The sequence below is a fragment of the Kitasatospora sp. NPDC058218 genome, from assembly GCF_042882445.1.
In the GTDB taxonomy this organism is placed as follows: Bacteria; Actinomycetota; Actinomycetes; order Streptomycetales; family Streptomycetaceae; genus Kitasatospora.
This window is the reverse complement of sequence record NZ_JBHVWC010000070.1, coordinates 1-56,630: the sequence shown is the minus strand read 5'-3', so window position 1 is coordinate 56,630 and position 56,630 is coordinate 1. Positions and strand designations below refer to the sequence as shown.

Below are 56,630 nucleotides of genomic sequence, written 5' to 3'. Positions count from 1 at the left end.
AACCGGGTTTCCGAGCTTGCCCACGTCGCCAGCTGAGATCTCAAACGCAGTCTGAGATCTGCCGTGCCCCGTTGCCGAGGCGTTCGTTGAGCTCACCGCGACGGCACCGTCGAACGGATCCATGACGCCCTGCACGGCAAGGTCCGTGAAGCCGACGGCCGCGACGCGGAGCCGAGCGCGGGCCTGATCGACTCGCAATCCATCCGCACCGCCGACACGGTCCCCGTTGCCACCAGGGGCTTCGACGCGGGCAAGAAGGTGAAGGGCCGCAAGAGGTTCATCGTCACCGACACTCTCGGCCCGCTCCTGGCCGTCCACGTCGTCGCTGCGAGCATCCAGGACCGCGACGGCGCGAAGCGACCGTTGCTCTGGACCAGGCTCGACCACCCCAGCGTCAAGAAGGTCTGGGCCGACCAGGGCTTCGCCGGCCGCCTGGTCGACTGGACCACCCAGATCCTTGACCGCGACCTGGAGATCGTCCGAAAGGCCCCTGACCAGCGCGGATTCCAGGTTCAGCCCAAGCGGTGGGCGGTAGAGCGCACATTCTCGTGGATCACCGCACACCGGCGCCTCGCCCGGGACTACGAAACCAGCCCGGCCCACTCCGAGACGATGATCCGCTGGGCCATGATCGGTGTCATGGTCCGCCGGCTCACCCGTGGCCGTGCTGCGACGCGCCCCGGCCCACGACCGCTCGTGCGGCAATCCTTGTAGACAGCCCGCCGGCCCTCGCCGACGGTAGCTGCTGGCGGCGAGCTACCAAGCCAAGAACCCCTCAACCTCGCGCTTCAGGGCAGGCGGCAACTCGGCCAGTTCCGAGACGATCAGGCGGACCTCCCGCCCGAGTTCGGGGAACTCACTCCAGACCTCCGCACTCCTGGTGAGCACGGCGGCCAGCAGATCGCCCTCGTACATGTCGCCTTCCGTCAGCGGGTCGGCCCGGAGGAGCTCCACCGCCATTGGCAGGAGATAGGCAAGGCCCACGTCTTGCCTGATCAGCAGCCGCATGTCCTCTACCGTCAGGCCGCCGATCGGCTTTCGCCGAAGCTCGCGTGCGGTCGCCATCAGCCGGGTTTCGCCGCCCGACGGGACCGACCAGCGGTCGCGCTCAAGCTCCTCAAGAGAGCGGTCACGGTTCACGAATCGAGTCACCGACCGATCGTCCCATGTGAGGTCTCAAGCGCGGTCTGAGACCGCGCTTGAGACCTTCCGTTCAGCTGCCCCTGCTGGGTAAGGGCTCAGCAGCTTTCCTCGATGTAGAGGAGGGTCAGGCCGTCTGCAGAGGCGAACTCGTAGGGGTGATAACTCGGTGCTTCGTCTGTGTTGAGCCTGTGCTTGATCTCGTGCCAGACCGCGAGTCGGTCGCCTGGGGAGACATGGCGGAAGTGTCCACCGGCGCCTTCTCCGATGATCAGCGCGTCTGCTTGAGTCGCGAGACGCTTGGTCAGGTTGCGGTGGAGTGGGCCTCGCACCTTTCGCCAGCGGTGGCCCTTGTCATCGACGAATTCCTCACTGCCGGCGGGAGATGGGACGCCTTCGCCGTACCGGTACTGGACCGGTGGCAGGGCGGCCGTCATTTCGGACAGAGTCGCGGCATGCGGACGCTTCTTGGGCATGGCCCAACTCTCCCAGCTCTCGGGACGGCAGCCACACGCCGGTGGCAAGGCTCAGGACGCCACGTGCTGAAGAGCCCGTCGGCCTGATCGAATGGCTGGTCCCAGGCGGGTGAGCCGTCGGACCGTGATGCCGATCATCGCCCAACGGATCATGGTCTCGGAGCGGGCGGGCTGCTGCTGCTCGTAGTCGCGGGCGAGGCGTCGGTGGGCACGATCCAGGAGAAGGTGCGCTCTACGGCCCAACGTGGTGGCACGACACGGCAGATCTCAAACACGGCCTCAGACGCGCTGTCGGGCCGGGAGACCCCGCTGGCCCGGGCCGGACCTCACCAGGTCGGCGGCCGAATCGGAGGCATCCTTCGCAGCTCATCTGAACACGGCGGACCCGGTGGACCCGGTGGCCCTCGTCCTCCGCAGCTCGGAAGAGTTCCGACTGCCCGGCTTCATGCCCTGGCAGGCGACCGGAAGCGAACTCCATCTCAGCCAGGCCCTCTCCGGACTTCTCGTACGACGGCCTTCAAGGCGCCCACGCGACGCGCGCGCAGGCTCGGCCGCCGAGGAAGCCGACACCTCCACAGCGCGAACCACCGGGCCCCGAGCAGGTATCGCAGGTCCCGGAAGCGGACCCGGACCCGGCTCAGTCGATCAATTTCGTACAAGACGCTTGGCGCGGCTCAGGGCAGTCTCAGATTCGGTGGCGACGTGTGCTGCGCACACCACTGGGACGACAAGAACACGGTCGGGGGCGGGTCGGGACGTGACAGGGCTCCCGAGGAGAGCACCACCGTTGTCCCCGAGAAGGCCACCACCCGTTGACGACTCCCGGAAACGATTGACTCTCTGACTACCCATCAGGAAAGGATGGTTCATCTCCCCATGAACACACCCACCAGGTTCGACTGGGACACCAAGATCGCCGTCGTGCTCCGGGAGGACCTCGCGGTCTGGCAGAAGCTCAACGTGACCGCCTTCGCCACCAGTGGCATCGCGGCGACCGTCGACGGCGTCACCGGCGAGCCCTACGTGGACGGCGACGGCGTCAAGTACCTGCCGATGTTTCGCCAGCCCGTCCTGATCTTCAGCACCACCGCCGAGCGGATGAAGACCATCCACCAGGTGCGCTGCAGCGCGACGTGGTGGTCGCGGTCTACCCCGAGGCGATCTTCGCCACCAACAACGACGAGGACAACCGGGCCACCATCGCCGATGTCCCCAGCGCCGGGCTGGTCCTGGCGGGCATCGCGGTGCGCGGTGACAAGAAGGACGTCGACCGGGTGGTGCGCGGCGCCACCAGCACGACTGACGGCGCACCCGGTGGCGGCACCCACGGAGCGGACCTTCCGGTGCAGGTCCTGCGCCTGCGGCTCCGCCGCGGCGGACCGGCCGGCGCCGGGCGGGAGCGGCGGCCGGTGGCCGACGGCCGGTCCCGGAGCACGGAGGAGGCAGCAGCTCGGGGCGTTGTAGCCTGACGGTATGCCTACGCACGCACACGAAGCGGGTGCGTCCGGGTCGGACCGGTCGGTGTTTCTGCGGCCGTCGGCCGGTGTTGAACTGCTCCATGCCTACTTCCGCCGGCACGTGTACGCCCGACACGCCCACGAGGGGATGGCGCTGGCGCTGGTGGACTTCGGGGTGGCCGCCTTCGACTGTGCGGGCCGCAGGCACGTGGCGCCCTCCGGCTCGGCCTTCCTGATCAGGCCCGGGGAGATCCACACGGGACGGGCCGCGACCCAGGAGGGGTACCGGTACCGAGTGCTGTACCTCGCCCCGGACGCGGTGCGGCGTTTCGCGGGCGTCCACGAGTCCGCCGTCCGACTGGGCAACGGGCTGGTGGACGACCGGCGGCTGGCCCGCACCCTCGCCCAGGCGCACGACGCGCTCACTGTTCCCGCGGCCTCCGAACTTGCCGGGGAGACCGCCCTGTTGCGGATCGGCTCGGTACTGGCGGGCCGGACCACCGACGGCCGCGTCGCCCCCGGAAAGGGCGCCGGCGGGCCGACCGGTGCGGTGCGGATCGCCCGCGACTATCTGCACGCCGCGCCGGAGACCGACATCTCGCTCTGGCAACTGGCGGAGGTCAGCGGGGTGAGCGTGCACCACCTGGTGCGGTCGTTCTCCGCGGCGATGGGTATGCCGCCGCACGCGTACCAGATCCAGCTGCGGGTGTGGCGGGCGCGATCGCTGCTGGCCGAGGGACGGTCGCTGTCGGAGGTGGCCCAGCTGGTCGGCTTCTACGACCAGCCGCACTTCACCCGCGTGTTCAAACGCCACACCGGGGTGACCCCGGGGCAGTTCCTGGTGGCCCGCGAGGCCGTCCGCTGACGAGCGGCGGTGCGCCTACGCCGGGCCCGCCGGAGCGGGACCCGGCGCCGGGTCACGGCCGTCGCGCAGCGGCCAGCCGGGAGACCGCCTCGTGGAGGAGCTCCGGTCGCTTGCGGAACGCGAACCTGGCCGGCCACCGAGGCCCGTTCGAAGCCTGGTGGGGCGTGGTCATCCTGGCCGGTCCGATCACCCGGCCGACCTTCCAACCAGTGGCGTCGAGGGTCTTCCCGGCGGAGGAGACGACCACCGTCCGCTCCCGCGTCCCCGCCAGCGTGGCTGTCGAGTGGTGCCGCAGACCGTGTTGGAAGCCGTTGTCGAACCGATAGTGACGGGTGCGTCTCCGCTGGTCAGGCATAGTGTCGGTGCCTCGGTGGCAGAGACGGGGTGTCGTGTCGTCTCTTCGGTGGAGGTTCAACCCGCCTTTCTGAACGCCAGACCAGCACCAACCCCTACCGGCGCCGCCCGTATCTTCATCCCAGCGCGACGCCTCCGCCGACGAGCGCCTGCACACCCCGTAGACCCCGTGCGCCGCCACCCCGCGACACGACGCTGTCCCTGCCCGGGGGGCAAGGAAGGACCGACGCCCCGTGGCGGAGGTCGACGAGGGCCTGGAGCGTGCCGAGCGCACCCGCCCGATCCCGGCGCACCTGAACACCCAGGTCAGGTTCCTGCAGGAGAACGTCGCCAGGAACGACACCAAGCGCCTCGCCGAGGCCGCCGGTGTGTCCGGTGTGCATCGCGCAGCGCTGCGACACACGAGGTTTCTCATGACCTCGCTACCTCGAAGTGATCGGATCGGGGTATCTAATTGTTGTTTGTCATGATTTGTCCATCAGGTGTCCTGTCATGCTGGTGACTTGTCGCTCGGGGGGTGCGGGGCGCTTTGCTGTGAGGAGAGGTGAACCCGCGGATGAGTGCTCGTACTCGTGGACAGGGCGATCTGCCGTGGTACCGGATCAGCCGTCAGTGGCCCGTGGCCGTGTTCAACAGGGCACTGGACGGTGGGACGACCCCGGTTCCCGCCGTCGTCGTGTCCGATCCGGTTGACTCGGGTGGACAAAGTGGGGAGCGCGGTGTGGGGGTGGCATCGCTGGGGTGCGCGCTGCTGTCCGGCATGGCGCTGCTGGCGGCCACGGCTCCACCGGTGGCCGCCGCGCCGGTGGAGGCCGTGCCAGTGCAGGCGCAGCAGGCTGATCCGTCGCAGACCTTCACCTTCACCGGCGCTCCGCAGACCTTGACGGTTCCGGCGGCGGCGGTGGTGACGATCACCGCGGACGGCGCGGGCGGCGCCGACAATACCGGCACCCCCTGTTCCGTCACAGGGGCCGGTGGGGCAGGGGCGCGGGTGGTGACCACCCTTCCGCAGACCACCGCCCCGACGACCTTCACCATCAACGTCGGCGGCACCGGCGGCACCGGCTGCAACGGCACCGGGACGCCGGGTACCGGCGGGTTCAACGGCGGCGCCCCGGGGGGGAGTTTTCCGGCCAGTGGTTTCCACTTTGAAGGTCCGGGTGGGGGCGGGGCCTCCAGCATCAGCACGGGCGGCTCCCTGCTGGTGGTCGCCGGGGGCGGCGGTGCCGCCGGCGGCACCGGAGCAGGCTCCACGGGGGGCAACGGAGGCAACGGCGGGACAACGCCGGATGCCACCAGCGGTACCACAGGAACTGCCACCGGCCCCGGGGCTTCGCCGGGGCAGGGCGGGGGCGGCGGCAGCACCAGTACCAGTACGGGGGGTGCCGGCGGGGCCGCAGGCACCGTTCCATTCTGTGCGGTCACGAACGGCGGGTCGGGGAGCGGGTTCTCCGGTGCCACGGTCGGTACCGGTGGCACCGGGGGCAGCTTCGACGGCGGCTGCGCCGCCACTGCCGTCAGTGCCGGTGGTGGCGGTGGGGGCGGGTACTTCGCCGGTGGGGGTGGCGGCAGCGGCGCCGTCAACAACACGGGCACCGCGGCGGGTGGGGGCGGGGGTGGTGGGGGCAGCAGCTTCGCCACCCCCACGGGTACAGGCACGAGCTATGCGCTTTCCACACTTGGGACGGCGAACCACGACGGCCAGGTGATCATCTCCTACACGCTCCCGTCCTTGACCATCACCAAGACCCACACCGAGGACTTCACACAGGGGCGGGACGGCACCTACACCATCACCGTGGGCAACGCCGTCGGGGCCGCCCCGACCACCGGCGCCGCGGTCACCGTGTACGACACCCTGCCCGTCGGGCTCAGCGCCGACAGCATCAGTGGCACGGGATGGAACTGCACCCTGAACATCCTCACCTGCACCCGTGGCGACATCCTCCCCGCCGGAAGCAACTACCCTCCCATCACCCTGACGGTCGACGTCTCCTGCGAGGCCCACGCCGAGGTGACGAACCGCGCCACCGCCCTCGGAGGCGGCGACACCACTAGCCACACCGCCGCCGACCTCACCAAGATCACGCGCCACGAGCACGACGAGCGCTGCGAGCGCCACGACCACTGGTAATCCAGCCGACCTGTGCCAACAGCGGGGCACGTCCATGAGGACGTGCCCCGCGTCCACCACGATGTGCCACTTGCGGCCATTGATCTTCTTCCCTCCGTCGAACCCTCGCGTGGAGGCCGGCACCGACGCGGCCGCCTTCACCGACTGTGCGTCGATGATGCCCGCGGTCGGCTCCTGATCCCGACCCGCCGCCTCACGAACAGGCGCTTCCACGGGCGGCCGCCGTTGGATTCGGCGGTGCCCGGGGTGGCGGTGGTGTACCACTGGGCGTACCAGTAGTAGCCCTGGTACTTGACGAACGCGGCCGTCGAGGCGGCCGGGTCGCCGGTGAGGAGGTGGGTCTCCAGAGTGGTGGAGCCGCCGGCGACCTCGATGGCGTTGCCCGCGGCGGAGCGGAGCTTGAACAGGACGTTGTGCTTCGGTGCGCCGGGGGCGCCCTCGCTGCCGTTGTCGGTGATCGGGACGAGCCGCCACGTCTGCTCCTTCCGCCCGTCGCACGGGAGGGAGGCGACGTCCTGCCGGACGGTCGTGGCGCTCAGGCACCGGCCGCCGCCGATCGTGTACAGGCCGCCGCCGGCCGACTGGATGCGCCAGTACTGGTTGGGGTTCTGGTCCATCAGCTCCACCAGGTGGGCCCGGGACTGGTCGGCGAAGTTGTCGATCATCATGGGCTTCCCGGTGGGACTGTCGCCGTACTCGAACTGCCAGCCCTTGTCGCCCATGTCGTACAGCCGCCACAGCCGGCCGCCGTCGGGCCGGTAGACCTGGCCCGGCTTCCAGTCCGGGGCGGCGCAGGAAGCAGCCCCGCCGGGCCTGCCGGATGGCGGCATCCCGCCCGGTACGGCGGATGCGCCCGCCGAACTTGATCTCGGGCCCGATCTCCTGTGCTGGCTCACCTCCGACGCCGACCCCGACCGCTGGCCCGTTCTGGTCTGCAGCAGGTCAGCGGACTGGACGCGGTACGACTGCGGGATGGCCGCTTCCTCCTGCGGACCTCCACCGCCGCGCTCCCCGAATGCCCCCTGAGTGACGCCTCGCTCTGGGGCGATCCTTCGCCGGGATTCGTCCACTGGCGCGAGCAGCAGATCCGCTGGAAGGCCGGTCGCGACCCCTTCACCAACGAACCCGATCCCCATGCGGACGCGTTTCCCCGCTGAACTGGGATGGCTCCCCTGGCCCGGCACGCGGCCGGGCCAGGGGGGCCAGGACAGGTCAGCCGACCGGGTTGAGGGTCCACCGCTGGTTCGCCGTACCCCCCGAGGACCACTGGACCACCGGAGCCGCGTCGCTCGGGTCGCCGCCGGCGACATCGAGGACGAGGCCGCTGTTGAAGTTGATCACGGCCATCGTGGCGCCGTCGACATTGACCTTCCCCCAGCGCTGGTTGGCGCCGCCGTTGCAGGTCCACTGGACGACCGCGGCCCCCTGCGCGGTGCTCCAGCCCGGCACCTCCAGGCACTTGCCGCTGTACACGTTGACGACGAAGCCGTCACTGACCCGCCACTGCTGGGCGGTGTCACCGCACCAGGCCGACTGACGCACCGGCGCGCCGTCATCGGTACGGAAGTCCGCCGCCCCCAGACACTTGCCCGTCGCCGCGTTCTGGAACGCCACGGCGGTGTCGGCCGACAGCGGGACGTAGGACATCCCCGAGGCCGAGGCCAAAGCGGGCGCGGCGGCCAGCAGCCCGGCCCCCAGCCCGAGGGCGACCGCGGCGGCGGCGGAGCCCAGGCGGCGCGTGGTGGTGAAGTGGTCGTTCATGGTTCCCCCATGGGTCTTCGCAGCTGTGGTTCGGACCGAGACACCCGGGCCTTCCCGACCGTCTCAAACCCATAGACGCGCCGAACCCCTGGAGGTTGCAGGTGCCTCGGAAGTATTTCTGAACCCACGTCAGAACGCCGGACCAGCCCACTCACCGCTCGATCCGCGCAGCAGCTGCCGCGCTCCACCACGCGGATACCCGTGGACGCGCGCGGACGCACGGCGGCGAAGGCGAAGGGGCCCGAAGGGCGGCGCGACACAGGTTCCGCCGACGGCTCGACCCGGGATGGTCACCCGATCGGCGACCGGCGCCGAGCCTCTTCCGCCTCGCCGATGCCCGGCGTGGGCGTCGCGGACGACCTGCCGCCTCCTCTCCGGTCCGTTGACGCAGGCCGCCCCTGCTGCCGGGTGGGGCAGCAGGGGCGGCCGGGCGGGTGCGGGTACTTCAGATGGTCACCCGCGGCGGGGCGTCACTGCCAGACGCGGTAGACCGCGTCGCGCGCCTGGCCCAGGTACTGCTGGTAGGTGCCCAGGTGCCAGGCCGCCCAGGAGGCCCAGCCTCGCCCGGTGCCGTCGTTGTCGATCGCGAAGGCCTTGCGGGCCGACCAGCCCATGTCCTGCCAGTTCTCGGGGGTGACGACCCCGGCGTCGTGGTAGTGGACGTCGGGGTACCAGCGCTCGTTGATCTGCCAGGCACCGAGGTCCTTGGTGCCCGGGTCGGGGTCGGTGGGGAGGTTGGTGTGGACGGCCAGGCGGTTACAGCCGGACTCGGCCATGGCGATCGCCACGGCGTAGATCGCGTCGTCGTTGCGGCCCTCGCCGGACTTGTCCTTCGCGAAGCCCGCCAACTGGGCCTCACGGGCACAGGCGTCGATACCGCTCTGGTCGCCGGCGGCGTTGGCGGTGAAGCTGGTCGAGGTGAGACTGAGGGCCAGGACGGCGACCGAACCGGCCAGCAGAGCACGGGTCTTGCGCAGCACGAGAGTTCTCCCTTCGGTGACGGCCCGGGGTCGGGCCGTGTACAGAGAAGGACGCTAGGCAGCGCGGGTAGACAGGCCGTCAACGAGTGATAGACGCCGGTCCGCGCAAGGGGGACGCCGGTCCACGCCGGGAGCGGCACGGCGGCGCGGACCGGCCGTCGGCGGGAGCAGCCGTCCGGGGTCGCGGGGCGGCCTGGCAGGGTCCCCCGGGGCGCCGGGCGGGCCCACAAGTCCAGACAGGTCCAGACAGGTCCAGTACGGGGACGACCGCCGGTGACGCGGCGCCCGACGGGCGGATCGTCACCGAGTTCCAGCGGCGGATTCACCCCTCCCGGCCGCGGATGCACTGCGTGCCGGAGGTACCGGTCGGCCCTGACGGCGGGGCAGAGGGGGCGGAGTGGATCCGCACGGTGCGCGCCCGGCACGGCGGACCGACCCCCCGGAACGCGCCGTCAACCACGGCGCAGCACGGTGGCACGAGACCTTGAGAATGACCACAGGGGAGGCCGGCCGCACCGTGGCTCCGCCGCTACGAGCTGCGCCCGGGCCACCCCCCGGAGGTGGTGCTGAAGCCGCCGGAGCTGGTGGACGTGTCGGAGGTTCGGCTCGGCTGGAGGTCGGAGCCGGAGGTGGTGATCCGGACGCGGCCCCGGCCCGGATCCTCCTGGCGGCCAACCGACTCGGTGGTGGACCACCTGGCCGCAGCTGCGGGCGCGGGGGCCGCCGGCGGGCGCGGGTCCTCCCGGTCGATCCGCAGTACCAGGCTGCGGCCGCCCGGATTGCCGACCCCGTCGCGGTCGGTGCAGCGGACCACCTGACTGAGGGTGCCGCCGCGCTCCTCCCACCGGCCCACGACGGCGCGGACGCTGGGCCCCCAAACACCCTCGTACTCGTACTCGACGGCGAGGTCCCAGTCCTCGGCGTCGATCAGCTCGCTGGCGCCGACGGCTCCCGGCACCACAACGGTGGCGCCGCCCCGGACGCTCACCACGGCGCGCTGCGGCCACTCGGCCTGTACACCGGTCACCGTGATCCGGTGGGCGCCTCGGTACTTCGGCATCGGTCACTCCCGCAAGCTGGTTCGGCTGGTCCGTACTCCTCCTCACTTCTACGGCCGGCGGCCGGGCCGGGGTTCGCCGCCCGGACACCGGTTCGACCTCAGCCGGTGTGATCTCGGACTCCTGTCCGCGCGAATCCGCGCCGGACCGGGGATCCAGGATGCCCCGGACGACCACCGCACCTCCCCCCTGCACGGTGTTCTCGCAGGCGAGCTCGAACACGCTCGGCGAGGACGGCCTCCTCGGCGGCGACGGTGTACCGGCCGGTCCGGGCCGTCAGCGGGCGACGGTCACGACCAGCGCGCTGAGCGCCCCTTCGACCGGGCCGGTGCCGCAGCGGTCGGCGATCGCCGCCGCGACCGCCCGGGTCACCTCGTCCAGGGTGTGCGTGCCCCGGTCCTCGATCTCGTTGCGCAGCGGGGTGCCCTGGCAGAAGGCCGTCGCCACGTCCTCTGCCGACTCTGCGCGGCCCCGCTCGGCGAGGGTCTCGATCCGCGGGACGCCCGTGAACCCGCCGTCCGCCAGGTCCTGCGCGATCGTGGCGGTGTCGTGGTAGCCGTACGGGACGCGGCTCAGGAAGTCCGGCGGGTCCGTGGGGAAGAGTTCGGCGACCGCCGTTTCGACCATCGCGGCGAAGTCGTTCGCCACGACGGTCTCCCACACGCTGAACAGCAGGACACCGCCCGGCCGCAGCACCCGGACGGCCTCGCCGAAGGCGCGCGGGCGATCGGGGAAGAACATGGCCCCGAACTGGCAGACCACGGCGTCGCAGGAGCCGTCCGGGAACGGCAGCGCCATGGCGTCCGCCTCGACCCAGCGCACCGGGCGGGCGAGCGGCAGGGTCCGCGCGTGGTCGAGCATCGGTCGGCTGAGGTCGGTCGCGGTGATCGAGGTGTCCTGCGGCAGGGCGGCGGCCAGCTCACGGGTGACCACGCCGGTTCCGGCGGCGGTCTCGATCACGTCCCGAGGGTGCCGCTGCGCCAGGCGCCGCGCCAGGTCCCGGGCGTAGGGGCGGAAGAGCAGCGGGACGAGGCGCCGCTCGTAGGCGCCGGGGATCGCGCCCTCGAAGGACATGCCGTCCTGCCTCCTGTCGCGTGCGGCGGGACCTGGGGCCCGCCCCGGGCCCGTCCGCGGCGCCCGGTGGTGCGAGTGTGACACGACTGCGCGCTCGCGGCCCGCGCTCCGGGCGGAGACCGCGGCCGGGCCGCAGCGCTCTCCGACACGAGGCCCCGAGGGCCGCGCCCGGCCCGCCGGCGGAGGACTGCGGCGTCCGACCCCGCCCGGGACCCCTGTGATCGTCCGACCGGATGACATCCGCCCCACACGCCGTCAGCACGCCGCGAGCAGCCGGACATGCGTGGTCCGGCTCCCTACGATTCCGCCGTGAGCGCCCCGGCGATCGTGGCCCGGGGGCCCCGCTGCCCGTGCGATGCAGGCCGACCTCGCCCCCCCAGGTCTCTTCGGCCGGGCCACCTCGACCCGGGGTTCTTCAACCCCAGAAACGGCGGAACGCATGAGACCGACCATCCGCGGCCGGCTGAGGGCCTGGGCCGCTTCCGGTGCGACACTCGTGGCCGTGGCCGGCACGGTCGTCACCGGCCCGACGGCGGTGGCACACGACGACGACCTCGGGCCCGCCATCGAGGCGATCATGCACAAGCCCGGCTACGAGCACGCGCAGTGGGGCGTGCTGGAGATCGACGTCGCGACCGGGGAGGTGATTCATTCCAGGAACGCGAACCAGTTCTTCATCCCCGGCTCGACCACCAAGCTGGTCACCATGTCCTCGGCCTGGCACACCCTTGGTCCCGACCACCGCTTCACCACTCCCGTGCTCGCGACCGGCACCCGCGACGGCTCGACCCTGAACGGGAACCTGGCCCTGGTCGCCCAGGGCGACCTGACGATGGGCGGGCGCACCAAGCCCGACGGCTCGGTCGACTACACCAACATCGACCACACGGAGGCCAGCCTCCCCGGCGCCGCCCTCACCCCGGAGAACCCGCTCGCCGGGCTGAACGAGATCGCCCGCCAGATCCACGACGCGGGCATCTCCCAGGTCAACGGTGACGTGATCGTCGACGCCCGGCTGTTCGCGCTCCCGGACCTGGACCCGCAGCCCACCCCGCTGATCATCAACGACAACCTCATCGACCTGCTCACCACCCCCACCGCGGCCGGTCAGCCCGCCCAGCTGACCTGGCGCCCGCAGGTCGCCCCCTACCAGGTGACGTCCACCGTTCAGACGGTGGAGGCCGGCGGCCCGACGGACGTCCAGGTCGCCGCCTCCCCGGACGGCACCCGGATCTCGCTGTCCGGTACGATCGCCGCCGACGCCCAGCCCCTGCTGCGGATCTCCGACATCCAGAACCCCAACGACTTCGGTCGCACCGCTCTGATCGAGGCACTCGCCCGGGTCGGCGTCACCGTCACGGCCGATCCGACCGGCCCCAACCGCCAGGACGCGCTGCCGGCCTCCTACGAGGGCGACCCGCAGGTCGCCGCGTACGTCTCGCCGCCGTACAGCCAGTACGCCAAGCTGATCCTGAAGGTCAGCCACAACCTCGGCGCGAACCTGGCGCTGTGCAACATGGCCGTCGCGCGAGGCAGCCGCAACTGCTTCGACGCCTTCGGAACCGAGCACGCCTTCCTCACCGATGTCGCCCACGTCGACCCGACCCAGTTCCAACTCGCCGACGGACGCGGCGGTGTGGCATCGGACCGGGCCACCCCGATCGGCCTCGACCAGCTCCTCGCCTACTGGCTGGGCACTCCCGACGCGGACGCCTTCCGGTTGTCCCTGCCGATCCTGGGGGTCGACGGCAGCAACGGGATCTCCTGCACCACCGACTGCCCGGCCAAGGGCAAGGTCTTCGCCAAGCCCGGCACCATCCTGGGCCTCGACGAACTCAACCAGCAGATCGCGGTCGGCGCCCAGGAGGAGGCCGGCTACCTGCAGACGGACGAGGGCTGCCTCCACCTCTTCTACATCGGCGTCACCGGCGCGGCCAGCCCCTCGATCGACAGCTTCATCGGCATCTTCGACGACGTCAACCAGATCTCCGCCCTGCTGCAGGAGCAGGCCTCGGCCGCCGAGCACGATCGCACGACCGGACCGTCCCGCGAGCACCGCACCCGCTGACCGCACCCGACCGGCACCAGGACCTGGCCGGCCCACCGCCCGGGTCCTGGTGCCGCGCACGCCGACGAGCTCGGCGGGCGCCCGCGGGGAACGCCCGGCCGGGTAGGTCCGACCCGATAGGTCCGACCGAGCCGGGCGGCCCGCCCGGTCGGACCGCCCGGTGGCGAAGACGGCGGCGAAGACGGCAGCGGAGACGGTGGCGGAGCGAATGACAGTTGCGATTGTGGCGCGTGTGCAACTATTGTCGCAGCATAGATTGCTCCTGCAATCACCCGCGGTCCGTCTCCTCTCCGCCCGCCGATCCGACCAGGAGTCCGCCATGAGTACCACCCTCTTCACTCCCCTCACCCTGCGGTCATTGACCGTGCCCAATCGGGTCTGGATGCCGCCGATGTGCCAGTACAGCGCCGCACCGGACGGCGCGGCGGCGGGCGTCCCGACGGACTGGCACTTCTCCCACCTGGCGGCGCGCGCCGCCGGCGGCACCGGGCTGATCATCACCGAGGCCACGGCCGTCAGCCCCGAGGGCCGCATCTCCCCCTACGACCTCGGCCTGTGGAACGACACCCAGACCGAGGCCTTCCGCCGGATCACCGCGTTCCTCACGGCGCACGGCACCGTCCCGGCCGTCCAGCTCGCCCACGCCGGCCGCAAGGCGTCCACCGAGCGCACCTGGGTCGACCGCGGCCGCGCCCTCGCCCCGGAGGAGACCCACGGCTGGCAGCCCGTCGCGCCCAGCGCCCTCCCCTTCGAGCCGGCCCGGGTCGCCCCGGCAGAGCTCACCACGGAGCAGATCGGCGAGGTCGTCCGGCAGTTCGCGGACGCCGCCCGGCGCGCGCTCGACGCCGGCTTCCAGGTCGTCGAGATCCACGGCGCCCACGGCTACCTGATCCACGAGTTCCTCTCCCCCCACACCAACCACCGCACCGACGCCTACGGCGGCTCCTTCGAGGGCCGGATCCGTTTCGCACTGGAGGTCGTCGACGCCGTCCGCGCGGTGTGGCCCGAGGAGCTGCCGATCTTCTTCCGGGTGTCCGCGACCGACTGGCTCACCGAGAATCCCGAGGACGAGCGCGACGGTTGGACCTCGGAGGACACCGTCCGACTGGCGAAGGAACTGCACGCCCACGGCGTGGACCTCCTCGACGTCTCCACCGGCGGCCTCGTCCCGGACGCCCGGATCGACGCCGGCCCGGGCTTCCAGGTGCCGTTCGCCGAGGCGGTGCGCAACGAGACCGGTATGCCGGTGGCGGCCGTCGGCCTGATCACCGACCCCGCCCAGGCCCAGCGGATCCTCGCCGACGGCAGGGCCGACGCCGTCCTGCTCGGCCGCGAACTGCTGCGCAATCCGTTCTGGGCCCGCCACGCCGCCACCACCGTCGGCGGCGAGGTCGCCGCCCCGGTGCAGTACCACCGCGCCTAGGGCTTTGTCGTCGGTGTCCCGTTGGTACGGGACACCGACGACGTCGTGAGGCGGGGCGCGACACCGACGACGTCGTGAGGCGGGCCGGGCCGCGCACTCGGGCCAGTTGCCTCCCACAGAGGATCCGGGCGGCACGCGTACCGGCCCGGCTCCTGGGATCGGAGGCGGGCCGGCGGTCCGGGTCGGGACCGGTCACACGGGTCGGGACCGGTTGCTGCCGCAACCGGCCGGGGTCAGGACACGAGCTTGATGACAGCCTCGGCCGCGGCCTTGCCCGCCGCGGACACGATCGCCTTCACGAGGTCGCCGAGGGCTCCCGTGACGCCGGCCGCGAGGGTGTCCGTCGCGTCCAGGTCGGCCTTGAAGGTGCCGTTGAGAATGCCGTCCCACTTCTCGGTGATCTGCGGGTTGTTGCCCACGAACGTGAAGTCGTCGTTGCGGTCCGGCGTCCCGAAGGGCAGGCCGGCGACGGTGCCCTCGGTGTGACCGGAGTGCTGGAAGGTGAACACGGTCCCGTCCGGCGTCATCACGGCGGCGGTGATCGTGTAGTCGATGTTGTCGAAACCGCTGTCGTGCGCGTGCGTGCTGAACGAGAAGAAGCCGTCCTGGCGCATCACGACGTGCGCCGAGCCGCCGATGGCGATGTCGGTGGTGACGTCCTGGTCGAAGTTCTTGCTCGACGTGTCGTACCAGAAGTGGTCCCGGACGGAGGCGTCACCGCCGACGAACCAGAGTTCCATGCTGCCGGGGATCCGGGAGACGGCCGCAATGCCGCTGGTGACGGAGGCACCGCCGGCGGGGGCGAGCTCGAACCCCTGCCAGGTGCTGCCCTCGTACCAGTACCGGTCCTGCACCGAACCGTTGGCCCCGACGAACCAGACCTCCATACTGCCCGGAATCCGCGACACCGCAGCAATGCCGGTGTGGGTGGAGGCGCTGCCGGCGGGGGCGAGCTCGAACCCCTGCCAGGTGCTGCCCTCGTACCAGTACCGGTCCTGCACCGAGCCGTTGGGCCCGACGAACCAGACCTCCATACTGCCCGGAATCCGCGACACCGCAGCGACGCCGCTGGTGCTGGACACGCTGCCCTGGGGCGAGAGTTCGAACGCCTGCCAGGTGCTGCCCTCGTACCAGTAGCGGTCCTGCACCGAACCGTTCCCGCCGACGAAGAACACCTCCATACTGCCGGGGATCCGCGACACCGCCGCGATGCCCCCGATGGTCGAAGCGGTTCCGGGGGACGAGAGCTCGAACCCCTGCCAGGCGCTGCCCTCGTACCAGTAGCGGTCCTGCACGGAGCCGTTGGCGCCGACGAAGAACACCTCCATGCTGCCGGGGATCCGGGAGACGGCCGCGATGCCGCTGGTGACGCCGGCGCTGCCGGCGGGGGCGAGCTCGAACCCCTGCCAGGCGCTGCCCTCGTACCAGTAGCGGTCCTGCACCGAACCGTTGGCCCCGACGAAGAACACCTCCATACTGCCGGGGATCCGCGACACCGCCGCGATGCCGCCGTTGACGGAGGCACTGCCGGGAGGCGCGAGCTGGTAGCTCCGCCACGGCGACCCGTCGTACCAGTACGCCCCCTGGACCGAGCCGTCCGAGGCGACCCACCAGACCTCCATGCTTCCGTCGATCCGGGAGACCGCGGCGACCCGGCTCGACAGCGACGCACCGCCGGCCGACGCAAGCGTGAATTGGTTCCAACTCATCTGGGACCTCCGGTGGTTCTCTGTCGGAACACGCGAGCCGGGAAGGGCCCCGGCCCGGTTCGCGGGGAGCGTGGGCCGGGACGCCGGACCGAGTGCTCAACGCGTGCTCCCACGTTAGGAATTCACCGCGACGCCAGCATGAGGCCGTGGTCCTGCCTATGTCCCGGGACCGGTGCACCAGTCGGGCGCGTCGGCCGTGGGACCGACGTGCCGGGGAGGACGTCGCCCGCACGCCACGGGCGGTGTCGAGGACCTCCGTTCATGGCTGACGGGCCAGTGAGACCCGGTGCTGACGGGGTGAGCCGGTCAGTCCCACCAGAACGACCACTGGTGGGAGCCCACCAACCGCTCGGCGTACGCGGCGAGCGTGCCGGCGCCCTGGAAGACCAGGTCCGGGCAGAAGGCGATGTGCTCGGCGGCCACCGGCACGGCATCGGCCGGCGTGGCGGGCGGCACGGGGACGCTCAACAGCAGTGTGTCGAAGCCCACTTCGACCACCTGGGCACCGAATCGGCGCTCCCAGTCGGCGAGCACGGCGGCGATCTTCGCGGTGTCCCCCTCGTGGTTCGTCGGACCGCCCCACCCGCACACCGCCAGCGCCTCGGCGCCGCCGCCTGCCCGCACCAGCCCGAGACGGCAGTCCCGGACGGACTGCAGCACGTCGGCCAGTCCCCTGGCCTCGACCCCGGCCGCGCCCTCGGGCACGGAGGCGGCAGGCGCGGTGCCGGGCCAGCTCAGGCCGTAGGGGGCCAGGGCCTCGGCGCGATCGGCCTCGTCCCCGTACTCCTCCTCAGCCTCGCCGTGTCCCTCCCACCACCGGCGCAGCAGAGCGGCCGGGTCGTACAGGCCGGGCTCGGAGACCTGGCTCGGGTGGAGCTCGCCGGAGAGCCAGGGGCGGAAGTCGGGGCCGTCGTCGAGCGGGCTCAGCAGCAGCGGCCACAGCCCGGTCTCCGGGTGCGCGCGGTGCAGGTGCGCCCACAGTCCGGCCGTGGCAGGAGCGTCGCTGATCCACAGCAGTGGCTCCGGCCCGTCCCCCTCCTCAGGGGTGACCAGCCGTCCGGGCGGCAGGGCGACGGGCAGAGCGGCTACGGCACGAGCGAGGTCCGAAGGCTGGGTCATGCGAGCACCCTAGGGGCCGGGTCCGACAACGGGCTGCGGCGGCCCACCGCGGCCCGTCACACGCGGAGCGGGCCCGCGCGGGCGCGGCGCCGAGCCCGGCACTGAAGACCTCCCCGCTCCTGTCTGCCGAGGCCGGCCCAGCCCGGAGGCCGGCTGCGCGGGTGCGCTGCGCGCCGCCGGATAATGGTCGGGGCCGCAGGCCGGCCGCACCGAGCGATGGAGAGGCAGTGGACGGATGACCCTGGAAGAAGGCCGGCGCGTCAGGTTGGCCGAGGACGTCGGGATCGGCGAGGCGGTCGCCGGGGAGCCCGGGGCCGTCGTCGGGTTCCTCTCGCTGGGAGCCGGGCTGGAGGGCACCGTCGAGCGGGTGGACGGGGAGCTCCCGGAGAGCCACGAGGTCCGCGAGTACCAACGGCTCAAGGCGCTGTTCGAGGACTACGGGCACACCATGCCGGTGGCGAGCCGGGAGCGGCTGGAGGCGGAGATCGCCGTGCTGGAACCGCAGTGGGCCGCCTTCCGGGAGCAGGGCAAGCGGGTGACGGTCCGGGTCCGGTGGGACAACGGCTTCGTCCTCGACGGGGCGCACCAGGACGTCCTCACCCCGCTGTGACGGAGGACGCCCCGGTGCGCGAGGGCGGCCGCCGCCCGCCGGGGCGGGCGATCGGCACCGCGCTCGGCGGGTGGGCGGGATGACGGCGTCGCCGGGCCGGCGGCTGCCGGCCCGGCGCGTAGGTGCGGCGGCAGTGCCACACCCGGGGTGGAGTCAGCCCGCGAGGGCGTCGCGCAGACGCTTCTTGTCCGGCTTGCCCACGGAGGTGAGCGGGATCTCGGACACCAGGTGCAGGGCCTCCGGGGCGTAGATGCGGCCCTTGTGGGCGGTGACGAAGGCGCGGACGTCGTCGAGCTCCGGGTGCCGTCCCGGCGCGGGGACGACCACGGCGTGGACGTGTTCGGCCTGCTGCGCGTCGCGGAGGCCGAGCACGGCGCACTGGGCGACGGCCGGGTGGGTGAGGAGCAGGTCCTCCACCTCGGAGGGGTAGACGTGCCCGCCGACCACGATGATCTTGTCCGTGAGACGGTCGGCCAGGTAGAGGTAGCCGTCCTGGTCGAGGTGCCCGATGTCGCCGGTGTTCAGCCAGCCGTCGCGCAGCACCTCGGCGGTGAGGTCGGGCCGCTTCCAGTACCCCGCCATGAGGGAGCGTGACCGGACGTGGATCTCGCCCTGCTCACCGGCCGGCAGCTCGGAGCCGCCGGCGGCGCGGATCACCACCTCGACACCCGGGAGGGGGCGGCCGACGGAGATCCGGCCGGCGTGCCCGACCCGGTCGTGCTCCTGCGGGGCGAGGACGGCGATGTTCTGCGCCTCCGACATCCCGTAACCGCTCGCCAGGATCGGCCCGAACACCTTGAGCGCCTCGCGGACACGGGTCGGCGAGGCGACGCAGCCGCCGTACAGGATGCGCTGCAGGCTGGAGAGGTCGGTGCTGGTGATCGCCGGGTGGTCCAGCAGCCGGTAGAGCAGCGGCGGCAGGACCCACAGGTCGGTGATGCGCTCGCGCTCGACGGCGGCCAGCACCTCACCCGGGTCGAAGGAGCGCTGGATGAACACCGAGCCACCGTGATGGAGCGTCAGGTCGCTGAGCACACCGGCGAGGTGGGCGAGTGAGGTGGCCACGAGGAGGCGGGGCGCATCGCCCTCCGGGCCGAACGGGACGTCGAAGACCCTGCGGTAGGGGCCGTGCAGGCTGAGGATGCCCTTCGGGATGCCGGTGGTGCCGCCGGTGTGACGGATGCCCAGGTCGTCCTCCGGGCCGATCCGCACGGCCGGGGGCTCGGCGGGGCGGCCGACGGAGGCGGCGATCACGTCCTCGCCGACCGCCTCCGGGCCCGGGCCCAGGGTGAGGACGGTCGGCACGTCGACCAGGGCGAGCAACTCGGGGGCGGCCGCGTACCGTTCGGCGTCCACGAGGAGCACCGCGGTGTCGACGCTGGTGACGATCTCGGCGAGGACCGGGGTACTCATGCCGTCGTACAGGTTGACCAGCCGGGCGCCCGCGATGCCGGCGGCGTAGCGCGCGCTGAGCGCCTCGGGGGTGTTGCCGGTGAGCAGGGAGACGGTCGTGCCCCGGGTGACGCCCCGGGCGATGAGCTCGTGGGCGAGGCGGTAGGTGGCGGCGGCGAACTCGCCGGCGGTGATCCCGACGCCGTCGGCGGTGGTGATGGCCGGCCGATCGGGGTCGCGCGCGAGGGACCGGAGGACCAGGGCCGGGGCGCTGATGAACTCCGCGTCGTTCATGGCCACTTCATCTTTGTAGTTTGCAACCATGTCGCCAGGCTAACCCCATCCCGGGCGGCGCGATGCCGAATTGGGGACGAGGACCGCGCGGGCGGGCCCGGCCGCGCCGGCTCAGTACTCGTTCTTGATGACGAAGTACGATCCGCGGATGGTCCCGGCGAGCTTCGACTTCTGCCGTGCGAACTTGAACCGCGAGGCGAGCTCCTCCGGAACCTCCATCCCGTCCGAGAGCTTGAACCCGACCGCTCGCTTCTTCGGGTCGTCGACGGTGTACATCACGTTGATCGACAGACCGCTCTCGTAGAAGACGTAGGCCATTCGAATGTTCTCGACCTGGAAGGCCGTGGCTTCGAGGGGCCTGGACGAGATGACGATCTCGCGTTCCTCCCTGAGGATCCGATGCACCCATTCGATGATGTCCGTAGCGTCGTCCGCGGGCTCAACCGTGAAGACGTGGTCGTACTTGTTCTTGAAGTAGCGGGCCTCGTTCGCCCGCAGGCCGGCGAGTGCGTCCGCGACGGGCGACGACTCCAGACCGACGGTCGACACGGTGCCGAAGTCCACGGCATAGGTCATGACGGATTCCCTCTCATGGGCGCGGACGGATGGCAGGGCCTTCGGCCGGACGTCGGACGCGGAGGCCGAGGTCGCCTCCCCGGAGCGGTGTGGAGCAGCTCGACGAGGCGGGTGCCGTGCGGTGATCCTATGTGGCGTCGGCGACGGCGGCACGCCGGTGGGAGGCACCTGCGGACGGGCCGCGCCGTCCGGGTGACGGCCCGTTCGTCGTACCCCCGGCGCGGGGGCGGTGCCGCCCCGGAGAGGTCATCACCACCGTCGGTTCACGGTCGCCTTGCCACCGGTCACCAGGCTCGCCGGCGGAACGTCGTCGGCCACGACCGCGCCGGCGGCGACCACGGCATCACGGCCGATGGTGACGCCGGGCAGGATGGTGGCACCGGCGCCGATCCACACGTTCTCCGCCACGTCGATGGGCGCGCCGGTGAGGTAGAGCCGCCGCTCCTCGGGATCGACCGGGTGGCCGCTGGTGATGAACGTGACCTTCGGGCCGACCATCACGCGCTCGCCGAGCCGGATGCCGGCGTAGTCCAGGAACGTGCAGTTCTGGTTGATGAAGACACGCTCGGCGATGTCGAGACGGAGGCCGTGGTCCGTGTAGAAGGGCGGATAGATCGTGACTCTCGGTGGCAGTGGCTTGCCGAGGATCTGTTCGAACAGTTCCGCCTTGCCCGCTTCGTCCTCGAAGGGCAGGACGTTCAGTCGGGAGGTGAGCTCGGTGACCCGCAGGACCCTATCGGCCATGGCCTGGAACTCGGCGCTGCGGATGCGCATGAGACGGTCGCTGGACATGCCACGATCCCTTCCGGTGTACCGATGACCGGACAGGAGTCACCGGATGATCAATGTCAGCCGAACTCGTCAAGCCGGCGACGATACGGGCCGTGCTCGACTCATGCGTCCGCACGTGGTGGGCACCTCGGCTACCGCTCGTGGCGCCGACGCGCGAGGTGGACGGTGATGTCGGCGGCAAGCTCGACCGTGTCGGGAAGGACCCGCGCGATCCGGTCGAACACCTGCTCCTGCGCCGGGGCCGGCAGGACGAGGTACGCCGAGACGGTCGAGAGATGGCCGACGTAGTCGAGCGCAGGCATCGTCAAGCGTCGTTCGATGACCGACTGTTGAACATCGGTGAACCACTCGGAGCGCCGGAGCTCCGTGCCCGGCCACTGCATCGCGCTCCCCTCGGGCGTACCGTCCGGGGAGGGAACCTCGTCGTCCTCCAGGAACGGCGCCCGTGCCGCACGCACGGCCTCCCGCACCGCCGGGTCGGCCAGCCGGACCGGCCCGCCGAAGCAGGCGAAGACACCACCGGGCTCCAGCAGCGCGGCCACGCGCGACCACCGGCCTTCCGGGTTCGTCCAGTGCAGCGCCGCCGCCGCGTACACCAGTGCGTACCTCTCCCCCGGTCGCACGTCCTCGAACGCGGCCCGCACCGTCGCGACGTCCGTCGGCACGTGCCTGCGCAGCTCGGCGAGCATGGCCCCGTCGGGCTCGGTCGCCAGGACCCTGACGCCCTGGCGAGCGAACAGGCGGGTCGCCTTGCCCGTCCCGGCGCCGATCTCCAGGGCGTTGCGAACCGGACGGCCGGCGTAGGCCATCACCTTGTCGAAGAGCTCCACCGGATACCCCGGCCGGAACCGTTCGTAGGCTTCTGCCATCACTCCGAAGCTCAGTGCGCGACTGGACATGCGCAGCATCCTGACACGAACCGCGCCGTCAGTGCCGTGCATTTCCGTGGCCGGCCGGCCGTGCACACTCGACGACTCGGCGCGGGTGGACATCGGCGGCGCGCGGATTCGGGCGAAGCCGACCTCGGAGCCCATCCGCAGGGCCCCGGCGAATGTGACCGCACCGATCCGCGCGACGACGGCGGCAGCGGGCGGGCGACGTGCGGACGGCCGCTCCCGTGCTCCGGGAGCGGCCGTGACGGGCCTTGACGGGCCGGGGCGGCGGGGTCAGGCCGGCCAGCCGCCTGTCGGCGGCGAAGGCGGCGGCCCGGATGTGGCAGTAGTACCCGGCCGGGTCCTCCGAGTAGCGCCAGGGCAGCGCGTTCACGTGGTGGACCTTGGGTATGCGGACGGGCGGGCGCCGGGCACTTCAACCGGCGCGGGCCGGCCCCGGCGGGGGACGGCGACGCGTTCGCGCGGCGTCCTCCTCGGAAGTCGCCACGGAACGGCGCAGGTGAACGTGTGTGCGGCAGGTGAGGATCGTAGCTGCCCGGAACGGGTACCCCTGCACGTGGGGCGTGGATTCGGAGAGTTCGGCGCGGCCCCCGTCCGACCGGCAGGCGCTCCGTCGCGGCCCCGCCCGCTCCCCCTGACATCGCCGTCCGCCGCAGAGGGCGATCGCACGGGACCGGATAGTCCGACGACCGCGGGTCCGGCCGTACGGGGATCCGCGCCGTGCCGTCCTTGCCGCACCACGCTCAGGACGTCACTCCGTAGCGGGTGGCGATCGCGGCGGCGCGGTTGCGCAGGGAGTCGCGCAGCCACTGCGGGTCCAGCGCCTCCGCGTTCGTACCGAGATGCCACACCGCCCATTCGGCGTGCCTCCGGTCCTGGAAGGTCACCTCCAGCCGCAGCCGGCCGTCGGCGTCGGCTTCCTCGGCGAGGACGGCCAGTGCGGTGCCCACCAGGACCTCCCGCATTTCCGGGTCCACCCTCACCAGCACGGTGACTTGGTCGCCGCCGGTCCGGAACCGCCTGCTGCGGTCCTGCCAGGCCCGGTCCAGATCGACCCGGTCCGGTCGCTGCGCCGGCTCGGCGAGTTCCTCGGCGGCCAGGACGCGGGACAGCCGGTAGGTGCGGTCCGCGCCGGACCGCGTGGCCAGCAGATAGCCCTGATCGCGCACGGTGACCAGGCCGATCGGGTCCACCGTGCGCCACTTCGGGGCCTGTTCCACCGCCGCGTAGTGGATGCGCAGCCTGTGCCCGGCGAACACCGCGCGCAGGACCTCGGCCACGATGGTGTCAGGCACCTCCTCGGTGACCAGTCGACGCGACAGCAGGTCGGTCTCCGGGTCGATGAGCAGTCGTTGAGCCGCGCCGGCCGCGGTGTCCCGATAGCTCTCGGGCAGCGCGTCAACCACCTTCAGCATCGCCGAAGCAAGGGCCGAACCGAGGCCGAACGCCTGCGCGCCGCGCCGCGATCCGGCGACCAGCAGGGCGAGGGCCTCGTCATGGTTCAGTCCGGTGAGTTCGGTCCGGAACCCGGGCAACAGCGCGAACCCGCCGTGCCGACCGCGCTCGGCGTAGACCGGGACACCGGCCGCGGACAGCGCGTCGATGTCGCGCAGCACAGTGCGGGTGGACACCTCCAGCTCGCGGGCCAGCGTGGCCGCGGACAGCCGACCGTGCTGCCGCAGCAGCAGAACCAGCGAGACCAACCGATCGGCGCGCACGCGAAAACACTACTGGAATACACGACACATGATGTCGTGATGCGTTGGGAGGCTTCAACACAGCACAGATCCATCCCACACGAGAGGTGACCCGCATGGCACACGCCATCGTCAATCCGGACGGTCTGCACGACCCGGTCCCGTTCGGCTACAGCCACACCGCCGCCGTCCCCGCAGGTGCGGAACTGGTGCTCATCGCGGGCCAGTACGGATCGGGCCCGGACGGCGCGGTCGTCTCCGCCGACTTCACCGAGCAGGTGAAGCAGACGTTCCACAACATCGGCATCGCCCTCGGCGCCCACGGGCTCGACCTCAGCCACGTCGTCCAGCTCAGGACGTACGTGGTGAACCACGACGTCAGCAAGCTCGGGCCGATCGCCGGGGCCGTGCAGGAGGGTTGGGGTACGGAACCGCCCACGCAGACCCTCATCGGTGTCGCGAGCCTGGCTGCGCCCGACGTGCTGTTCGAGGTCGAGGCCCTCGCCGTCCGGTCCTGACCCGCCCGCCCATCGGGCGAAGATCTGATGGTGTGTCGCTTCGGGCCCGTGGTGGTGGGCCCGGAGCGGCGTTCAGCTGGCTTCGGCGCTGTCCGTGGCCCAGAGTTCGAGTCCGGCGGGCAGGGCGTCGCCGGTGGTGGAGCACTTCTCACGAGGGGAATCCCCGCAAACCCGGCAGGATCCCTGCGGAAGCCGTAAGTTCACTACCACGACTGGTGAGTGACGATGCGGTGGGAGTGCTTGTGGGAAGCGGAAGAACCTTCGGGTCGGACACTGGTGTGGGATCGACGATCGCCCTGCTGGAGGCGCAGCTGCCCGCCGTGCTGGAGCGGCGCCGCCGGGCGGAGGCGGAACTCGCCGCCGTCAGCGCGGAGCAGGACGCCATCACCAAGGCGCTTGAGGGGCTGCGGCTGCTGTCCGGCACGCAGCTCGACGGCCGGGGTGAGCCGATCACGCCCGAGTTGGCGCCGGCCTCGACCGGGGCCGTGCACGAGACCGGGGCCGTGCACGAGACCGGTGCGTCGGCCGAGCCGATCGACAAGCAGGCGGCGACCTCCCAGGACGGTCCTGCCGCTGCGACGGCGGGGGCCGGAGGAAGGACGGTCGCCAAGGAGGCCCCTGCCAGGAAGGCGGACGCGGCGAAGAAGGCCGTACCGTCGCCCGCGCGGGCAGCGCGCGCCTCGGCCCCCGGCGCGAAGAAGGCTGCCGGGAGGGCGGCGGCGGACACCGGGCCCAAGAGCGCGACGACGAAGCGGGTGCCCGCGGCCAGGAAGGCGGCGGCGCAGCCCAGCCCCGCCGGTGGCGAAGCGCCCGTCAAGGTGTCGGCGCCGCCGGCGAGCCCGAGGCGCCAGGTCGCCGGCGCGGACAGCGTCCTGGAGGCGCTGTCCCAGGCCGCGGGCCCGCTGCGCGCCCGCGAGGTGGCCGAACGACTGGGCCTGGACGCCGTCGAGGGGAACATCCACGCGATCCGCGCCAGTCTGGAGCGCCTCGTCAAGGCCGGACGCGCGCAGCGGCCGGATCGAGGTCTCTACGCGGTGAACGACCGGCCCGAGACTGGGAGCTGACCGCCCGGGCGTCCGTTGTCGGCCGACGGCTCGGGATCGGGTGGTCCTGAGCCGGCCGGCCGCCAGGTGGAAAGGTGGTCGGCGACGGTCACGGTGCGGGCGGGGCTGAAGCGGTGGCCGGGACCGCGCTTCGCGGGGAGGCCGAAGCGTGAAGTTCGGGGCCGCAGGGCGACGGTAAGCCCCAAGAACTCGTCCGGCGTCGCGACCGCCGTTCCCTGGAGCCTGGCCGGGCGGGCGACTGCCTCGGCGCGACGTCAGGAGTCGCTGTCACCCGGGTCGGAGCGGCGGGACTCCTTCGACACCGCCTTGAAGGCGACGAGAAGCCCATCACGGACGACCCCCGCGAACAGCACGCCGACACGCAGCCGGTAGCTGCGGGCGTACCGGGCCCGGAGGGAGCGGGCTGACACCGCGTCCCGGCGGGGCGACAGGTGGCGGGACTCGTTCATAGGGGAACGGTACCCCGGGGTGCGGGATGGTTCCGCAGCGGGCCGTCGAGGGTCGGCGCGGGTACCGGGCCGGTGAACGCCCGGCTCCGGCACCCTGCACCGCTACTTCCAGAAGATGGCGCCCTTGCCGAGGGTGTACGGGGAGCCCCAGTACTCCGCGCCCGAGACCTTGGTGGCCGTCGGGGCGAGGGCGACGGCGCAGCCCTGGGCGGTCTGGCCGTTGGTGAAGCCCTTCGGCAGCGAGGGGCTCGCGCACTTGGCGAAGCCGCTGATGATCATCAGCTCCTGTGCCTCGCTGCCGTCCGGCAGGAGGCCCTTCACGTGGTCCACGCTGGTGAAGGACAGGTCGGTGGTGCCGATGTTGGTGATCGTGTAGCGCACGTAGTACGGGACCAGGCCCTTCACCTTGTCGCCGAGCTTGAGCGCGTCCAGGTCAGCCGGGTCGCCGGCCTCGATGGCGCTGACGGACAGTGCGATGACGCCCTTGGTGCTGCCGGAGGTGAACTGCACCTGGGCGGGCTGGCCGATCTTGAAGGTCTGCCCCGGGGTGGCGTCGGTGCCACCGCCGGTGGCGGGGGCGGGGGCGGGCGCGCTGCTGGGCGCGCCGGCCGGAGCGCTGCCGGACGGGCTCGCGGTCGCCGCGGTGGTCGGCGGGGCGGCGGGCGTGCTCGCGGCGGCCGACGGGCTCGTCGGGGCGGCGGCCGGCGGCGGAGTACTGCTCGCCGCGTCGGCCGCGTTGTCGTCGTTGCAGGCGGTGAGAGTCAGTGCGCCGACCGCCGCGAGAGCGACGAGTGTCCACGTGCGCTTGCCGGCGTGGATGCTGCTCATAAGAGGTTCCCCCGTGTTCCGGGCCGTCAGGCGGCGGCCCTGCTCCCACGTTGATAGCGCGACGGAGAGGGCCGGCACCATGGCCTTGGCGCACTCTTGACCCGGATGTGACGTGATCGCGTCGATCTTGTCGACGAGCTGGTACGGTCGCGCGGTTCCCGGGGCGGCACGGGCGTGCACCTGCGGCGTGCGGACCCGTTGCGAAGGCACCTCCGAAGCGTCTCGGAGCCACCTCGGAAGCGTCTCGGAGGCATCTCGGAGCGGTGCTCCGCGCACGGCCGCGACTACGGTGAAGGCCATGAGCGCAGGGGACGACTCGGTCCGGGCCGGGATACGGCGGGTCATGCTGACGTTGCTGGGCATGGTCGCGGCGGGGGCGGTGATCTTCGTCGCGGTGGTCGCCTGGCAAGTGCACGACCTGACCACCGTCCCCCACGGGCCGGACGCGGAGGCGCTCGCGCGGTCCGCCGCGACCCGTGAGGCCCGCGACCGGGCGGTGGCGTTCGGAGACGACCAGACGGCACGGCTGCGGGCGGCGGCGCCCTGGGCACAGGTGCTGGACGGCTCGGTCGCCGACCGCTGCCACGCCGAGGCCCGCAGTGGAAGCTTCGGAGGCAGGCCCGCGTGGTCGCCGGTGGTGTGCCGGCGGACGACGGTGCTGTACGCGGCGTTCGACGGTGAGATCGAGCAGCGGCTCGCCGACCTGGACCGGGCGGCGGAGGGGCTCGGCTGGAAGGTGCGACCCGGCGACAGGAACCTGGTGCAGCAACTGCGGTACGCGCACAGCCCGGGGTCCGATGCGACGGCCGAGCAGACGGCGCAGGCCCTGGCCCGGCCGAACTCGGTCAGTGTCGACCACGTGCCCGCCGACGCGCGCAGGGGGATCACGCTGACGGTCGGCGTCGCGGACGGCAGGGGCCTTCCGTGGGTGAAGGACAGTTGGGACCAACAGCCGTCCCGGAGCGGCGCGGACGCGAAACCGTACCTGGACCGCGAGTCCGAGCGGGTCGTGTACTTCGACTGGCGACGCGCGGACACCGAGGGATCGAGACCAAGGCCTATCCGGCCCACCGGTACCTGCTGGCGATCGGTGTGACCCAGGCCTACGCCACCGGTTGCCCGGGCGCCACGTGCGACGGGAGCGGACCGGCCTGGTGAGGGGGACGGGGGAGGCCGGTCGGTCGGACGAGGTGGTCGAACTCGCCGACCGTCGTCGGCTGTCCACGGCGAGCCGGCACGTCTCTCCGTCGCCGTTCGCGCGGCTGCGCCGGCGCGATGCGCCTGTCAGTGCCTCCGGATAGGTTCCGGACATGACCACCGCGAACACCATGACCACCCACCCGAGGACCGTCCGACCCGCCGCCCCGCCGCACGCCACCGGGAGCCGCGCCCGAGGCTCCGCCGGTGCCGTCGAGGTCGTCCCCCTGTGGGCCGCGCCCTGGTCCCTCGCCGCACAGTCCTCCGCGAAGCGCTGAGGCGCCCCACCCGCCCGTCGGCCCGCCACCCACGCTCCGGGCAGGGCGGTCACGGCCGATGCCAAGGGTCGACCCGACACGGCCGGCCGCCACCGGTCAGGCCGGGCCGGCCGGCTCCTGACGCACCGGCTCGTCCGCGGCCCTGAGACGGGCGACCCAGCGATCGGGGTCGGCGAGCTCGCGGAGGTCCGGGACCAACGTCGAATCGGCCCGAAGGCGCGGCAGCAGGTCGGTGACGCCCTGCTCCACCGCCTTCCGTACGCAGTCCTCACCGCGGTCGTACAGCGCCGGGCCCCGGTTCGGGCCCCACAGCAGGCGCAGGAGGCGGCCGGCCTTCCGCTCCTCCACGTGGTCGGCGCCGCACAGTTCCTTGCTCGTGAATCGTGCGTGGCCTTCCAAGGCGGCGCCCAGGCTCCGGAACTCGTCGGCGGCGGCGCGCGACGCCCGGTGCACCAGGGGCGCGGCCCGCAGGACCTCGCTCAGGGACGGCCCCCACAGTGCGAACTGCGCCTGGTGGACGAGCTGGTGGGTGAGGACCGACCGGAGGGCGTCCCGGCTCGCCGCCCCGGCGCTCCGGCGGAGCAGCGCCGGGGCCAGCAGGATCGTGCAACCGCCGTCCGCCCCCGGCACCGCCCGGCTGGAGGGCAGGCAGCCGAACTTCCGGTTCCCGCCCGCGTGCGAGCCGTCCGCGCGGCGGAGGTCCGCCTCCAACCGCTGCCGACGCGCCGGGTCCGGGATCGCGTGGAGCAGGTCGCCCGCGAGCAGGGCCTCGTTGGCCCGCCGCTCGTGCGCCTCGTGGGCCAGTGCATAGGCGTCCGGGTCGAGCAGCCGGACGTGGAGCTCCGGGCCGAGCCCGAGCCCCGTTCGCCTCGCCACCCGCCCGGCCAGCTCCGCCACCACCGTCCGCACCTCGTCGGCGACGGCGTCCCAGCTCCTCCCGGCCTCCTGTGCGACGACGACCTCCACCACGCATCTCCCTTCCGACCGCCGGGCGCCCTCGCGGCCTGCCCGCACATCTGCGGCGAGCACTCTAGCGGTGGCCTGTCGGGCCGGGGAACGGAGATCAAGCGGTGATGCCCTGACGGCGTCGAATCCCGGCAATCGGACTTCGCTGACACGGCGCCAACAGCCGCCGTCGGGGCAGGGAGCTCCAGGGGTCCGCCGGGGCGGGCGCGGTTTGTACGCGGTTGTCGTCTCTCATGGGTCGTGGACCACGGCCGACGAACCGGACCGAGCCCGCGCGAGGACCTGCCCGAGCACCTCCTGCGCGCGGCAAGGTGACCGCCAACCCCGCCTGTCCCCCGGAACTCCGCCGCCGAATCGAGCCGCCCGCAGTCGACCAGGCCGCGCGGGCCCGGCTTGACTTCACACGCCAGATGATCCCTCGCGGCTCTTCGCCCTCCGGCGCCGGGGCCGCCGCCGGAGCCTGGCCACCGATGCCCCGATCATTCAGGACCGGGCCGGTGCGCCCATTCCTGGTGGAGGATGCTGAAGACGTCGGAGTCACGCCAGCCGTCCCGGATCCGCGCGGTGTCCCGGTGCCGGCCCTCGTGGGTCATGCCGAGCTTGCCCAGCACCCGGGCCGATGCGACGTTGCGGGGATCGCAGGTCGCATAGATCCGGTGCAGTCCTGTCAGCCCGAACCCTCTGCCGAGGAGTTCCCCGCCGATGGCCGTACCCACGCCTCGACCCCACACCCGAGGATGGACGAGGTAGGAGATCTCGCCCTGGCGGTGGGCCAGGCTACGAACCTTCAACTCGCCGATACCGACGAGTTCACCGTCGAGGCAGGCCGCATACACGAATCTCGCCCGCGGGGACTGCAACCGGGCGTCCACCGCGCTTTGGACGAAGTCCCGTGTCTGTTCCTCGGTGTTCGGCCCCCACGCCTGGTAGCGGCAAGCCTCCGGCAGGCCGGCGAAGGCATGCACAGCGTGGCAGTCACCGACAACAAGCTCGCGCATGGTCACCGAGGTCTTCATCACGAGCCGATCCTGCCAGGCCGGCATCGCCACATACCAGCGCTCAATTGGAGGTTCACCCTCACCGACGTCTCCCCGCATCTCCGTTGCGACCCGATCGGGGGACGTTCCAACACGCGGCAGCAGTCCGCCCTCACCACCAACGCGGTTCAGGCCGTTGATCGGTCAGCGAGCCTACTCCGGAGGGCTCACGGCTGCCGTTCAGCACGGAAGGCGGGGCCGGCACGCAGGGGATCGAGCCCCCGTGTTCCCGAGCGCTCGGCAGCGCAGGTCCCGCTTGTGCGGGCCGGGTCGTGGCGTTGACCGGTTGTCTACTCCCGACTGGTGCACTGTCAGCGTTCCGCCCCTGCCCACGATGAGAGGGGGACTGCCATGTCTACGAACCCGAGAGAGCCCGGCCGCCAACGGGTGGACCGCGTCCTCGAACAGGGGGCGACGTGAGGACCGCCCCGCTCCCGTTCCGGGCGATCGGCCTGCTCGCCGTGGTCGCCGTGCTGACGACCTGTCTCACCGTCGTCGAGTTCCTCTCCGCCCCTGCCGCCCGGGCCGCCATCGCGGACCGTGTGATCACCACGTGGAACATGCAGGGGGCCAACGACGAGGGCGCGGAGAACAAGTGGCTGACATTCGTCTTCGCCCGCGACGGGGGACTGGCCGGCCGAGCCATGCGCGACGGCGACGTCGTGGCGCTCCAGGAGGCCGGTGACCGGCCCGCCTCCGCCGTCGAGCGGCCGGCCGACGTCGCGGCGATCCCGGTCGACAACCTCGGCGACCCGTCGAACCCGCAGGAGTTCTGGTACAACATCGGCACCCAGGACCGGCCGGAGTACCGCTACATCTACTGGATGCGCTCCTACGGCAACGACGGGGCCGCCGAGCAGGACGACAACGGGAACCCGGTCCACATCCGGCCGGGCCGGGTCAACCTGGCGATCGTCACCCGGCAGCGCCCGGACCGGCTGGTGGTCCTCCCCCGGCGCGACGACCGGCTCCGCCCGCAGCTGGGCGTTCAGTTCGGCAGCGACATCGTCTTCGACGTCCACGCATCGGCGAGAGGCGGCGGCGACGCCGTGAACGCCATCAGGCAGGTCCGCCAGCACGCGCAGGACCGTAGGCTGGACTGGGCAATCGCCGGTGACTACAACCAGATCCCGCAAACGCTGCGAGAGCGCCTCACCAGGGGGAACATCCCCCGGGCCCAGGCCACCATCTACCGGTCGGCGGCCTGGACCCACCGCGGCAACGCCGAGACCGGCACCGACCCCCGTGAGCTCGACTACATGGTGGCCGGGATGGCGAACCAGGGCCGCCCCATCTACGTCGGCGGAGACCAGGGCGCCGTCTGGCCGTCCGACCACCGCCCGGTCGTGTTCGGGCTGCCCATGCAGGCGCGCGGGCCGGACTGGTCCGCGGTGATGAGCTATCCGCACCTCGGCGACGGCAACCTCCTGGAGATCGCGCAGGACGCGGCGGGCCCCGGTGCGCCCGCGGACCACGCCCGGCAGAACTCGACCTCATCGCAGAACTGGGTGCCGGAGGGCATCACCAGAGTGGGCGACGGGGTCTACTACTCCCATCTGAAGAACCTGTTCACCGGGCTGTGCCTGACCGTGGCCGCCGCCAAGGCCTCCGGTGCCACCGCGTCCACCGCCCGCACCGATGGCACCGCGGGTGCCGACACAGCCGCCCCGCTGCGGCAGGTCTCCTGCGACGGCACCGGGGACGAACTGCTGTGGCGCTACGACGGCGGCAACCTGTGGAACCGCACCGGCGTGATCGCGGCACCGTTCACCGCGATCGGCGGCGCCGAGACCCGGGAGCTGTACGGGATCGTGCCCGGCCCGTCCCCGGCCCCGCTGTGGAACCAGTGCGGCTGGCGGGTGGCCTCGGGCGACATCGAGGCCCCCGGCTCGCCGCTCAACCTGGTGTCGGCCGGGTGCTCCGACGGCTCGACCCCGGCCCCGGTCACGGTGCGCCCGACCCGCGGGGTGGACGCGGCCGTGTCGGTCGTCGAGAACGAGGTCTACTTCTTCCACGGATCGAAGTACGCCAAGGTGAAGGTCGATCCGAACACGGCCGCCAACGAGATCGTGGACGGCAAGGACAACGGCATCCGCACCATCGCCGACGACTGGCCCGCCCTGCGCGACACCCCGTTCGCCAACCGGGTGGACGTCGCCGTCGCCGTCCCGGACCGCAAGGGCGACGTCTTCATGTTCAGCGGGAACCAGTACGTCTATCTGCAGAACGTCGACCAGGGCCCGGGCAGGGCGACCCGCGTCCACGACGTGTGGGACATCTGCACCGGCTGGACGAGTCTGTGCTCGACGCCCCAGCTGAAGGCCCTGTTCGAGAACGGCATCGACACCGCGATGTCCGTCCGGGACAACGAGATCTACTTCTTCCGCGGCGGGCAGTACGTGCTGGTCAAGGCCAACCCGGGCTCGGTCGACCAGGTGATCAACGGACCGAAGAGCATCGCCGACAACTGGCCCAGCCTCAAGGACGCCGACGCGCGGATGCCCGACGCGCACTTCACCGACGGGCTGAACGCGGCCTTCGGCCTCCCCGAGTACCAGCCGGGCTGGTTCACCCAGGTCGTCTGCGCCGTGATCGCCGTCGTGACCGTGGTCGTGGTCGGCGGTATCGTCGTCGTCTCGGCCGCCACGGGGGCGACGGTGCCCGGCTCGGCGCTCGGCGGCCTCATCGCCAGCGGAGGGATCCTTCTCGCCAAGCAACTGTGCGACTACCGGCCCGGCACCGGGTTCATGTTCAGCAGCAACGACTTCGCCAAGATCAGCGTCACACCCGGGACGACCGACGACAAGCTCATCGGCGAGCCGAGCACGATCTGCGCGGTCTGGCGCAGCCTGTGCGGCACGATCTTCGCCCCCGGTGACGCCGCGGTGACCGTCCGGCTGGCCGACGGGAAGACGGCGATCGGCCCCGCGGCCGCCCCGCCCGTCGACCCGCATCCGGAGGCGCCGGCGCCCTTCAGTACCGCGGCCGGCGACCAGCCGCGCTGCCGGCCGGACGGCATGGCCCCGACCCCGGACGTCAACACGCCGTACTGTCTGGCCTACGACGACCAGGGCCGGGAACTGCTCGGCACGGACCACCCGCGCCGCGCGGTCGGCTACTACACCAGCTGGCGCACCGGCTCCGACGGGCAGCACCAGTACCTTCCGGCCCACATCCCGTGGGGCCAGCTGACGCACGTCAACTACGCCTTCGCCCACGTGGGCCCGGACAACCGGATCTCCGTCGGCGACGTCGGCGACCCCGGCAACCCCGCCACCGGGCAGACCTGGCCGGGCGTCGCACTCGACCCGAGCCTCCCGTACCGGGGCGAGTTCAACCAGCTCACCAAGATGAAGAAGCTCCACCCCCGGGTGAAGACCCTGATCTCGGTGGGTGGTTGGGCCGAGACCGGCGGCATCCTGAACCCCGACGGCACCCGGTCCACCACCGGCGGGTTCTACTCGCTGACGACCGACGCCGACGGTTCCGTCAACCAGGGCGCCATCGACACCTTCGCCGACTCCGTGGTGGACTTCGTCCGCCAGTACGGCTTCGACGGCATCGACCTCGACCAGGAGTACCCGACCGCCCTTCCCGACACCGGCAACCCGCTGGACTGGGCCGCCTCCAACTCCCGGCGCAAGGGCCTCACGGCCGGGCACACCGCCCTGGTGAAGACGCTGCGCGAGAAGCTGGACCGGGCCGCGGCGGCGGACCAGCACTACTACCTGCTGTCGGCGGCCGTCTCCGGCTCCGGGTACATGGTCCGCGGCATGGGCTCCTTCGAGGCCCTGCGTTACCTGGACTACGCCAACGTCATGACGTACGACTTCCACGGCTCGTGGAACCAGTTCGTCGGCCCGAATGCCCCGCTGTACGACGACGGGCGCGACGCGGAACTGGCGGGCGCCGGGATCTACGACACCGCCAAGAATCCCGAGTACCAGGGAGTCGGCTACTTCAACACGGACTGGGCGCAGCACTACCTGCGCGGCGCTCTGTCGGCCGGCCGCATCGTCCTCGGCGCGCCGTACTACACCCGCGGCTGGACCGGTGTGACGGGCGGGGTCGGCAACGGCCTGTGGGGGACGGCGGCGCTGCCCAGCCAGGGGCAGTGCCCGCGGGGCACGGGCTCCAACGGTGGCAGCGTGCCGTGCGGTTCGGGCGCCAAGGGGGTCGACAACCTCTGGCACGATGCCAATCCGGACGGCAGCGAGCTCGGCGCGGGGTCCAATCCGATGTGGCACGCCAAGAACCTGGAACGGGGCGTCGCCCCTTCGTACTTGAGTGCCTACGCCCTCAAGGCCGGTCAGGTGTCCGGGTACACCCGGAACTGGGACGACGCCACCAAGTCCTCCTGGCTGTGGAACGCCGGCACCAAGACGTTCCTGTCCACCGAGGACGAGCAGGGGATGTCCGCCCTGACCCAGTACGTCAAGGAGAACAACCTGGGCGGGGTCATGATGTGGGAGCTGGCCGGGGACTACTCCTGCCCCGACCAGGGCGAGTGCGGCCCGGGCTACACCCTGACCACCCAGGCCGACCAGCAGCTGCGCGGCGCCGGACCGTACGACAACACCGTCGCCACCGGATCCTCGGTCAGCCTGCCGAACCAGGTCGTCGACGTCAGGGCCGAGCTGACGAACTTCCCCACCGACATCAAGGACATGTGGCCGATCCAGCCGAAGCTGCGGACCACCAACAACAGCGGGGTCACCCTGCCCTCGGGCACCGAGTTGTCCTTCGACATCCCCACGTCCGCACCGCCGCTCCTCAAGAACCAGGCGTGGCAGGAGATGAAGGACGCGGTGCAGCCGGGCCGCACCGGAGCCAACCGTGGCGGACTCGGCGCCGCCTTCCACCGGGTGACGATCAAACTCGGCTACTGCGAGGACGTGCCGCCGGGCACGTTCCGGGACATCGGCATCAAGTACTACCTGCCGATCACCGGGCCCGCCAACACCACCGTCAAGATCGGCGACCAGACCTACGGGTCGACCGGCGACAACCGCAAGGACGTCACCACCGTCACCCCGCAGGCCGCCGACGCGGGCCCGGGCTGCCAGGCCGACGCCTGGGACACCGAACGCACCTACAACCCGCTGTGGGCGCCGTTCGCACTCTGGAAGGCCGACGACAAGTGGCGCGTCCAGGACATCAACAGCGCCAAGTCGCAGCCCGTCCAGACCAGCAACGTGCTCGACCACCCCGACGGCTGGGACCGCGCCCACCTGGTCGACCTCCAGATCGGCAACGCCAACCAGCTGTGGACCGTGGTCGAGGACGGTGGGGCAGGCTGGTACCGCTTCAAGAGCAACACCGGCGGGCACGACCAGTGCCTGGGAGCGAACACCCGGCTGAACGACCTCACCGTGCGGGACTGCGACAACTCCGACGGGCAGTGGTGGCGGCTCTACACCGTCGACGACAGGGGCGACTCCACCGACCTGTTCGGAGGAATCCCGGCCGATGGCAAGGCTTTCGGCATGCGGTCCTACTCGGGCTTCGTGGCCGAACCCCGTAACAGCGCCGCCGAGCCCGGCACCCCCGTCGTCGCCGGCGACCTCGACGGGGCCACCCGCACCGTCGTCTCCTACAACGGCTCCTACTGGAAGGCCAAGTGGTGGACCAAGGGCACCGCCCCTGACGCCAACGACCCCAACAACCCGTGGACGAGGCTCGGCCCCACCACCTGACCCGGCTCGTCCTGTTGACCACGCCCGCCCGACGGCCCACTCCGGCCGCCGGGCGGGCGGCCGCCGGCGTCGCAAGGCCCCCCGCGCGCGACCGGCCCGCGGCTGAACCACTGGCAGTGGGCTGCGGACTTGTCGAACACCCTGTCTTCTGCTCAGTACCCGGGGCGCGCTACTGCGAGCCCCGCCGTCCAGGCGCCCCCTCGGGCGTTGCCAAGAGGCCATGCATCTCGCGGAACCTGGAGCCCAACTACCCGGATTGATAGGTGCGGTGAGTGGCAATCAGGTCTTGATATCAAGGCGTACGACGCCTTCGGCATCCGCCGCTGCGTCTCGAAGTCGACGTGCACCAGGCCGAACTTTCGATGGAACCTCTCGGCCCCGTCGAACACCCTGTCACGGTACCCCCTGGAGGCCGACGGCAAGTGCTCGGTGGCCGGTGGCTCCAGAGGCATGCCGGGTCCGTGCCTTGATCCACGAGGACGTCGGGCTTCGGGCGGTCTACAAGTAGCACCGCCGATGTCTGACGCTGCCGACGATGCGGCCGACCCGCAGGGCGAGTTGGGCCAGCCATGCGGCGCGGCCTTCCGCCGGGCCAACCAGGTCGGGCGAGTGCATCAGAATCCTCCACCAGGACCCGGCGATGTCGCCCGGCCGCGAGGAGGGCATGCCGTGGCCGGCGAAGTCCCGGAAAAGCTTTGGATGCGAACGGCCGTAGCGGTAGAGCTGGCGTGCGATGGCCCGTGCATCACAACGGAGCCGGTAGTGCACGACGGCGTGGGGCGAGAAGGCCAACCGGTCCCCGGCCAGCTGAGCGCGCCAGAAGAACTCGACATCGTCGCTGCCGTAGCGGTAGCTCTCGTCGAAGCCGCCCAGGCGGCTCCACAGCTCCTTGTGGAACCCGCAGTTGGCTCCCGCCGGGTACGGCAGGAAGCCGAAGGTGTCGAGCAGTGCGTCGGCCTCCTTCGGCGGTCGTGCGGCGAGGGCCACCTGTGCGTTGAGCAGGCGGCGTTCGAGCACGCCCCCGACGGCCGGGCTGGTTCGCAGGACGTCGACCAGGCCGGCCATCCATCCGGGGGCCACCACGTCGTCCGCGTCGCAGCAGAGCACGAAGTCACCGTGTGCATGCCGGCAACCGATGTTGCGCGCACGGTTGACGCCGCAGTCCTCGGCAACGTCGACCACCCTGAGCTGCGGCATCCGCTGCTGCCAGGACCGCAGGAGCGCTCGGGTGCCGTCGCTCGATCCGTTCTCGACGACAATGAGCTCCCACGGGTCCGGATAGGTCTGCCGGCGCAGGGCCTCCAACTGCATGGCTATCGTCAGCTCGGCGTTTCGCGCGGGCATGACCACCGAGACCAGGCTCACCGGACGATTGCTCTGGTTCATCCGGCGCTCCGCGCAGCCGAGCTCAGTGCCTGGACGGCACGGATCACAGCAGCGGTGTCGCGCAGGTCCGCCAGAACCCGATCAGCTCCCGCCTCCCGCAACACGGCGCCGCTACTCGCGCCCGAGGCGACGGCGATCACCCGAGATCCGCCGATGCGTCCCGCGAGCACGTCCTGTGGAGTGTCGCCGATCAGGAGGGTGTTGTCGGAATCGAAGTGGTGCCCGTACGCGGCAGCCGCGCGCCGCCGGGCCACCGGGAGGAGAGCGGCCCGCTCGCGCGCGTCGCTGCCGTAGGCGCCGACTCCGAGGTCCACGAGGTCCGCCAGCCCGAACAGCCGCAGCTTCAGATCGGCGTTGGCCCGGAGATTCCCGGTCAGCACGGACTGCGTCACCTCGCACCGTGCTCGCAACGCCCGCAGGGCCTCGACGGCACCGGGCAGGACCCGTCCGACCGTACGGAGCTCGGCGGCCCGCCGACGCAGTTGCGTGGCCAGCTCCCGGACGACCCGGCTCTGTTCGACCCCGTTGATACCGTGCCGGACGAACAACTCGTCCATGATGTCCAGTTCGGTGCGGCCTGCGGTGGCGACCCGGTGACGCGCCGGCCTGCCGGTGAGACGTTCGAACGCGAGCGGATAGACGGCCTCGCCGCTGGACCCACAGTCGATGAGCGTGCCGTCGATGTCCCACAGAAGGAGGATCCGCTTCATGCCCGGGCCGCCCGTCGCCCAGGAGTCGGCCCGGCCGCGAACGGGCCCCGCCGCGCGGTACAGGCCGCACCATGCCTGGCTGCGAGGTCCAGTGCCTCGACCGTGGCCGAGCCGGCGGCGAGCGCATACGTGAGGACGGCCGCGAAGTTGTCCCCCACCCCGTAGGTGTCCACCAGGGGGCCCGGTGCGCGGGCTGGTCGGTAGCGCCGAGGGGGCTGGCCACCACAGGTGAACACACCGCCGCGATGACCTTCGGTACTGACCACGAGATCCGGCGGCCTGCGCAGCAGCGCCGGGTCGCACCGCTCGGCCGGGTCGCAGCCGCTGCCCACCATCGCGTCGACCCTGACACCGGAATCCAGCACGGTGGTGAATTCACGCGCCGTCACCACGAGCACCCTGGCCTGACGGGCCCGGCGCAGCAGGGCAGCATCCCCGGCGGTGAAGAACACCGCGTCGAAGGACGCCAGTTCCCCCCAGTCGAAGGGGTCTGCCGCGGCGGGTTGCAGACGTTCACCCAGGGTGATTGTGGTGCGTTCACCGGACCGGTCGACCATGCTCACCGCCGCGCGCGTGGGGCCGGCCCGGGAGGCGGCCAGCACCCGTACGCCGCGGCGCTCGAGTTCCGCGCGCGAGCGTTGCCCCGCGTGGTCGTCGCCGAAGGCGGTGAAGAACGTACAACCGCCCGTCAGTTCGGCCAGCCGGACGGCCGCGACCGCACCGCCCCCTGCCGGGCCCCGCCAGAGCCGCTCCGCGTGGATCACCTCACCGGCGGCGGGCACCTGGTCAAGACCTGCGATCGTCGTCCACTCGACGTGACCCACCACGGCTACCCGCGGTCTGCCCGAGGGCGCCGCCGCACCGGCGGGGCAGATGTCTTCGTCCATGACTCCTCGACTCCCGTGCCGACCCTACGTCGGCACCGCTCCGAGTCGATCACCGTCCGCCCATCCACGCCGCGCTAAATACTCCGGCCGAGGGTACGTTGGCGAACTATGAATGGCGAGCCAGTGCGGGCTCCCCGATGATGGACACCTGGGCACTCCAGATCCGTGTACCAACTCCATGCCGCGCTGTCATCTGCCGCTCGACGGAGGTGAACGTGAAGGAAGTGCATGCGGTCCTCTTCGATTTCGACGGGACGCTGTGGGATCCGGAATCCGAGATCTTCCGCGCCCATGCGGAGATTTTCCAGGACTTCGGCCACCAGCTCGCGATGGATGTGTGGTCGTCACTCGTCGGCACCATCGGGTTCGACCTGTGGACGCACCTGGAACGGCTCACCGGGCACACGGTGGACCGACAGGAGGTGCAGGAGCGGCTTCGCTGCCGGCAGCAGGAACTGCTCGGCGGGCTGTCCAGCCGGCCCGGGGTGCAAGGAACCCTGCGGGCGGTTGACGCGCTGGGAATCGCCCGCGGGATCGTCAGCAACTCGACCCGGGAATGGATCACCCGATATACGCGGCAATGCGGTATCGCCGAAGGGTGGAGCACGGTGCAGTGCGCCGACGGGGACCGTACCAGCGCGAAACCCGCGCCGAACCTGTACGTCGCGGCGCTCGCCTCCCTGGGAATTCCCGCCGGGCGGGCGGTGGCATTCGAGGATTCGCCAAGCGGCGTGCGCGCGGCGAAACGAGCCGGGATCCGATGCGTCGCCGTACCCAACTCGATAACCGCATCACTCGATCTCGGTGAGGCGGATCTTCGTTTCGAATCGTTCGATCAGATCGATCTGTCAGGAATTCTCAGAGGGAAGTCTATGGAACAGGTAAGCACCGCGACACCGAAGCGGCCGTCCGTGACGGACCCCGCCGAGGTCCTTCAGCACTACTACTACCTGCCGGACAAGCTCCGGGTGGTCAGGGGCGAGGGTGTCTACCTCTACTCCGACGACGGTCGGCGCTATCTCGACTGTTCCTCGGGGACGTTCAACCTGAGCCTGGGTTACGCCCACCCCGAGATCGTGGCGACCATCCGCGAACAGGCCGGCCAGCTCATCCACGTCACCTCCAAGTTCCAGACCGATCCGCTGAACGCGCTGGTGTCGAAGCTGGCCGAGGTCTCACCCCCGAATCTCACCCGGGTACACCTGAAGTCGGCGAGCGGCTCCGACGCCAACGAGAGCGCCGTCAAGATCGCCCAGGTCCACACCGGGAACTCCGATGTGATCACGCTCTTCCGTGGGCACCTGGGCCAGACCCTCGGCATGATCGGCGCCTCCGGCGCCGCGTTCCGGCGCACCCCCTTCCCCTCGCACCTCCCCGGTGTCGTACACGTCCCCGATCCGCACTGCCTGCGCTGCTTCTACGGGCAGGAACGAGCCACCTGCGGCCTGATGTGCGTCGAGCGGATCAACGACTTCATCGACTACGCGAGCACCGGCCGGGTGGCCTGTGTGGTGCTGGAGCCGATCAGCGGCAACGGCGGCAACGTGGTCCCGCCCGACGGCTACCTGAAGGCGCTCAAGGACCTGTGCGAGGAGCGCGGCATCGTGTTGGTCTTCGACGAGATCCAGACCGGGTTCGGGCGCACCGGCCGCATGTTCGCGGCCGACCACTTCGGTGTCGCCCCGCACATGATGACCTTCGGCAAGGGGCTCGGCGGCTCCGGGATGCCCATCGCCGGCATCCTGACCGAGGACCGGCTGGCCGGCGTGGAGGGGCACCACATCAACTCGACCTTCGGCGGCAACGTGATGGCCGCCGCGGCTGCTCTGAAGACAGTCGAGATCATCGGCCGCCCCGGGTTCCTGGAGAACGTGCGAGCCGTCGGCGCGCACGTTCTCGACCGGCTGCGCGACCTGGCCACGAAGGTGCCGTTCGTTCAGGAGGTCCGCGGTGTGGGGCTGATGATCGGCATCGACATCGTGGACCGTGCGGGCCGGCCCGACCCCCAGCTCACCAACCACCTGGCCGAACTCGGAATGGACCACGGGCTGCTGCTGCGGACCTCGCTGTACGGGCACGGCAACGTGCTGAAGGTCCGACCGGCGCTCGTCATGACCCGTCAGGAGGCGGACGAGATGTGCGATCTGCTGGAACGACTCTTCCTCGCGGTCTCGTCATGAGGGGCCTGGTCCAGGAGCTGTCCCGGCGAATCCGGGCGGCCGTCCGCACCGGCCGGCACGACGTCGGCAGCCGCTACGTGAAGGGCACGGCGAAGGGGGGAGACGCCGAGTTCCCCGTCGATGTGCTCGCCGAACGCGCCGCCTGGGACTTCCTGAAGGAGCAGAACGAGCCCGTCGCCGTCTACACCGAGAGCGAGGGGCTGCGCACGCTCGGCCGGAACCCCGCCTACGTCCTGATCATCGATCCGATCGACGGCACGCGCGGTGCCGCCGCCGACCTGGAGATGGCCTGCGTGTCCATCGCCGCGGCCCCCTTGAGCGAGGCACCCGCCATCGGGGACATCCGGTACGCGATGCTCCAGGAGATCAAGTCCGGCAACTGGCTCTACGCCGACGCCGAAGGGGCCGGGATCGAGTCCGGCGGCTATCCCTCTCCGGTGCCCCAGCTGTCGTCCACCGTCGATCTCGACCGGATGTTCTGGTCGCTGGAGTTCAACGGCCATCCGGCGGAGTTGATGACCGGTGCCTACGGCCACCTGATCGACGCATCGGCCAACACCGGCGGTGTGTACGTGTTCAACAGCGCCTCCTTCTCCATCTCACGGATCATCACCGGACAGATGGACGCCTACGTCGACATCGGCAACCGGCTGCTCCGCGACCGCCCTGCCACCGAGGCGGACTTCCGCCGGGTCGGCCACGGCAGCATCCTGCACCTGTTCCCGTACGACATCGCAGCCTCGGTGTTCCTGGCGGAGCGGGCCGGTGTCACCATCACCGACGCCTACGGCAAGCCGCTGCACGACACCCTGCTGCTGGACATCGGCCCGCTCAACCAGCGGTCGTGCATCGCCGCCTGCACACCAGAGCTGCACGCGGCGCTGATCGACTCGATCCGCTGGTAGGCGGGTCGGCGAAGCTCAGCGAGGAGACACCTGTGGTGACCGATCGGCGGCACATCACGGCCACGGCCTCCCGCCCGGCCAGCGGGTGGACCGACGAGACGGCCCTGGCGGCCGTCACCGACGCCCTCGGCCTCGACGTCGCACACGAGATCCTGGACGGCGGATCCTCGGCCCGGGTGTACCGGGCCACCACCTCGGCCGGGGAGGACCTGGCGGTCAAGGTCCTGGTGCCCGCACAGGGCGCCGTGGACGGCCACGACCTCGTGTCCTTCCGCCGCAAACTGGGCCAGATCGAACTACTGCGTACCCTGGCACCGCGGTTGGCGGCGCACTACCTGCCGATCGTGCACTTCCTCGACGGTGACGGGTGGTCGGCCTGTACGACGCCGTTCTACGACTCGGCGGACCTGGCAGCGCCCCTGCGGGAGTCGCCCCAGGGCACACGGGAGTTCTTCGGCCGGTACACGGCACTCGTCAGGACCCTGGTCCTGGACGGGTACGCCGTACAGTCCCACCCCACCCCGGCCGGGTACCTTGCGGAAGTCGTCGTGGGCCGGTTCCTCCGGCGGCTGCCCGCGTTGCGAGCGGCGCTGCCCGCCGACCTGATGACGGCCGAGCGCGTCACGGTCAACGGCGTGGCGTGCGAGGCCCCACAGCTCGTGCTGGAACGTCTGGCGGGCCGGCTGGCCCGGATGACGCCGGCCAGGTTGATGGCCCCTGCCCACGGGGACGCCAACACACGCAACGTGCTGCTGTCCACCCGCCCCGATGCGGCAGCGGCAGACTTCCGGCTCATCGATCCGCGCGGCTCCACCGAGCCATGGGATCCGGTCTACGACCTGGCGAAGACGCTCTTCAGCCTCAGCGTGTGGGATCCCGCGCTCCGGATCGGCTTCTCGGTGCGCAGGTCGAAGCGGTACGGCTACCAGGTGGGGTTCCGGCAGCCGCCCTTCCCGGGCTACCGCGCGGCGATTCACAGGTTCCTGCCCCACCTGGAGTCGTGCGAGGGCCTGTCGGGCTTGTTCCGCGACGATCCGGGCTGGATGGAGCGGCTCCTGCTCACGCACGACCTGCATGTCCTGGCGGAGGCACCGTGCCGGCTCTCGGACCGGAAGCCGAAGCCCGACCTGCGGGGAAGGGACTCCGCACCGGAAGAGCTCGCGCTCGGCCACTACCTGCTCGGCACCCTGCTGATCAACGATCTCGCCCTGCAGCTCGGCCGCGCCGGGCGGGTGGACGCCGAGAGCCATCTGGCTCTGGTGACCGACCACCTCCCCGGCGGGTGACGTGACGAGCGGCCGGCATGCGGATGGCAGGCCATCAGGTGGGCGGCAGACCCGCCAGGTGGGCGAGCGCGGAGTCCAGTCCGGGACCCAGCAGGCGGTGCCGGGTGCTGCGCAGCACCAGCCGCGGCGGGCGGCGGCAACCGGAGTGGGCCTCCTGCCCGTGGGCGGCCACCACCTGGGTGGGCAGGTCCAGTGCCTGCCGGACCCTGGACATCAGCTCGAATCGGGTCACCACATCGCTGCCGCCGTAGTGCACGACACCCGTGCGGTCCCACAGCCGGGCCAGGGCCGGGCCGAGGCTGGGAAGGTAGACGGGGGCGCAGACCAGGTCCGTCCGGGCAGTGGTGGTCGGCCGGGCCAGTCGCGCCAGGAAGGTGTTCGACCAGGGGCCGCGTCCGAAGACCAAGGGGATCCGTACGACCAGGTGTCCGCCGTCGGCGAGCACCAAGTCCTCGGCTGCCGCCTTGGTCCGCCCGTAGACGTTGACGGGCGACCGGGGGTCCTCCTCGGTGTACTGGTGGCGGGTGCCGTCGAAGACGTTGTCGCTGGACAGGAGGACCAGCTTCGCCGCCGAGCCGCGCACGGCATCCAGCAGCACCTCGACGGGACGGACGTTGAGGCGGTGGGCCAGCTCCGGGTCGGCTTCGGCCGCCTCCAACGGGACCAGGCCGGCCGCGTGAACGACCAGGTCGAAGCCGCCGGCCACCAGCGCCGCCAGTTGCCGCTCGTCGCACAGGTCCACCTGGACCAGCCCCGCGATCGACCGGGTGCCGAAGGTGCCGACGACCTCGTGGCGGGGTGTCAGGTAGGTCCACAGGCCGCCCCCCACGAACCCCGACGCGCCGAGCAGCAGGATCCTCAGGCACGAGTTCGAAGGGAGTTCGCTCCCGTCCGGCCGTCGAAAAATGCTCATATCGGGCACTTTATGACACTTCTGGTGAGAGATCCGATGGGAGGCTTTGATGAAGGCCATCGTTTTCGACGACGTGGGCCTGGCGGGCATTCACGATCGCGAGGTCCCTTCCTTCGACGTCGGCGAGGTCCTGGTCAAAGTGGCCGCCACCGGTATCTGCGGCACGGACCGGGCGATCCTGCTGGGCGAGTTCCCGGCGCGACGCGGTGTGGTGCTGGGGCATGAGGCGGTCGGCGCGGTGGCCGCGGTCGGGTCCGGCGTCAGCTCGGTGACGCCGGGCGACCGTGTGGTGATCAACCCGACGTACTACTGCGGCCGGTGCCGTCTCTGCCGCCGGGGGATGCCGGCGCACTGCGTGGCGAAGGAAGGCCGGGAGGTCGGCGTCGACCGGGACGGGACGATGGCCGACTTCGCCGTCGTGCCCGAGCGCTTCGTCCATCAGCTGCCCGCCTCGGTGTCCTACCGGCGAGGGGCCCTGGTGGAACCGCTCGCCTGCGTGCTCAACAACCTCAGGGAAGCTCGGCTGCGGTGTGACGACCAGGTGCTCGTGCGCGGTGCCGGCCCCATCGGCGCACTGTGCGCGATGGTCCTGGCACGGCGCGGCGCCAGGGTGACACTGACCGAGCGCGATCCGGGGAGGGCGGAGATCGCCCGCCTGATGCTGCCGCGAACGGTGCGGGTACTGGCCCCGGAGGAGGCGGCCGGGTCGGGCAGGCCGGTATCCGATGTGGTCATAGATACGACAGGGTCGGTTCCGGGTGACGTCCTGAGCTCGGTGGCGGCCGGGGGCACGGTCGTGGTGATGGGCGAGCGGGATGCCGGCGTCGCCACCGTCCCGCTGAGGGCTCTGGTGACCAGAGGGATCCGTCTGGTGGGGGCAGGACCGTACCGGCCGACGGACTTCGAGCTGGCGGTGGACCTCGCACGGGATCTGCCACTCGAAGAACTGGTGACCCACGTGCTGCCGCTCGAACGGTATGCCGAGGCCCTGGCGCTGCTGGCGGTCGCACCAGACGGGCCGGGCCGGTCGTCGCCCGGCCGCGGTTACAGCGCGATGAAGGTCCTGCTCGCCCCGGACGAGAACCCGGCGTCATGAGCGCCGGACGGGGTGGTGAGCGCCCGGCCTTCGTGGACGGAACGCTTTGGCTCGACGGCCGCCCCCGGTTCCTCGTCACCGGCGAGTACCCCTACTACCGGGATCACCGCGGGCGCTGGGCGGCAAAGCTGGGTGCCATGCGCGACGCCGGGATCGAGGTGGTGACCAGCTACGTTCCCTGGCGGCACCACGAGATCACCCAGGGCGGCGACCCGCGGTTGTGCTTCGACCGGGACGGCAACCGCGATCTGGCCGCCTTCCTGGAGCTGATTGCGGCGACGGGCCTGCTCGCACTCTTGAAGCCGGGCCCCTTCGTCCATGCCGAACTGCCCTTCGGTGGACTGCCCGACCGCGTCAGCCCCACCCTCGATCCGGATCGGCACGCCGCACGGTCGGCCGACGGCCGACCGTTGCCCTACCAGCAGTTCGCGCTCCCGTCGGCCCTGGACCCGAGGTTCCTGAAGGACGCTACAGACTGGCTTCGCGCTGTCGGCCGGTTCCTCCAGCCATTCGTTCATCCGCAGGGGCCGGTCGTCGCCGTCCAGATCGGCAACGAGGGGCACTACGGGGAGACCGCCCTACCGATCGACGCGCTCGACTACTCGCAGCCTTGTACCGACGCCTTCGCCCGCTTCGCACCCGGCGTGGAGGCACCCACCCGGGCGGAGTCTGCGCCGTCCCCGAACGGGCTGCTCTCCCTGGTCAGCTGGGGGAAGTGGTCGGCCGAGGTCCTCGCCGCCGGGATGGCGAAGCTGGCCGAGGCGCTCGGGCCGGACATCCCCGTCTTCACCACGTACTCACCGCCGGCCAGGGCCGACCGCGTCCCCGACCGGGCGGTCGGACGGTACGACGCCTGGCTGACCAGGAACAGAGTCGGCGCGCCCACCGCACTGCCGCGCGCCTACACGAGCTGGGCGGGCAATGTGCTGGCGGACGAGGAGGCGCTGGTCAACTACGTGCTGGCGGCCAAAGGGGGACGAGGCCCCAACATCGAGGAGAACTGGGGGCTCCGCTGGGCGGATGCGAGCTGCGCCTTCCCGGTGGTCCCGATCCACCACACCCTGCTCGGCGTGGCGTGCGGAGCGACCGGCATCAGCGTCTATCCGGCCTGCGCCACTGCGGGCTGGGGCGACCACCTCGCGGTGGACCGCTCCTGGTTGACGGAGACGGCCGGCGATCCCGCGCAGTTCGATCCGCCGTACGGGGACGCCGCTCCGATCCTGGTCGACTCCGGCCCCGGCCCGGCCTTCGCCGCCGTACAGGTGCTGACCCACTTTCTGGCCGGCCAGCAGGACGTGCTGGCCGTCTCCCGCCCGGAGCCCGGAGTGCGGTGGGGTGTCCATCCTCCGTACGCGGCAATCGGTGCGTGGCACCGGGCGACGAGCCGGCGCGGCGGCGGGGCCGCGGATCGGCCCGTGCCCTCGGCCGGTCGGACCTTGCTGCCCTTCGTCACCCACTGCCTGCGACGCAACCTGCCCTTCCAGTTGGAGGAACTGACCGGCCGAGTCGCACTCGGTCCTGATGCAGGGCCACTGGTCACCGTGTCCGGCCGCTTCATGGAGCAGGCACTGCAACAGCGGCTCGCCAGGTTCACCGAGCAGGGCGGGTCGCTCCTCCTGCTGGGGGAACTCCCCCACCTGGACGAGCACCTGCGCCCCTGTACCGATCTGGCCGATGCGGTGCGGCGATACGCCGCGCCGCCGGACGAGCCGGCCAGGGTGCGCGCGGTGGCCCTCGGAGGGAAGCCCGTCGGAACGGCCGTCGAGGAGTGGCTCGGCGGGAGCAGCGGCGTACCTAGGCGTACCGGGCCGCAGGAGTGGCTCGAACTGCGCAGGACCACCGCGGAACCCGAGGACGTGCTCGTCTTCCTCTTCAACCGCTCAGGCGGACCCTTGCGGGCACGCACCACGTGCGGGGAGCACGTCGTCGCCGTCGACCTCGTCCGGAACGGATGCGCCGTCGTGCGGGTGTCCAACGGCCGGCTGGGGGCGTGCTACGTGAAGGGGCTGAACGAGCAGACCGGCGCGGGGGTGCCGGTCCGGGTGCGGGTCGGACGCGATCTGCTGAACTCCGACCGGCCGTGCGACCTGTCCGCCGTGCGCGGGCCGGGCGGCTTCGAGCTGCGCACCGCCGGAGTGCAGGGCGAGGCCCGCGTGATCCTGCCGGAGGGGCCATGACATCGTCGTCGCCGTCGCCGCTCCCGGCCGCCGCCCCGGCAGAGGCTGTCGGTGTCGATGTCGGTGCCACGAAGATCGCGGCGGTGCGGGTGACGGCCGACGGCACGGTGTCGGTGCGTGCCCGCTGTGCCACACCGCGCCGCTCGGCGAACGCGCTGGTCGGTGCCATCAGCGACCTGGTGGCACAGGTGCGGAGCAGGCGGGTCACCGCGGTCGGCGTCGGGCTGCCCGGGATGGTCGACGCCCGTACCGGGGCGCTGGCCTTCGCGCCCGGTCTGGACTTCGCGCGGGCTCCGCTTCGGACGCTGATCGCGGACGCGGTGGGACTTCCGGTGGTGACCGACAACGACGCGAACGCGGCCGCGTGGGCCGAGTACCGCCTTGGTGCAGGGCGCGGACATGACCACCTGGTGCTGGTGACGCTGGGTACGGGTCTGGGTTGCGGCGTGGTCGTCGCCGGCCACCTGCTTCGCGGCTCGCACGGCTTCGCGGCCGAGGCCAGCCACCTGACGGTCGATCCCCGCGGCCCACTGTGCGAGTGCGGCAACCACGGGTGCTGGGGAGTGTCGGCGTCCGGCGCCGCCATCGCGAGACTCGGGCGACAGGCCGCGGCGGACCACCCGACATCGCTGCTGGCCCGCCTGATCGGCCAGGCCCCCGCAGGCGCGGGAGAAGCGGTCACCGAGGCCGCCCGCAGCGGCGATGAGCAGGCCCTGGCGATCATGGACCGGGTGGGAACGCTCACCGGCATCGGGCTGGCCGCCATGGCCAACCTGTTCGATCCCTCCGTGGTGATCGTCGGAGGCGGTCCGATCTCCGCAGGAGAACTGCTGCTCGCACCCGCGCGCGCATCGTTCGCCCGCCGGCTCTATTCACCCGGAGACCGTCCGCCCGTGCCCGTGCTGACAGCCCGCTTCGCCAATGATGCCGGCGCGATCGGCGCCGCACTGCTGGCGATCGATCGGCTGCCGGACGAAGGGAGGCTCTGAACTCGGAACCTGACTTCCGTTCATGTCACGCCCTGTGAGTGGCAATCAGGTCGCGATACCAGATGTACGAGGCCCTCGGCATCCGCTTCTGCGTCTCGAAGTCGACGTGGACGAGGCCGAAGCGCTGGTGGTAGCCCTCGGCCCGTCGAACAGGGTGTCATTGTAGTCGCGACCCTCTGCAGCCCCACTGCCGCCCGGCAACCTGCGCCTCACAGCGTCCCCAGCAGCAATGTGAAGCAGAGGCGCCCCGGCCGCCGGCGCCATGGAACTGACCCCCTTGACCCCCAGTCGCCCGGCCATAGCCATCGCTGCACGTCAGACGGTAGACAGCTCGCGCTGTTCGTTCCGCGGAAGGCAACTCAGAGGCGATGGTGAGCAACGCGTGGTCCCCAGCAAGCCCCCATCGGCCCCCATTCCGCTGCACCCCTCAGCCACGCTCCGTGGGCAACCGCATACAAAGTGGCTCGGGATACTCATTAGGCCGCGCTCGCCGATCTCGCTGCAGTGGTGACGCGCCGGGATGGGAGCGGAGCGGCAGGCGAGGGATGGGACATCAGCCACGTCACGGCGCAGCTGCGATGGTGCCGCACCGGGATAGTGCGGAGCGACAGCAGCGCGGTCAGCTTCGTGAGGGTGGTGACGCCACTGCGATGGTGCCGCACCGAGATCCGGCGGCACCGGCGAAACCGGTCGCCTTCCGTCACCGCCATTTCCTGAGACATCGTGATTTGACCTTCCATCAAACGATCGAAGCAGGTCTTCGCCGCGGGGATGACATTAGGTTTAGGCGCGGATATGGGTCAACAAATTCGAGGTATCTACGCGGGTAGCGCCACTCTATTTTCAGGGAGCGAGAAACGATCTTGCAGCGACGGGACGCCAATGCTCCGCAATCAGACGAAGAGGTCAGCCCATCGCCACCCACCTGGTCATCTCACAGTGAGCAAGCAAGCAATCGCAGCTACTCGGAGCTACGTGATCAATACCACTCGATATATGATCTTGGAACTCCGCACCCACCCTCCCCTATATGCACAGGAAGAATCAGCCACTCTTGGCCAGGTATATTCCATCCTCGCAGCGCCATCGGGCGCAATGCTTCGCCTAGAAACCACCATGCAAGATTTAGGGTTTAAAAGATGCGAGCCATTGCCGTGCGGCAGTTCGGCGGTCCCGAAGTGCTGGAACTGTGCGACATGCCCGAGCCCGAGATCCGTCCCGGCCATCTGAAGCTCCGTACCCGCCTGGCCGGCGTCAACTACGCCGACATCCACCTGCGCGAGGGCACGTACCCCGCTCCGATGCCGTGCCCCTTCATCCCGGGCAACGAGGTCATCGGGACCAGCGAGGACGGGCGCCGCTTCGTCGCCCTCGGCCGCGGCGGTGTCGGCCCACAAGAAGCTCGCCTTCGAGGTGCCGGACACCATCAGCGACCACGACGCCATCGCGCTCATGCTCCAGGGCAACACCGCCTGGCACCTGCTCCACACCGACCTGCGCCTGACCGCCGAGGACACCGTTCTCATCCCGGCCGCCGCCGGAGGCGTCGGCTCCCTCGCCGTCCAGCTCGCCAAGCGCGTCGGCGCCAAGGTCATCGCCATGGCCGGCACCGAGGCCAAGCGCACGATCGCCACCGACCTCGGAGCCGATGCCGTCGTCTACTCCTCCACCACCGAGAACCTGACCGAACGCATCATCGATGCCGCCGGCGAACACGTGACCGCCGCACTCGAGATGACCGGCGGAGACGTCTTCCACGCCACCCTCGACGCCCTGACCCCCCGGGGCAGGCTCAGCGTCTTCGGAGCCGTCACCGGGGCCAACGGCCTCGTTCCGATCACCCAGCTCGTCGCCGGGTCCAAGTCCGTGACGGGGTTCTGGCTCCCGAGCCTCTACTCCTCGCGGACCCACCTCAACGAGTCGATGAACGCGTTGTTCACCGCCGTCGCGGACGGCTGGCTCAAGCCGCTCCGCGGCCGGACCTACCGGCTCGGCCAGGCCCGGCAAGCCCACTACGACCTCGCCGCCCGCCTCACCACCGGTAAGACCGTCCTCGACCTGGACAGCTGACCCCCGGGCTTCGAAACCGTCGCCTACCCGCCCACGCGGGTACGGCAGCGACCGTGGCCGCGTCATTGGAAGACCCACCGACCCTCAAACGGAACTACCAACAATGACCAGCACCGTGAACGACAGCGTGCCCGCTCAGCGCCACACTGCCCCGCCAGGCCGACCTGCTTCCTCACTTGCCGCTCGCGCCTACGCCGTCCAGCAGGCCTTCACCCGCCTGCCCGGCGAGGTCCACACCCTGCGCGAGATCGCAGACGCCGCCGGGCTGGACCGGGCCACCACCCACCGCATCCTCCAGACCGGCGTCGCCGACACCGCCGGCGTCTTCGAACAGGTCGGGCGGGGCCTCTATCGCCTCGGCACCGCGACTGCGCGTGCCGGGGTCCAGGCCATGGCCCACTCCCCCAACCCGACCTCCACCCACCACTTCCTTGAGCGGCTCAACCGCGCCACCGGCGGCCTCGCCCTGCTCTACGTGCTCAGCCCACTCGGCGGCGCCCGGAGACTCTGCACCGACTACGCCCTCGGCGACATGGACCCCGCCGAGGTCGGCATGACCGCCGAGGACGTCGTCTCCGTCTCCCGGTCGCTGCGTACCGGCGCGTCCGGGCGGGTCATCCTGGCCCACCTGCCCGAGAGCATCCAGGAGCAGGTCCTCGCCGAGGAGATACCCGCGACCGCCGGCCCGGGCGTCATGCGGGACAACGACGCACTCACTGCCTCGCTCGCGGAGATCCGCCGGCTCGGCTTCGGAGTCGGCCACCAGGAGTGCATGGCCGGCTGGGACTCCGTAGCCGCCCCGGTCCTGTGGCGAGACTCCATCATGGGCGCCGTCCTCATGCTCAAGCCGAGCAGCAACATGCCCGCCGACCTGCGACCGCTGATCTACCACACCCTCAGAACCGCGGAGGACATCAGCCGACTCACCGCGACCCCGCTCTCCGCCGTCGTGTAGGCGCCGCACTGGCCGGCGACTCCCGACGCTGCCGCCCCGCGATCGCCTCGCGGGGCGGCAGCGCTCGACGAGGAACGCCTTGGCCACGATCTCTGACCTCGCCGCCGAAGCTCCCCGGCACATCCTCCCAATCAGCGACGCTCTCGAAGTTGACCGATCCGCACGAGTCAGAGCATCGGGTCACGCACCCCATTACAGATCACTTCACGGCCTGCGGCCCTCGGCTCGCACGACTCGGGTTGCCGGCGGGGCGGGCTGGTGGCGATCTACGCGGAGGCCCTGCACCATGGGCTCCGCCTCGGCGACACCTTCGGCGAGCTGCTCACCGCCGACGGCTCCTGACGGATGGCCAGCCCGACCGACGGCCAGCACCTCCAGGTCGTCACTGGCGGCCCACACCACGTGTGGCAGCAGGCCTGTTTGGTCGAGTTCCTGGCGACCCCGGGCAGTGCCGGCCCCGAATAGGCCCGGGCCGGAGCGCGGGCGCAACCGTCACCGAACTGCTGCGCCGCACCGTCGGGCCCACGTCCGGGCGCAGCGCGGCATCGCCGCCCAGCTGCTCGTCGACCACCTCGGGTCGCGGGCCGCTGCCGGGGCGAAGCTGGGGATCAGCAGGTCGACGCTCTGTGAGTTGTTGTCCGGTCGGTGGGTGTGAGGGCGGCGGAGCATGCTTCGACGAGGCAGTCGAGGCTGTCGACGACGGGCGTGAGCGGGGTGAGGGCGTCGCGCAGGACGGTGAGGTCGGTGCAGCCGAGCAGGACGCCTAGCGCGTCGGGGACGTCGTGCAGTGCGGTTCGCAGCGCGTCCAGGTCGATCGCCTGGAGGTCACCACCCACGCACTGTTGGAGCAGCTGGTCGATGCCCGTTTGCGTGGGGGGCTGGATCAGTTCGATGCCGTGGTCGTTCGCGGTGGCGTAGGCGGCGCTGTTGAGGCTCGTTCCTGTCGCGAGCAGAAGGGGCTTGCTGGGCTACTGGTGGGCGCCGGCGAGTGCGGTCCGGGCGAGGGGGAGGTCGGCGTAGGGGGTGTCGAGGAGGGGGCGGCCGAACATGCGGGCGCCGAGGTGGCGGTAGTAGTCGTCGCGCAGCCTCCACATCGCGCCGGCGAGGATCGACAGCTGGCGGGGCCGGAGCTGTGCGACGGCGGTGGGGTCGACGGACTTGGCGGTCTGGATGACGTCGATGGTGCTGTCGGTGAGGCCGGTGGTGCCCATGCGGTCCCAGATCAGGCACAGGGTGGTGGCGTACCGGGCGCGGTCGTCGGTCAGGAGCAGGCCGGTGTAGGCGAGGAGCGCGAGCTGGTAGGCGGCCATGACGTCGGTGGCCGCGGGGGCGAGGCGCTGCAGTTCGTCCGGGAGGTCGCCGGTCGCGGGGGCGAGGAAGCGGGCGATCAGCCGGATGAACAGGTGGTGGGCGTGGTCGTGGCTCAGGCCGAGGGGGCGGCCGTGTTCGCGGTCGGTGACGAGCTTCTCGACCTGGGCGGCCGGCAGGACCGGCCCCCACTGCGCGCGTGCCTGGGCACTGAGGATGTCCGCGTGGCGGGTGCAGCCGTCGGCGCCGGCCGGGGCGAGGGCGCGCAGGGTCTCCAGGAGGAGTTTGCGGAGGAGGTGGTCGTCGGTGTCGTGCCGGTGTTCGGGTTCGGTGCCGGGCATGAGGTAGGTGGCGAGTTGGTGGGTGATGACCTGGAGGGAGTCGTTGGGGCCGAGGTCGGGGGTGGGGATGGTGGCGGGTCCGATGGTGCTGGTGAGTGGGGAGCTGGCGGCCAGGGCGAGGTCGCGGGCGAAGTGGGAGCGGGCGTGCGGGAGGTCGCTTCGGTACAGCGACCAGGCAGTGGTGGTGATCTGCGGGTAGAGGCGGGTGAGGTGGTCGGTCAGGTTCTGGGCGGTGGTGGTGCCGTCGGCACCGTCGGGCAGGACGAGGGCGAAGTCGATGTCGCTGCCGAGCTCCCAGCGGCCGTTGCGGTTGGTGACGGCGGCTTCGCCGCGGCCGATCGACCCGGACACCAGCAGTGCCGTGCCTGGGGCGGTGCGTTCGATGTGGTCGGCCGCCCGTCGGAAGAGGCTGTTGAGGTGGGCCTGGGCCTGGTCGCGGGCTTCGGCGGCGATGGAGACGGTGTGGTCGAACGCGGGGATCATCGTGGTCTCCCTGGTGTGTGAGGTGGCGGGGTCGGCCGGTGTTCGCGGGCGGGTTGGAGGGAGATGGCCTGCTATCGTCCGCAATGTGCCGCCCCACCGGCTAACTGTGTTGGTGTCAGAGGGATTTGGGAGCTAATACGTGAATAGCGACGGCGTCGAACGCCTTCCGCGGCGGGCCTTTCGGCTGTTGGTGACGGGCGGTGGAACGGGCGGTCACACGTATCCGGCTCTGACCGCGCTGCGGGCTCTGGAGCGGCGCCTGGAGGCTTCGGGGCGGTCGCTGGAGGTGCTGTGGGCGGGGACGGCGGACGGGCTGGAGGCCCGGGTCGCCGCGGCGGAGGGGATCGAGTTCGCGACGGTCGCCACCGGCAAGATCCGGCGTTCGAGCAACCCGTTGAAGATGGTGTCGCCGGCGAACATCCGGGACATGAGCCGGGTGCCGCTGGGTGTTGCCCAGGCGCGGTCGCTGATCTCCCGGTTCGCTCCCGATGTGGTGCTGGCGACCGGCGGCTACGTCGCGGTTCCGGTGGGCGTGGCGGCGAAGATGCGCGGCTGCCCGCTGGTCATCCACGAGCAGACGGTGCGCCTGGGGCTGGCGAACAGGACGCTCGCGCGGCGGGCGACGCGCATCGCGGTGTCGTCCGAGTCGACGCTCGCGCTGCTGGCCGACGGGGTGCGTCCGGCGGCGGTGGTGACGGGCAACCCGGTCCGGCCCGAGGTCCTGACCGGGCATGCGTCGAAGGCGATCGAGGCACTGGGTCTGTGGTCGTTCGACCGGGCCAGGCCCACCGTGTACGTGACCGGCGGCGCCCAAGGGGCGCAACAGATCAACGACCTGGTGCGGGAGGTGCTGCCGTGGCTGTTGTCCCAGGCGAATGTGGTCCATCAGTGCGGTCCGAGTCATGAGGCGGGGTTGCGGCAGGCGGCCGCGGCGCTGCCGGCCGAGCTGGCGGGCCGGTATCTGGTGACTGGGTTCCTGGGTGCGGAGCTGCCGGATGTGCTGGCGCTGGCGGACGTGGTGGTGTCGCGGTCCGGCGCGGGGACGGTCGCGGAGCTGACCGCGCTGGGGAAGGCGTCGGTGCTGATCCCGTTGGGGACGTCGGCGGGCAACGAGCAGGAGCACAACGCGCGTCATCTGCAGGACAGCGGGGCGGCGCTCGCGCTGGTGGGTGAGGCGACGGGCAACGCGCTGCGCGAGGCGGTGGCTCCGCTGCTGGCCGATCCGGCCCGACGTGCCGACATGGCGCTGCGGGCCCGCTCGCACGGTCGCCCGGATGCGGCGGAGCGGTTGGTGGATCTGCTGCTGTCGGTGGCCGCGGGCGGCTGAGGGCCGGCGGGTGGTGCGGCCGGTCCGCCCTGTCGGGGGGCGGACCGGCCGCACCGTGATGTCAGGGCAGGTAGGGGGCGGCCCCGGCTTCAATGACGGCGGCGCTGGCCGCGAACTCGCGGGGGCCCTTGCCCATGGGGTCGGGGACGTCACTGCCGTCGGCGAGGTAGAGACGCAGCTTGTGCTCGTTGCGGGGCCCGGCGATCGGGCGCAGCTGGTCGAGGACGGAGCGGTCCATCGCCAGGACGAGGTCGGCCCAGGTGATGAGGGCCCGGTCGACCTGGGTGGGGTGGTGGTCGGTGAGGTCGTAGCCGAGATGGGCGGCCGCGGTGATCATGTCGGGGTGGGCGGTCTTGCCGACCCACATGTCGATCAGGCCGGCGGTGCGGACGTCGAGGGCGGGGCCGGCCTTGGTGACGAGGACGGCGCCGGCGAGGGGGCTGCGGCAGTAGTTGCCGAGGCACACCGTCAGGATGCGGCGGGCGCGCTCGGGGGTGGGGTTGGTCATCGGTGGGCTCCGGTGCTGGTGAGGGCCTGCTGGAGGGCGGTGGTGACGTGGTGGATGTCGTCGCCGGTGAGGTGCTGGTGGAAGGGGAGCGTCATGATCTGTTCCCCGAGGCGTTCGGTGTCGGGCAGGGGCCGGTGCCAGGGCGTGAAGGCCGGCTGGGTGTGGTTGGGCGGGTAGTGCACGCCGATGCCGTGTTCGTGCATGTGCCGCCAGACCTGGTCGCGGTGGGGGACGGTGATCGCGCACAGGTGGGGGACGGAGTGGTCGACATCGACGTCGACCAGGGTGACGGGCAGGTCGGCGAGTGCGGTGCGGTAGGTGCGCCACAGGTGTCGGCGGGCGGTCTCGGCGGTGGCGAAGTGGGCGAGCTGGACGGTGCCGATGGCCGCGTTGAGCGCGGACATCGGGTAGCGGAACCCGGCGCTGGTGACCTGGTAGGTGGTGGAGGCGGCCCGCTGGTCGGCGCTCGCGGTGATGCCGAGCAGGCGCAGTTCGCGCAGGCGGTCGGCCTCGGCGGTGGTGCGGGGGATGACCATGCCGCCCTGGCCGCAGGTGAGGTTCTTGATCGGGCCGAAGCTGAAGCAGGTCAGCTGTCCGGTGGCGCCGACGCGGCGGGTGCCCTGGTAGGAGCCGAAGGCGTGGGCCGCGTCCTCGATGACGGTGATGCCGTGTTCGGCGAGGTGGGGGTGGATGGGGCCGAGGTCGATGGCGCGGCCGCTGTGGAGGACGGGCATCACCGCGACGGTGTCGGCGGTGACGGCTTCCAGCACCGTGGTGGGGGTGACGCAGGCGGTGGCGGGGTCGACCTCGGCGAAGCGGGGCCGGGCTCCGCAGGCAAGGATGGCCTGGATGCTGGCGGTGAAGGTCAGGGAGGGCACGATCACCTCGTGGCCTCGGCCGATCCCGGCGGCCACGAGCGCGGTGTGCAGGGCGGCGGTGCCGGTGGCCACAGCGACGGCGTCGGGGACGCCGAGGAAGCGGGCGACGTCTCGTTCGAAGGTCTCGGTGACGGCGGTGTGGCCGTAGTGGCCGCTGTCCAGGACGCGGGCCACGGCCTGGTGCTCGGGTCCGTACAGGTAGGGGCTGGCGTTGCGGGTGGCGTCGGGCCGCTGAAGGACTCCGTTGGGAAATCCGCAAAGCGGTGATGGCTGCTTGTCGGGACTGCCAGGATCGGATTGCTGTCGATCGAGGAGGTCGGGTGTCG

47 protein-coding genes and 6 pseudogenes are annotated in these 56,630 nt (G+C 71.3%); 24 read left to right on the top strand and 29 right to left on the bottom strand.

The genetic code is table 11. From position 1 onward, the window contains the following. Positions 1-93: 93 nt before the first annotated feature. A pseudogene (locus tag ACFVYI_RS34875) lies at positions 94-714 on the top strand (transposase); the annotation flags it as partial. A 42-nt stretch (positions 715-756) separates the two neighbouring features. On the opposite strand, the gene ACFVYI_RS34870 reads toward ACFVYI_RS34875, so the two are convergent. The 3 genes and pseudogenes from ACFVYI_RS34870 to ACFVYI_RS34860 all read right to left on the bottom strand — a co-directional run. Beyond that, positions 757-1,152: a contact-dependent growth inhibition system immunity protein gene (locus ACFVYI_RS34870; protein WP_387893014.1), complete on the bottom strand. Its 396-nt coding sequence runs from the start codon at positions 1,150-1,152 to the stop codon at positions 757-759. Between the two features lie 86 nt (positions 1,153-1,238). Further along, complete coding sequence (locus ACFVYI_RS34865) at positions 1,239-1,616, bottom strand: hypothetical protein (RefSeq protein WP_387893011.1); 378 nt, start codon at positions 1,614-1,616, stop codon at positions 1,239-1,241. 51 nt (positions 1,617-1,667) lie between these two features. Continuing rightward, a pseudogene (locus tag ACFVYI_RS34860) lies at positions 1,668-1,873 on the bottom strand (hypothetical protein); the annotation flags it as partial. Between the two features lie 604 nt (positions 1,874-2,477). On the opposite strand from ACFVYI_RS34860, the pseudogene ACFVYI_RS34855 reads away from it, so the two are divergent. The 5 genes and pseudogenes from ACFVYI_RS34855 to ACFVYI_RS34835 form a co-directional block, all read left to right on the top strand. Further along, a pseudogene (locus tag ACFVYI_RS34855) lies at positions 2,478-2,672 on the top strand (DUF2000 family protein); the annotation flags it as partial. A 77-nt stretch (positions 2,673-2,749) separates the two neighbouring features. Further along, positions 2,750-3,085, top strand: a complete 336-nt coding sequence (locus tag ACFVYI_RS34850) for a DUF2000 family protein (protein ID WP_387893010.1) — start codon at positions 2,750-2,752, stop codon at positions 3,083-3,085. 4 nt (positions 3,086-3,089) lie between these two features. Then, positions 3,090-3,938: an AraC family transcriptional regulator gene (locus tag ACFVYI_RS34845; RefSeq protein WP_387893008.1), complete on the top strand. Its 849-nt coding sequence runs from the start codon at positions 3,090-3,092 to the stop codon at positions 3,936-3,938. Between the two features lie 587 nt (positions 3,939-4,525). Continuing rightward, the gene (locus ACFVYI_RS34840) at positions 4,526-4,762 is read left to right on the top strand and encodes a hypothetical protein (RefSeq protein WP_387893005.1); all 237 of its coding nucleotides are present in this window, start codon (positions 4,526-4,528) and stop codon (positions 4,760-4,762) included. Between the two features lie 86 nt (positions 4,763-4,848). Continuing rightward, a complete protein-coding gene (locus ACFVYI_RS34835) occupies positions 4,849-6,426 on the top strand; it encodes a hypothetical protein (protein ID WP_387893002.1) in 1,578 nt (525 codons plus the stop codon). Between the two features lie 33 nt (positions 6,427-6,459). On the opposite strand, the pseudogene ACFVYI_RS34830 reads toward ACFVYI_RS34835, so the two are convergent. The 6 genes and pseudogenes from ACFVYI_RS34830 to ACFVYI_RS34805 all read right to left on the bottom strand — a co-directional run. Next, a pseudogene (locus tag ACFVYI_RS34830) lies at positions 6,460-6,624 on the bottom strand (transposase); the annotation flags it as partial. Then, positions 6,564-7,256: a hypothetical protein gene (locus ACFVYI_RS34825; RefSeq protein WP_387893000.1), complete on the bottom strand. Its 693-nt coding sequence runs from the start codon at positions 7,254-7,256 to the stop codon at positions 6,564-6,566. The gene ACFVYI_RS34825 and the pseudogene ACFVYI_RS34830, both read right to left, overlap by 61 nt. A gap of 382 nt (positions 7,257-7,638) precedes the next feature. Then, a complete protein-coding gene (locus tag ACFVYI_RS34820) occupies positions 7,639-8,073 on the bottom strand; it encodes an RICIN domain-containing protein (protein WP_387893023.1) in 435 nt (144 codons plus the stop codon). Positions 8,074-8,657: 584 nt separating this feature from the next. Next, the gene (locus ACFVYI_RS34815) at positions 8,658-9,167 is read right to left on the bottom strand and encodes a hypothetical protein (protein WP_387892997.1); all 510 of its coding nucleotides are present in this window, start codon (positions 9,165-9,167) and stop codon (positions 8,658-8,660) included. A gap of 529 nt (positions 9,168-9,696) precedes the next feature. After that, positions 9,697-10,227, bottom strand: a complete 531-nt coding sequence (locus ACFVYI_RS34810) for a hypothetical protein (protein ID WP_387892995.1) — start codon at positions 10,225-10,227, stop codon at positions 9,697-9,699. Between the two features lie 274 nt (positions 10,228-10,501). Continuing rightward, entirely contained in the window at positions 10,502-11,299 is a 798-nt protein-coding gene (locus ACFVYI_RS34805; RefSeq protein WP_387892993.1) for a class I SAM-dependent methyltransferase, read from the bottom strand. A gap of 502 nt (positions 11,300-11,801) precedes the next feature. Here ACFVYI_RS34805 and dacB point away from each other — a divergent pair. Both dacB and ACFVYI_RS34795 read left to right on the top strand, forming a co-directional pair. After that, positions 11,802-13,367 carry a D-alanyl-D-alanine carboxypeptidase/D-alanyl-D-alanine-endopeptidase gene (gene dacB, locus ACFVYI_RS34800; RefSeq protein WP_387892990.1) on the top strand — a complete coding sequence of 522 codons (1,566 nt, stop codon included), beginning with the start codon at positions 11,802-11,804 and terminating at the stop codon, positions 13,365-13,367. Between the two features lie 319 nt (positions 13,368-13,686). After that, complete coding sequence (locus ACFVYI_RS34795) at positions 13,687-14,790, top strand: NADH:flavin oxidoreductase/NADH oxidase (RefSeq protein WP_387892988.1); 1,104 nt, start codon at positions 13,687-13,689, stop codon at positions 14,788-14,790. Positions 14,791-15,023: 233 nt separating this feature from the next. Here the strand turns inward: ACFVYI_RS34795 and ACFVYI_RS34790 are convergent, their stop codons facing one another. Further along, positions 15,024-16,499, bottom strand: coding sequence for a hypothetical protein (locus ACFVYI_RS34790; RefSeq protein ID WP_387892986.1), 1,476 nt, complete (start codon positions 16,497-16,499; stop codon positions 15,024-15,026). A gap of 306 nt (positions 16,500-16,805) precedes the next feature. Beyond that, positions 16,806-17,618, bottom strand: coding sequence for a DUF4253 domain-containing protein (locus tag ACFVYI_RS34785; RefSeq protein ID WP_387892983.1), 813 nt, complete (start codon positions 17,616-17,618; stop codon positions 16,806-16,808). A 235-nt stretch (positions 17,619-17,853) separates the two neighbouring features. Here ACFVYI_RS34785 and ACFVYI_RS34780 point away from each other — a divergent pair, with 235 nt between their 5' ends. Beyond that, entirely contained in the window at positions 17,854-18,228 is a 375-nt protein-coding gene (locus ACFVYI_RS34780; RefSeq protein WP_387892980.1) for a hypothetical protein, read from the top strand. A 153-nt stretch (positions 18,229-18,381) separates the two neighbouring features. Here ACFVYI_RS34780 and ACFVYI_RS34775 read toward each other — a convergent pair whose 3' ends face one another. The 5 genes from ACFVYI_RS34775 to ACFVYI_RS34755 form a co-directional block, all read right to left on the bottom strand. Beyond that, positions 18,382-19,944 carry an AMP-binding protein gene (locus ACFVYI_RS34775; protein ID WP_387892978.1) on the bottom strand — a complete coding sequence of 521 codons (1,563 nt, stop codon included), beginning with the start codon at positions 19,942-19,944 and terminating at the stop codon, positions 18,382-18,384. An 81-nt stretch (positions 19,945-20,025) separates the two neighbouring features. Beyond that, positions 20,026-20,490 (bottom strand): phage tail protein, encoded by a 465-nt coding sequence (locus tag ACFVYI_RS34770; RefSeq protein ID WP_387892975.1) that lies wholly within the window; start codon positions 20,488-20,490, stop codon positions 20,026-20,028. Between the two features lie 249 nt (positions 20,491-20,739). Next, the gene (locus tag ACFVYI_RS34765) at positions 20,740-21,282 is read right to left on the bottom strand and encodes a DapH/DapD/GlmU-related protein (RefSeq protein ID WP_387892973.1); all 543 of its coding nucleotides are present in this window, start codon (positions 21,280-21,282) and stop codon (positions 20,740-20,742) included. Between the two features lie 131 nt (positions 21,283-21,413). After that, on the bottom strand, positions 21,414-22,274 hold the full coding sequence (locus ACFVYI_RS34760; protein ID WP_387892970.1) for a class I SAM-dependent methyltransferase: 861 nt from the start codon (positions 22,272-22,274) through the stop codon (positions 21,414-21,416). A 644-nt stretch (positions 22,275-22,918) separates the two neighbouring features. Further along, on the bottom strand, positions 22,919-23,893 hold the full coding sequence (locus tag ACFVYI_RS34755) for a helix-turn-helix transcriptional regulator (RefSeq protein ID WP_387892967.1): 975 nt from the start codon (positions 23,891-23,893) through the stop codon (positions 22,919-22,921). Positions 23,894-23,988: 95 nt separating this feature from the next. Here ACFVYI_RS34755 and ACFVYI_RS34750 point away from each other — a divergent pair, with 95 nt between their 5' ends. Together ACFVYI_RS34750 and ACFVYI_RS34745 are read left to right on the top strand one after the other, a co-directional pair. Next, the gene (locus ACFVYI_RS34750) at positions 23,989-24,390 is read left to right on the top strand and encodes a RidA family protein (RefSeq protein WP_387892964.1); all 402 of its coding nucleotides are present in this window, start codon (positions 23,989-23,991) and stop codon (positions 24,388-24,390) included. A 278-nt stretch (positions 24,391-24,668) separates the two neighbouring features. Further along, positions 24,669-25,454 (top strand): type IV toxin-antitoxin system AbiEi family antitoxin domain-containing protein, encoded by a 786-nt coding sequence (locus ACFVYI_RS34745; protein ID WP_387892962.1) that lies wholly within the window; start codon positions 24,669-24,671, stop codon positions 25,452-25,454. Positions 25,455-25,708: 254 nt separating this feature from the next. Here the strand turns inward: ACFVYI_RS34745 and ACFVYI_RS34740 are convergent, their stop codons facing one another. Beyond that, the gene (locus ACFVYI_RS34740; protein WP_387892959.1) at positions 25,709-25,903 is read right to left on the bottom strand and encodes a hypothetical protein; all 195 of its coding nucleotides are present in this window, start codon (positions 25,901-25,903) and stop codon (positions 25,709-25,711) included. 102 nt (positions 25,904-26,005) lie between these two features. Next, a complete protein-coding gene (locus tag ACFVYI_RS34735; protein ID WP_387892956.1) occupies positions 26,006-26,731 on the bottom strand; it encodes a hypothetical protein in 726 nt (241 codons plus the stop codon). A 298-nt stretch (positions 26,732-27,029) separates the two neighbouring features. Between ACFVYI_RS34735 and ACFVYI_RS34730 the strand changes: the two genes are divergently transcribed. Continuing rightward, a complete protein-coding gene (locus tag ACFVYI_RS34730; protein WP_387892953.1) occupies positions 27,030-27,827 on the top strand; it encodes a hypothetical protein in 798 nt (265 codons plus the stop codon). A gap of 214 nt (positions 27,828-28,041) precedes the next feature. Next, entirely contained in the window at positions 28,042-28,206 is a 165-nt protein-coding gene (locus tag ACFVYI_RS34725) for a hypothetical protein (protein ID WP_387892951.1), read from the top strand. Between the two features lie 96 nt (positions 28,207-28,302). Here ACFVYI_RS34725 and ACFVYI_RS34720 read toward each other — a convergent pair whose 3' ends face one another. After that, positions 28,303-29,172 carry a hypothetical protein gene (locus ACFVYI_RS34720; protein ID WP_387892949.1) on the bottom strand — a complete coding sequence of 290 codons (870 nt, stop codon included), beginning with the start codon at positions 29,170-29,172 and terminating at the stop codon, positions 28,303-28,305. Between the two features lie 479 nt (positions 29,173-29,651). Then, positions 29,652-30,215 (bottom strand): GNAT family N-acetyltransferase, encoded by a 564-nt coding sequence (locus tag ACFVYI_RS34715; protein ID WP_387892946.1) that lies wholly within the window; start codon positions 30,213-30,215, stop codon positions 29,652-29,654. 410 nt (positions 30,216-30,625) lie between these two features. On the opposite strand from ACFVYI_RS34715, the gene ACFVYI_RS34710 reads away from it, so the two are divergent. Then, the gene (locus ACFVYI_RS34710) at positions 30,626-35,905 is read left to right on the top strand and encodes a glycosyl hydrolase family 18 protein (protein ID WP_387892943.1); all 5,280 of its coding nucleotides are present in this window, start codon (positions 30,626-30,628) and stop codon (positions 35,903-35,905) included. Between the two features lie 498 nt (positions 35,906-36,403). Here the strand turns inward: ACFVYI_RS34710 and ACFVYI_RS34705 are convergent, their stop codons facing one another. Genes ACFVYI_RS34705 through ACFVYI_RS34695 form a run of 3 tightly spaced genes read right to left on the bottom strand, consistent with a single transcriptional unit; the run spans position 36,404 to position 38,888 of the window. Further along, complete coding sequence (locus tag ACFVYI_RS34705; RefSeq protein WP_387892940.1) at positions 36,404-37,291, bottom strand: glycosyltransferase; 888 nt, start codon at positions 37,289-37,291, stop codon at positions 36,404-36,406. Next, entirely contained in the window at positions 37,288-38,001 is a 714-nt protein-coding gene (locus tag ACFVYI_RS34700) for an HAD family hydrolase (RefSeq protein ID WP_387892939.1), read from the bottom strand. The genes ACFVYI_RS34705 and ACFVYI_RS34700 overlap by 4 nt, the downstream gene beginning before the upstream one ends. After that, positions 37,998-38,888 (bottom strand): PfkB family carbohydrate kinase, encoded by an 891-nt coding sequence (locus ACFVYI_RS34695; RefSeq protein ID WP_387892936.1) that lies wholly within the window; start codon positions 38,886-38,888, stop codon positions 37,998-38,000. The genes ACFVYI_RS34700 and ACFVYI_RS34695 overlap by 4 nt, the downstream gene beginning before the upstream one ends. Positions 38,889-39,103: 215 nt before the next feature. Between ACFVYI_RS34695 and ACFVYI_RS34690 the strand changes: the two genes are divergently transcribed. Genes ACFVYI_RS34690 through ACFVYI_RS34680 form a run of 3 tightly spaced genes read left to right on the top strand, consistent with a single transcriptional unit; the run spans position 39,104 to position 43,259 of the window. Beyond that, positions 39,104-41,068 carry an aminotransferase class III-fold pyridoxal phosphate-dependent enzyme gene (locus ACFVYI_RS34690; RefSeq protein WP_387892934.1) on the top strand — a complete coding sequence of 655 codons (1,965 nt, stop codon included), beginning with the start codon at positions 39,104-39,106 and terminating at the stop codon, positions 41,066-41,068. Further along, complete coding sequence (locus tag ACFVYI_RS34685) at positions 41,065-41,973, top strand: inositol monophosphatase family protein (protein WP_387892931.1); 909 nt, start codon at positions 41,065-41,067, stop codon at positions 41,971-41,973. The genes ACFVYI_RS34690 and ACFVYI_RS34685 overlap by 4 nt, the downstream gene beginning before the upstream one ends. Positions 41,974-42,008: 35 nt before the next feature. Next, complete coding sequence (locus ACFVYI_RS34680) at positions 42,009-43,259, top strand: hypothetical protein (RefSeq protein ID WP_387892929.1); 1,251 nt, start codon at positions 42,009-42,011, stop codon at positions 43,257-43,259. A gap of 34 nt (positions 43,260-43,293) precedes the next feature. Here ACFVYI_RS34680 and ACFVYI_RS34675 read toward each other — a convergent pair whose 3' ends face one another. Continuing rightward, positions 43,294-44,172 (bottom strand): SDR family oxidoreductase, encoded by an 879-nt coding sequence (locus ACFVYI_RS34675; protein WP_387892927.1) that lies wholly within the window; start codon positions 44,170-44,172, stop codon positions 43,294-43,296. Between the two features lie 49 nt (positions 44,173-44,221). Here ACFVYI_RS34675 and ACFVYI_RS34670 point away from each other — a divergent pair, with 49 nt between their 5' ends. Genes ACFVYI_RS34670 through ACFVYI_RS34660 form a run of 3 tightly spaced genes read left to right on the top strand, consistent with a single transcriptional unit; the run spans position 44,222 to position 48,434 of the window. Then, entirely contained in the window at positions 44,222-45,268 is a 1,047-nt protein-coding gene (locus ACFVYI_RS34670) for a zinc-binding dehydrogenase (RefSeq protein WP_387892925.1), read from the top strand. Further along, positions 45,265-47,445, top strand: a complete 2,181-nt coding sequence (locus ACFVYI_RS34665) for a beta-galactosidase (protein ID WP_387892924.1) — start codon at positions 45,265-45,267, stop codon at positions 47,443-47,445. The genes ACFVYI_RS34670 and ACFVYI_RS34665 overlap by 4 nt, the downstream gene beginning before the upstream one ends. Then, positions 47,442-48,434: an ROK family protein gene (locus ACFVYI_RS34660; protein WP_387892922.1), complete on the top strand. Its 993-nt coding sequence runs from the start codon at positions 47,442-47,444 to the stop codon at positions 48,432-48,434. The genes ACFVYI_RS34665 and ACFVYI_RS34660 overlap by 4 nt, the downstream gene beginning before the upstream one ends. 25 nt (positions 48,435-48,459) lie before the next feature. Here ACFVYI_RS34660 and ACFVYI_RS34655 read toward each other — a convergent pair. After that, positions 48,460-48,576, bottom strand: a pseudogene (locus tag ACFVYI_RS34655) (family 1 glycosylhydrolase); the annotation flags it as partial. A gap of 997 nt (positions 48,577-49,573) precedes the next feature. Here ACFVYI_RS34655 and ACFVYI_RS34650 point away from each other — a divergent pair. From ACFVYI_RS34650 to ACFVYI_RS34640, 3 genes and pseudogenes are all read left to right on the top strand, one after another. After that, a pseudogene (locus ACFVYI_RS34650) lies at positions 49,574-49,717 on the top strand (NADPH:quinone oxidoreductase family protein); the annotation flags it as partial. A gap of 100 nt (positions 49,718-49,817) precedes the next feature. After that, the gene (locus ACFVYI_RS34645; RefSeq protein WP_387892921.1) at positions 49,818-50,504 is read left to right on the top strand and encodes a zinc-binding alcohol dehydrogenase family protein; all 687 of its coding nucleotides are present in this window, start codon (positions 49,818-49,820) and stop codon (positions 50,502-50,504) included. A 103-nt stretch (positions 50,505-50,607) separates the two neighbouring features. Further along, positions 50,608-51,459 carry an IclR family transcriptional regulator gene (locus ACFVYI_RS34640; protein ID WP_387892920.1) on the top strand — a complete coding sequence of 284 codons (852 nt, stop codon included), beginning with the start codon at positions 50,608-50,610 and terminating at the stop codon, positions 51,457-51,459. Positions 51,460-52,067: 608 nt separating this feature from the next. On the opposite strand, the gene ACFVYI_RS34635 is transcribed toward ACFVYI_RS34640, so the two are convergent. Both ACFVYI_RS34635 and ACFVYI_RS34630 read right to left on the bottom strand, forming a co-directional pair. Continuing rightward, the gene (locus ACFVYI_RS34635) at positions 52,068-52,295 is read right to left on the bottom strand and encodes a hypothetical protein (protein WP_387892918.1); all 228 of its coding nucleotides are present in this window, start codon (positions 52,293-52,295) and stop codon (positions 52,068-52,070) included. Between the two features lie 132 nt (positions 52,296-52,427). Then, positions 52,428-53,591 carry a hypothetical protein gene (locus ACFVYI_RS34630; protein ID WP_387892916.1) on the bottom strand — a complete coding sequence of 388 codons (1,164 nt, stop codon included), beginning with the start codon at positions 53,589-53,591 and terminating at the stop codon, positions 52,428-52,430. A 139-nt stretch (positions 53,592-53,730) separates the two neighbouring features. Here ACFVYI_RS34630 and ACFVYI_RS34625 point away from each other — a divergent pair, with 139 nt between their 5' ends. Continuing rightward, positions 53,731-54,918 (top strand): glycosyltransferase, encoded by a 1,188-nt coding sequence (locus ACFVYI_RS34625; RefSeq protein ID WP_387892915.1) that lies wholly within the window; start codon positions 53,731-53,733, stop codon positions 54,916-54,918. 61 nt (positions 54,919-54,979) lie between these two features. Here ACFVYI_RS34625 and ACFVYI_RS34620 read toward each other — a convergent pair whose 3' ends face one another. Both ACFVYI_RS34620 and ACFVYI_RS34615 read right to left on the bottom strand, forming a co-directional pair. Continuing rightward, complete coding sequence (locus tag ACFVYI_RS34620; protein ID WP_387892913.1) at positions 54,980-55,426, bottom strand: low molecular weight phosphotyrosine protein phosphatase; 447 nt, start codon at positions 55,424-55,426, stop codon at positions 54,980-54,982. Next, entirely contained in the window at positions 55,423-56,478 is a 1,056-nt protein-coding gene (locus ACFVYI_RS34615) for a DegT/DnrJ/EryC1/StrS family aminotransferase (RefSeq protein WP_387892912.1), read from the bottom strand. The genes ACFVYI_RS34620 and ACFVYI_RS34615 overlap by 4 nt, the downstream gene beginning before the upstream one ends. Positions 56,479-56,630: the final 152 nt, after the last annotated feature.

What these genes read in the sequence shown, in the direction of transcription:
- ACFVYI_RS34865 (WP_387893011.1), bottom strand. Translation starts at nt 1,616, where the DNA reads ATGCCCAAGAAGCGTCCGCATGCCGCGACTCTGTCCGAAATGACGGCC.
- ACFVYI_RS34845 (WP_387893008.1), top strand. Translation starts at nt 3,090, where the DNA reads ATGCCTACGCACGCACACGAAGCGGGTGCGTCCGGGTCGGACCGGTCG.
- ACFVYI_RS34835 (WP_387893002.1), top strand. Translation starts at nt 4,849, where the DNA reads ATGAGTGCTCGTACTCGTGGACAGGGCGATCTGCCGTGGTACCGGATC.
- ACFVYI_RS34825 (WP_387893000.1), bottom strand. Translation starts at nt 7,256, where the DNA reads ATGCCGCCATCCGGCAGGCCCGGCGGGGCTGCTTCCTGCGCCGCCCCG.
- ACFVYI_RS34820 (WP_387893023.1), bottom strand. Translation starts at nt 8,073, where the DNA reads ATGTCCTACGTCCCGCTGTCGGCCGACACCGCCGTGGCGTTCCAGAAC.
- ACFVYI_RS34810 (WP_387892995.1), bottom strand. Translation starts at nt 10,227, where the DNA reads ATGCCGAAGTACCGAGGCGCCCACCGGATCACGGTGACCGGTGTACAG.
- ACFVYI_RS34805 (WP_387892993.1), bottom strand. Translation starts at nt 11,299, where the DNA reads ATGTCCTTCGAGGGCGCGATCCCCGGCGCCTACGAGCGGCGCCTCGTC.
- ACFVYI_RS34795 (WP_387892988.1), top strand. Translation starts at nt 13,687, where the DNA reads ATGAGTACCACCCTCTTCACTCCCCTCACCCTGCGGTCATTGACCGTG.
- ACFVYI_RS34790 (WP_387892986.1), bottom strand. Translation starts at nt 16,499, where the DNA reads ATGAGTTGGAACCAATTCACGCTTGCGTCGGCCGGCGGTGCGTCGCTG.
- ACFVYI_RS34785 (WP_387892983.1), bottom strand. Translation starts at nt 17,618, where the DNA reads ATGACCCAGCCTTCGGACCTCGCTCGTGCCGTAGCCGCTCTGCCCGTC.
- ACFVYI_RS34780 (WP_387892980.1), top strand. Translation starts at nt 17,854, where the DNA reads ATGACCCTGGAAGAAGGCCGGCGCGTCAGGTTGGCCGAGGACGTCGGG.
- ACFVYI_RS34775 (WP_387892978.1), bottom strand. Translation starts at nt 19,944, where the DNA reads ATGGTTGCAAACTACAAAGATGAAGTGGCCATGAACGACGCGGAGTTC.
- ACFVYI_RS34770 (WP_387892975.1), bottom strand. Translation starts at nt 20,490, where the DNA reads ATGACCTATGCCGTGGACTTCGGCACCGTGTCGACCGTCGGTCTGGAG.
- ACFVYI_RS34765 (WP_387892973.1), bottom strand. Translation starts at nt 21,282, where the DNA reads ATGTCCAGCGACCGTCTCATGCGCATCCGCAGCGCCGAGTTCCAGGCC.
- ACFVYI_RS34760 (WP_387892970.1), bottom strand. Translation starts at nt 22,274, where the DNA reads ATGTCCACCCGCGCCGAGTCGTCGAGTGTGCACGGCCGGCCGGCCACG.
- ACFVYI_RS34750 (WP_387892964.1), top strand. Translation starts at nt 23,989, where the DNA reads ATGGCACACGCCATCGTCAATCCGGACGGTCTGCACGACCCGGTCCCG.
- ACFVYI_RS34740 (WP_387892959.1), bottom strand. Translation starts at nt 25,903, where the DNA reads ATGAACGAGTCCCGCCACCTGTCGCCCCGCCGGGACGCGGTGTCAGCC.
- ACFVYI_RS34735 (WP_387892956.1), bottom strand. Translation starts at nt 26,731, where the DNA reads ATGAGCAGCATCCACGCCGGCAAGCGCACGTGGACACTCGTCGCTCTC.
- ACFVYI_RS34730 (WP_387892953.1), top strand. Translation starts at nt 27,030, where the DNA reads ATGAGCGCAGGGGACGACTCGGTCCGGGCCGGGATACGGCGGGTCATG.
- ACFVYI_RS34725 (WP_387892951.1), top strand. Translation starts at nt 28,042, where the DNA reads ATGACCACCGCGAACACCATGACCACCCACCCGAGGACCGTCCGACCC.
- ACFVYI_RS34715 (WP_387892946.1), bottom strand. Translation starts at nt 30,215, where the DNA reads ATGCCGGCCTGGCAGGATCGGCTCGTGATGAAGACCTCGGTGACCATG.
- ACFVYI_RS34705 (WP_387892940.1), bottom strand. Translation starts at nt 37,291, where the DNA reads ATGAACCAGAGCAATCGTCCGGTGAGCCTGGTCTCGGTGGTCATGCCC.
- ACFVYI_RS34700 (WP_387892939.1), bottom strand. Translation starts at nt 38,001, where the DNA reads ATGAAGCGGATCCTCCTTCTGTGGGACATCGACGGCACGCTCATCGAC.
- ACFVYI_RS34695 (WP_387892936.1), bottom strand. Translation starts at nt 38,888, where the DNA reads ATGGACGAAGACATCTGCCCCGCCGGTGCGGCGGCGCCCTCGGGCAGA.
- ACFVYI_RS34685 (WP_387892931.1), top strand. Translation starts at nt 41,065, where the DNA reads ATGAGGGGCCTGGTCCAGGAGCTGTCCCGGCGAATCCGGGCGGCCGTC.
- ACFVYI_RS34675 (WP_387892927.1), bottom strand. Translation starts at nt 44,172, where the DNA reads ATGAGCATTTTTCGACGGCCGGACGGGAGCGAACTCCCTTCGAACTCG.
- ACFVYI_RS34670 (WP_387892925.1), top strand. Translation starts at nt 44,222, where the DNA reads ATGAAGGCCATCGTTTTCGACGACGTGGGCCTGGCGGGCATTCACGAT.
- ACFVYI_RS34665 (WP_387892924.1), top strand. Translation starts at nt 45,265, where the DNA reads ATGAGCGCCGGACGGGGTGGTGAGCGCCCGGCCTTCGTGGACGGAACG.
- ACFVYI_RS34660 (WP_387892922.1), top strand. Translation starts at nt 47,442, where the DNA reads ATGACATCGTCGTCGCCGTCGCCGCTCCCGGCCGCCGCCCCGGCAGAG.
- ACFVYI_RS34640 (WP_387892920.1), top strand. Translation starts at nt 50,608, where the DNA reads ATGACCAGCACCGTGAACGACAGCGTGCCCGCTCAGCGCCACACTGCC.
- ACFVYI_RS34630 (WP_387892916.1), bottom strand. Translation starts at nt 53,591, where the DNA reads ATGATCCCCGCGTTCGACCACACCGTCTCCATCGCCGCCGAAGCCCGC.
- ACFVYI_RS34620 (WP_387892913.1), bottom strand. Translation starts at nt 55,426, where the DNA reads ATGACCAACCCCACCCCCGAGCGCGCCCGCCGCATCCTGACGGTGTGC.